The 57,671-nt window shown below is 36.2% G+C and carries 52 protein-coding genes and 4 riboswitches (2 of these 56 cut by a window edge); of the genes, 43 read left to right on the forward strand and 9 right to left on the reverse strand.

The window, feature by feature from the left end; translation table 11 throughout:
* The 15 genes from QQS35_RS16245 to guaA form a co-directional block, all read left to right on the forward strand.
* A protein-coding gene (locus tag QQS35_RS16245) for a beta-glucosidase (RefSeq protein ID WP_285933327.1) crosses the window boundary here: on the forward strand, positions 1 to 1,473 show its 3' portion. Its footprint begins 951 nt before the window's first position; only the last 1,473 of its 2,424 coding nucleotides appear in the window; its start codon lies off the left edge, out of view; it ends in the stop codon at positions 1,471 to 1,473.
* Between the two features lie 29 nt (positions 1,474 to 1,502).
* Positions 1,503 to 2,132 (forward strand): hypothetical protein, encoded by a 630-nt coding sequence (locus QQS35_RS16250; RefSeq protein ID WP_285933277.1) that lies wholly within the window; start codon positions 1,503 to 1,505, stop codon positions 2,130 to 2,132.
* A 116-nt stretch (positions 2,133 to 2,248) separates the two neighbouring features.
* On the forward strand, positions 2,249 to 2,875 hold the full coding sequence (locus tag QQS35_RS16255; RefSeq protein WP_285933278.1) for a hypothetical protein: 627 nt from the start codon (positions 2,249 to 2,251) through the stop codon (positions 2,873 to 2,875).
* A gap of 16 nt (positions 2,876 to 2,891) precedes the next feature.
* Positions 2,892 to 3,908, forward strand: a complete 1,017-nt coding sequence (locus QQS35_RS16260) for a glycosyltransferase family 2 protein (RefSeq protein WP_285933279.1) — start codon at positions 2,892 to 2,894, stop codon at positions 3,906 to 3,908.
* A 273-nt stretch (positions 3,909 to 4,181) separates the two neighbouring features.
* Complete coding sequence (gene mgsA, locus QQS35_RS16265; RefSeq protein ID WP_285933280.1) at positions 4,182 to 4,598, forward strand: methylglyoxal synthase; 417 nt, start codon at positions 4,182 to 4,184, stop codon at positions 4,596 to 4,598.
* A 510-nt stretch (positions 4,599 to 5,108) separates the two neighbouring features.
* Positions 5,109 to 7,538: a beta-glucosidase family protein gene (locus QQS35_RS16270; RefSeq protein ID WP_285933281.1), complete on the forward strand. Its 2,430-nt coding sequence runs from the start codon at positions 5,109 to 5,111 to the stop codon at positions 7,536 to 7,538.
* A 204-nt stretch (positions 7,539 to 7,742) separates the two neighbouring features.
* Positions 7,743 to 9,200, forward strand: coding sequence for a family 43 glycosylhydrolase (locus QQS35_RS16275; protein ID WP_331490810.1), 1,458 nt, complete (start codon positions 7,743 to 7,745; stop codon positions 9,198 to 9,200).
* A gap of 185 nt (positions 9,201 to 9,385) precedes the next feature.
* A riboswitch (cyclic di-GMP riboswitch) is annotated at positions 9,386 to 9,477 on the forward strand.
* Positions 9,478 to 9,692: 215 nt separating this feature from the next.
* A complete protein-coding gene (locus tag QQS35_RS16280) occupies positions 9,693 to 11,390 on the forward strand; it encodes a methyl-accepting chemotaxis protein (protein ID WP_285933282.1) in 1,698 nt (565 codons plus the stop codon).
* Positions 11,391 to 11,733: 343 nt separating this feature from the next.
* Positions 11,734 to 13,950, forward strand: coding sequence for a sensor domain-containing protein (locus QQS35_RS16285; protein WP_285933283.1), 2,217 nt, complete (start codon positions 11,734 to 11,736; stop codon positions 13,948 to 13,950).
* Positions 13,951 to 14,440: 490 nt separating this feature from the next.
* Positions 14,441 to 14,848 (forward strand): Dps family protein, encoded by a 408-nt coding sequence (locus tag QQS35_RS16290; protein ID WP_285933329.1) that lies wholly within the window; start codon positions 14,441 to 14,443, stop codon positions 14,846 to 14,848.
* A gap of 269 nt (positions 14,849 to 15,117) precedes the next feature.
* The gene (locus QQS35_RS16295; RefSeq protein WP_285933284.1) at positions 15,118 to 16,485 is read left to right on the forward strand and encodes a TrkH family potassium uptake protein; all 1,368 of its coding nucleotides are present in this window, start codon (positions 15,118 to 15,120) and stop codon (positions 16,483 to 16,485) included.
* Positions 16,486 to 16,750: 265 nt separating this feature from the next.
* Entirely contained in the window at positions 16,751 to 17,713 is a 963-nt protein-coding gene (locus tag QQS35_RS16300; protein WP_285933285.1) for an AAA family ATPase, read from the forward strand.
* The gene (locus tag QQS35_RS16305) at positions 17,713 to 18,978 is read left to right on the forward strand and encodes a DUF58 domain-containing protein (RefSeq protein WP_285933286.1); all 1,266 of its coding nucleotides are present in this window, start codon (positions 17,713 to 17,715) and stop codon (positions 18,976 to 18,978) included. The genes QQS35_RS16300 and QQS35_RS16305 overlap by 1 nt, the downstream gene beginning before the upstream one ends.
* Positions 18,978 to 21,176, forward strand: coding sequence for a DUF4129 domain-containing transglutaminase family protein (locus tag QQS35_RS16310; RefSeq protein ID WP_285933287.1), 2,199 nt, complete (start codon positions 18,978 to 18,980; stop codon positions 21,174 to 21,176). The genes QQS35_RS16305 and QQS35_RS16310 overlap by 1 nt, the downstream gene beginning before the upstream one ends.
* Before the next feature lie 45 nt (positions 21,177 to 21,221).
* A riboswitch (purine riboswitch) is annotated at positions 21,222 to 21,325 on the forward strand.
* Between the two features lie 91 nt (positions 21,326 to 21,416).
* The gene (gene guaA / locus QQS35_RS16315; protein ID WP_285933288.1) at positions 21,417 to 22,955 is read left to right on the forward strand and encodes a glutamine-hydrolyzing GMP synthase; all 1,539 of its coding nucleotides are present in this window, start codon (positions 21,417 to 21,419) and stop codon (positions 22,953 to 22,955) included.
* 79 nt (positions 22,956 to 23,034) lie between these two features.
* Here the strand turns inward: guaA and QQS35_RS16320 are convergent, their stop codons facing one another.
* The 5 genes from QQS35_RS16320 to QQS35_RS16340 all read right to left on the reverse strand — a co-directional run bounded on the left by QQS35_RS16320 (position 23,035) and on the right by QQS35_RS16340 (position 25,642).
* Positions 23,035 to 23,577 carry a metallophosphoesterase gene (locus tag QQS35_RS16320; RefSeq protein WP_285933289.1) on the reverse strand — a complete coding sequence of 181 codons (543 nt, stop codon included), beginning with the start codon at positions 23,575 to 23,577 and terminating at the stop codon, positions 23,035 to 23,037.
* Between the two features lie 50 nt (positions 23,578 to 23,627).
* On the reverse strand, positions 23,628 to 23,981 hold the full coding sequence (locus tag QQS35_RS16325) for a hypothetical protein (RefSeq protein ID WP_285933290.1): 354 nt from the start codon (positions 23,979 to 23,981) through the stop codon (positions 23,628 to 23,630).
* 424 nt (positions 23,982 to 24,405) lie between these two features.
* A complete protein-coding gene (locus QQS35_RS16330; RefSeq protein WP_285933291.1) occupies positions 24,406 to 24,699 on the reverse strand; it encodes a hypothetical protein in 294 nt (97 codons plus the stop codon).
* Positions 24,700 to 24,798: 99 nt separating this feature from the next.
* Positions 24,799 to 25,038 (reverse strand): hypothetical protein, encoded by a 240-nt coding sequence (locus QQS35_RS16335; RefSeq protein WP_285933292.1) that lies wholly within the window; start codon positions 25,036 to 25,038, stop codon positions 24,799 to 24,801.
* Between the two features lie 124 nt (positions 25,039 to 25,162).
* Positions 25,163 to 25,642 carry a hypothetical protein gene (locus QQS35_RS16340; protein ID WP_285933293.1) on the reverse strand — a complete coding sequence of 160 codons (480 nt, stop codon included), beginning with the start codon at positions 25,640 to 25,642 and terminating at the stop codon, positions 25,163 to 25,165.
* A 390-nt stretch (positions 25,643 to 26,032) separates the two neighbouring features.
* Positions 26,033 to 26,135, forward strand: a riboswitch (purine riboswitch).
* A gap of 112 nt (positions 26,136 to 26,247) precedes the next feature.
* On the opposite strand from QQS35_RS16340, the gene QQS35_RS16345 reads away from it, so the two are divergent.
* Positions 26,248 to 27,555 (forward strand): NCS2 family permease, encoded by a 1,308-nt coding sequence (locus QQS35_RS16345; protein WP_285933294.1) that lies wholly within the window; start codon positions 26,248 to 26,250, stop codon positions 27,553 to 27,555.
* A gap of 102 nt (positions 27,556 to 27,657) precedes the next feature.
* On the opposite strand, the gene QQS35_RS16350 is transcribed toward QQS35_RS16345, so the two are convergent.
* On the reverse strand, positions 27,658 to 28,092 hold the full coding sequence (locus tag QQS35_RS16350) for an Hsp20/alpha crystallin family protein (protein WP_285933295.1): 435 nt from the start codon (positions 28,090 to 28,092) through the stop codon (positions 27,658 to 27,660).
* Between the two features lie 212 nt (positions 28,093 to 28,304).
* On the opposite strand from QQS35_RS16350, the gene QQS35_RS16355 reads away from it, so the two are divergent.
* From QQS35_RS16355 to QQS35_RS16435, 17 genes are all read left to right on the forward strand, one after another.
* Complete coding sequence (locus QQS35_RS16355; RefSeq protein WP_285933296.1) at positions 28,305 to 28,892, forward strand: DUF2179 domain-containing protein; 588 nt, start codon at positions 28,305 to 28,307, stop codon at positions 28,890 to 28,892.
* A complete protein-coding gene (locus tag QQS35_RS16360; protein ID WP_285933297.1) occupies positions 28,846 to 29,073 on the forward strand; it encodes an NETI motif-containing protein in 228 nt (75 codons plus the stop codon). Before QQS35_RS16355 ends, QQS35_RS16360 begins: the two co-directional genes overlap by 47 nt.
* Positions 29,074 to 29,156: 83 nt before the next feature.
* Positions 29,157 to 29,256, forward strand: a riboswitch (purine riboswitch).
* 341 nt (positions 29,257 to 29,597) lie between these two features.
* Complete coding sequence (gene purE, locus QQS35_RS16365; RefSeq protein ID WP_285933298.1) at positions 29,598 to 30,089, forward strand: 5-(carboxyamino)imidazole ribonucleotide mutase; 492 nt, start codon at positions 29,598 to 29,600, stop codon at positions 30,087 to 30,089.
* Positions 30,076 to 31,197 carry a 5-(carboxyamino)imidazole ribonucleotide synthase gene (gene purK / locus QQS35_RS16370; RefSeq protein ID WP_285933299.1) on the forward strand — a complete coding sequence of 374 codons (1,122 nt, stop codon included), beginning with the start codon at positions 30,076 to 30,078 and terminating at the stop codon, positions 31,195 to 31,197. The genes purE and purK overlap by 14 nt, the downstream gene beginning before the upstream one ends.
* A gap of 31 nt (positions 31,198 to 31,228) precedes the next feature.
* Positions 31,229 to 32,524, forward strand: a complete 1,296-nt coding sequence (gene purB, locus QQS35_RS16375; RefSeq protein ID WP_285933301.1) for an adenylosuccinate lyase — start codon at positions 31,229 to 31,231, stop codon at positions 32,522 to 32,524.
* A 50-nt stretch (positions 32,525 to 32,574) separates the two neighbouring features.
* Entirely contained in the window at positions 32,575 to 33,288 is a 714-nt protein-coding gene (gene purC, locus QQS35_RS16380) for a phosphoribosylaminoimidazolesuccinocarboxamide synthase (RefSeq protein ID WP_285933302.1), read from the forward strand.
* Positions 33,289 to 33,290: 2 nt separating this feature from the next.
* Positions 33,291 to 33,542, forward strand: coding sequence for a phosphoribosylformylglycinamidine synthase subunit PurS (gene purS / locus QQS35_RS16385; RefSeq protein WP_285933330.1), 252 nt, complete (start codon positions 33,291 to 33,293; stop codon positions 33,540 to 33,542).
* The gene (gene purQ, locus QQS35_RS16390) at positions 33,539 to 34,222 is read left to right on the forward strand and encodes a phosphoribosylformylglycinamidine synthase subunit PurQ (RefSeq protein WP_285933303.1); all 684 of its coding nucleotides are present in this window, start codon (positions 33,539 to 33,541) and stop codon (positions 34,220 to 34,222) included. Before purS ends, purQ begins: the two co-directional genes overlap by 4 nt.
* Complete coding sequence (purL, locus tag QQS35_RS16395; protein ID WP_285933304.1) at positions 34,206 to 36,431, forward strand: phosphoribosylformylglycinamidine synthase subunit PurL; 2,226 nt, start codon at positions 34,206 to 34,208, stop codon at positions 36,429 to 36,431. Before purQ ends, purL begins: the two co-directional genes overlap by 17 nt.
* On the forward strand, positions 36,407 to 37,819 hold the full coding sequence (gene purF / locus QQS35_RS16400) for an amidophosphoribosyltransferase (RefSeq protein ID WP_285933305.1): 1,413 nt from the start codon (positions 36,407 to 36,409) through the stop codon (positions 37,817 to 37,819). The genes purL and purF overlap by 25 nt, the downstream gene beginning before the upstream one ends.
* A 25-nt stretch (positions 37,820 to 37,844) precedes the next feature.
* Positions 37,845 to 38,870, forward strand: a complete 1,026-nt coding sequence (gene purM, locus QQS35_RS16405; RefSeq protein ID WP_285933306.1) for a phosphoribosylformylglycinamidine cyclo-ligase — start codon at positions 37,845 to 37,847, stop codon at positions 38,868 to 38,870.
* Positions 38,867 to 39,454, forward strand: coding sequence for a phosphoribosylglycinamide formyltransferase (gene purN, locus QQS35_RS16410; protein WP_285933307.1), 588 nt, complete (start codon positions 38,867 to 38,869; stop codon positions 39,452 to 39,454). The genes purM and purN overlap by 4 nt, the downstream gene beginning before the upstream one ends.
* Before the next feature lie 20 nt (positions 39,455 to 39,474).
* Positions 39,475 to 41,007 carry a bifunctional phosphoribosylaminoimidazolecarboxamide formyltransferase/IMP cyclohydrolase gene (purH, locus tag QQS35_RS16415; protein ID WP_285933308.1) on the forward strand — a complete coding sequence of 511 codons (1,533 nt, stop codon included), beginning with the start codon at positions 39,475 to 39,477 and terminating at the stop codon, positions 41,005 to 41,007.
* Positions 41,008 to 41,087: 80 nt separating this feature from the next.
* Complete coding sequence (gene purD / locus QQS35_RS16420; protein WP_285933309.1) at positions 41,088 to 42,350, forward strand: phosphoribosylamine--glycine ligase; 1,263 nt, start codon at positions 41,088 to 41,090, stop codon at positions 42,348 to 42,350.
* A gap of 620 nt (positions 42,351 to 42,970) precedes the next feature.
* Positions 42,971 to 43,726 (forward strand): ABC transporter ATP-binding protein, encoded by a 756-nt coding sequence (locus QQS35_RS16425; RefSeq protein WP_285933331.1) that lies wholly within the window; start codon positions 42,971 to 42,973, stop codon positions 43,724 to 43,726.
* Complete coding sequence (locus QQS35_RS16430; protein WP_285933310.1) at positions 43,719 to 45,359, forward strand: hypothetical protein; 1,641 nt, start codon at positions 43,719 to 43,721, stop codon at positions 45,357 to 45,359. The genes QQS35_RS16425 and QQS35_RS16430 overlap by 8 nt, the downstream gene beginning before the upstream one ends.
* A 92-nt stretch (positions 45,360 to 45,451) precedes the next feature.
* Positions 45,452 to 45,952: a hypothetical protein gene (locus QQS35_RS16435; protein WP_285933311.1), complete on the forward strand. Its 501-nt coding sequence runs from the start codon at positions 45,452 to 45,454 to the stop codon at positions 45,950 to 45,952.
* 233 nt (positions 45,953 to 46,185) lie between these two features.
* On the opposite strand, the gene mce is transcribed toward QQS35_RS16435, so the two are convergent.
* Positions 46,186 to 46,602, reverse strand: coding sequence for a methylmalonyl-CoA epimerase (gene mce, locus QQS35_RS16440; protein ID WP_285933312.1), 417 nt, complete (start codon positions 46,600 to 46,602; stop codon positions 46,186 to 46,188).
* A 208-nt stretch (positions 46,603 to 46,810) separates the two neighbouring features.
* On the opposite strand from mce, the gene moaA reads away from it, so the two are divergent.
* Both moaA and QQS35_RS16450 read left to right on the forward strand, forming a co-directional pair.
* Positions 46,811 to 47,827 (forward strand): GTP 3',8-cyclase MoaA, encoded by a 1,017-nt coding sequence (gene moaA / locus QQS35_RS16445; RefSeq protein WP_285933313.1) that lies wholly within the window; start codon positions 46,811 to 46,813, stop codon positions 47,825 to 47,827.
* A gap of 135 nt (positions 47,828 to 47,962) precedes the next feature.
* Positions 47,963 to 48,424 carry a MogA/MoaB family molybdenum cofactor biosynthesis protein gene (locus tag QQS35_RS16450; RefSeq protein WP_285933314.1) on the forward strand — a complete coding sequence of 154 codons (462 nt, stop codon included), beginning with the start codon at positions 47,963 to 47,965 and terminating at the stop codon, positions 48,422 to 48,424.
* A 40-nt stretch (positions 48,425 to 48,464) separates the two neighbouring features.
* Here QQS35_RS16450 and moaC read toward each other — a convergent pair whose 3' ends face one another.
* The gene (moaC, locus tag QQS35_RS16455) at positions 48,465 to 48,956 is read right to left on the reverse strand and encodes a cyclic pyranopterin monophosphate synthase MoaC (protein WP_285933315.1); all 492 of its coding nucleotides are present in this window, start codon (positions 48,954 to 48,956) and stop codon (positions 48,465 to 48,467) included.
* A 234-nt stretch (positions 48,957 to 49,190) separates the two neighbouring features.
* On the opposite strand from moaC, the gene modA reads away from it, so the two are divergent.
* A complete protein-coding gene (gene modA / locus QQS35_RS16460) occupies positions 49,191 to 49,979 on the forward strand; it encodes a molybdate ABC transporter substrate-binding protein (protein WP_285933316.1) in 789 nt (262 codons plus the stop codon).
* Between the two features lies 1 nt (position 49,980).
* Positions 49,981 to 50,637 (forward strand): molybdate ABC transporter permease subunit, encoded by a 657-nt coding sequence (gene modB / locus QQS35_RS16465; RefSeq protein WP_285933317.1) that lies wholly within the window; start codon positions 49,981 to 49,983, stop codon positions 50,635 to 50,637.
* A 66-nt stretch (positions 50,638 to 50,703) separates the two neighbouring features.
* On the opposite strand, the gene QQS35_RS16470 is transcribed toward modB, so the two are convergent.
* Positions 50,704 to 50,961: a YgaP family membrane protein gene (locus QQS35_RS16470; RefSeq protein ID WP_285933318.1), complete on the reverse strand. Its 258-nt coding sequence runs from the start codon at positions 50,959 to 50,961 to the stop codon at positions 50,704 to 50,706.
* An 84-nt stretch (positions 50,962 to 51,045) separates the two neighbouring features.
* Between QQS35_RS16470 and QQS35_RS16475 the strand changes: the two genes are divergently transcribed.
* The 6 genes from QQS35_RS16475 to pcrA all read left to right on the forward strand — a co-directional run.
* Positions 51,046 to 52,788 carry an adenine deaminase C-terminal domain-containing protein gene (locus QQS35_RS16475; RefSeq protein ID WP_285933319.1) on the forward strand — a complete coding sequence of 581 codons (1,743 nt, stop codon included), beginning with the start codon at positions 51,046 to 51,048 and terminating at the stop codon, positions 52,786 to 52,788.
* Between the two features lie 55 nt (positions 52,789 to 52,843).
* Positions 52,844 to 53,911, forward strand: a complete 1,068-nt coding sequence (locus QQS35_RS16480; RefSeq protein ID WP_285933320.1) for a DUF3048 domain-containing protein — start codon at positions 52,844 to 52,846, stop codon at positions 53,909 to 53,911.
* A gap of 32 nt (positions 53,912 to 53,943) precedes the next feature.
* Positions 53,944 to 54,258, forward strand: coding sequence for a YerC/YecD family TrpR-related protein (locus QQS35_RS16485; RefSeq protein ID WP_285933321.1), 315 nt, complete (start codon positions 53,944 to 53,946; stop codon positions 54,256 to 54,258).
* 354 nt (positions 54,259 to 54,612) lie between these two features.
* Positions 54,613 to 55,596, forward strand: a complete 984-nt coding sequence (locus QQS35_RS16490) for a Gfo/Idh/MocA family protein (RefSeq protein WP_285933322.1) — start codon at positions 54,613 to 54,615, stop codon at positions 55,594 to 55,596.
* 324 nt (positions 55,597 to 55,920) lie between these two features.
* Complete coding sequence (pcrB, locus tag QQS35_RS16495; protein ID WP_407933976.1) at positions 55,921 to 56,601, forward strand: heptaprenylglyceryl phosphate synthase; 681 nt, start codon at positions 55,921 to 55,923, stop codon at positions 56,599 to 56,601.
* Between the two features lie 25 nt (positions 56,602 to 56,626).
* A protein-coding gene (gene pcrA / locus QQS35_RS16500) for a DNA helicase PcrA (RefSeq protein ID WP_407933977.1) crosses the window boundary here: on the forward strand, positions 56,627 to 57,671 show its 5' portion. It continues 1,178 nt past the right edge of the window; only the first 1,045 of its 2,223 coding nucleotides appear in the window; its start codon is at positions 56,627 to 56,629; the stop codon falls past the right edge of the window.

Raw genomic sequence — 57,671 nt, forward strand, 5'->3', positions numbered from 1 at the left:
CTACTTAAAAATGAAGCAAGTATATTACCATTTAAAGATGGTGTGAAAGTAGCCACAATTGGACAATTTGCAGAAGAAGCGCGCTATCAGGGTGCGGGTTCATCTATTGTGAATCCAACGATTTTGGAAAATACATTAGATATTCTTAAAGATTCTCGAATTAATAGTATTGGCTATGAACCAGGCTTTGAACGCTATGGTAAAAAGAGTAAGAAAAAAATAGAAAAGGCATGTGCACTTGCAAGCAATGCAGATGTTGTTCTTTTATATATTGGTCTAGATGAGGCTACGGAAGCTGAAGGGCTAGACAGGCAAAATATGAAACTACCAGAAAACCAGATTGAATTAATAAAGGCTTTGTATGAGGTCAATCCAAATATTGTAGCGGTTCTATCTAGCGGTGCTGCAATAGAGATGCCATGGTTAGATAAAGTGAAAGGTCTTGTAAACGGATATTTAAGTGGTCAGGCTGGAGCTAGAGCAATGTTAAGGGTATTGACAGGAGAGGTTAATCCTTCAGGGAAATTAGCAGAAACATATCCACTCCGATATGAAGATACGCCTGCTTATCACCAGTTTCCAGGGAAGGAAGTTAGTGTGGAATATCGTGAATCAATGTATATTGGCTATCGTTATTATGATACAGCAAATATCAATGTTCGCTTTCCATTTGGATACGGCTTAAGTTATACAAGCTTTGATTATTCTGATATCCAAGTTAACAAGAAAGAAGTTACTTTTAAGTTAACAAACACAGGTGAAGTTGCCGGAATGGAGATCGTACAACTGTACGTTGGTTGTCAATCTGAAGCTATATTCAGACCTAAAAAAGAACTAAAAGGATTTACCAAAGTAGCGTTAAATCCTGGAGAAACGAGAACAGTAACGATACCTTTTGATGATAAGACATTCCGTTACTTTAATGTAAAAACAAATCAATGGGAAATTGAAGAAGCAAACTATAACATTATCATTGGAGCATCAAGTGTGGACACTCGACTAGAAGATTCAATTTTTGTTGAAGGCACAAACGCGCCACTTCCATATGACAAAGAGAAGCTACCATCCTATTATTCTGGTAAAGCTAATAACGTAAATGAAGCTGAATTTGAAACTCTACTCGGACGTAAAGTTCCTGTATCTACTTGGGATAGAACGAAGCCATTAGGCTATAATGATACGATTGCACAGTGCCAGTATGCAAAAGGAGCATTTGCAAGGTTTGCTTTTCATTCTATAACCTTTGCCCATTGGCTCTTGAAAAAAATTGGAAAAAGAGAATTGGCTAACCTAATTATGATGTCCGTCTATCATATGCCATTCAGAGGAGTTGCTAGAATGACTGGTGGCGTGATCAATATGCGAATGCTAGATGGTATTTTATTAATTGTAAATGGACATTTCTTTAAAGGGTTGCGTCACGTATTAAAAGAAAGAAGTAAGATGTTAAAAGTCGCTAAAGGCAATAATTAACATAGCCTATGGGACAAAGGAGAGGTAAAATGGATATGGAAAAAGCAAAAGAAAAAAAAGCTGTTTCGGGACCTCTTAGGTTCTGGACTAGATATAAAGAGAAACATCCAAATATTGCACAATTTCTAGTATTCTTTTTGCTAAGTAATGGTGTAACTGCGCTACAACTTGTTTTAATGCCAGTTTTTAAAAGTATTTTTGCTCAAACAAGCTTAGTAAGTACTAGTTTCCAAGTTTTACAACTTGGACAAAATTTGGATGGAACGGCTTACTATGTATTTGATTATGCAGCAGGAGCACTATCAGCAGGTGGTGGAGGTGGGTTAGCCTATTTCCTAGCCGTGCAAATAACCATTGCTATTGCACAGATAATTAACTTTTTTGCTCAAAGAAGTATTACGTTCAAATCAAACAGTAATATTTGGAAAGCTGCATTTTGGTATTTCATAGCTTATATTATCATTACAATTGGAGCCGCAGCTGCACAAGGTTTCTATAAAGCGCCAATCTATAACCTATTTATGAATACATGGGAATTAGGTTCACTTGGAGAAACAACAGCCGATGTTATTACAATGACTATAAATAGTGCTATTGCTTTCTGGGTATTCTTCCCAATATTTAAAATAATTTTCAAAGAAAAACCTGAAAAAGAGTAATTATTAGTTGTTAACCTTTGTAATTGTATGGAGTCATAACTGACTGATGTAATAGGTGCAAAAAAAGATCTTATAGTGCAACCAAAAGGGTGTTTAGGCAACAAAGGAGAGGTAAGATGAATGTTTTTAAAACCAACGTTGCTACCTCAGGTGCTACAGGATTTTGGGTTAAATATAAAGAGAAGCACCCAACTATTGCACAATTTTTAGTTTTCTTAATTCTAAGTTATGGAGTTACTTTATTACAATTCATATTAATGCCTGTATTCAAAAGTATGTTTGCTCAAACGGTATTATTAAGTACTAGTTTCCAAGTTTTACAGTTCGGCCATAACTTTGATGGAAGCCCTAACTATATATTCGATTATGCAGCAGGGGCACTATCTACAGGTGGTGGAGGTGGATTAGCCTACTTCCTATCTGTACAAATAGCAATTGCCATTGCACAGATTATTAATTTTTTTGTCCAAAGAAGCATTACGTTTAAATCAAATACAAACATTTGGAAGGCTGCATTTTGGTACGTGCTTGCTTACATTATAATTACAATAGGAGCTGCTGTGGCTCAAGGATTCTATAAAGCTCCTATCTATGATTTGTTAATGAATACATGGGAAATGGATTCATACGGGGAAACAACAGCAGATATGATTACAATGAAAATAAACGGTACGATTTCTTTTTGGGTGTTCTTCCCAATATTTAAAATAATTTTCAAACAAGAGCCTGATATTCAGGACTAGAAAAGGTAGTGAGAGAATGAAATTATTATCAGTAGTTATACCTTGTTATAATTCACAAGATTATATGAGATATTGTATAGAATCCCTTTTGCCTGGAGGGGAGGATGTAGAGATACTGATAGTGAATGACGGCTCCGTTGATCAAACTGCAGAAATAGCAGATGAGTACGCATCGAAGTATCCAAACATGATTAGAGCAATTCATCAAGATAATGGTGGACATGGAGAAGCTGTAAATGCAGGAGTGCGAAATGCATCCGGGTTGTATTTTAAGGTAGTAGATAGTGATGATTGGGTTGATATTAGGGCTTATATAAAAGTTCTAGAAGCCTTAAAAGAATTAAGTGTGAATGAGAAGATTGTAGACATGGTAATCAGTAATTTTGTCTACGAAAAAGAGGGAGTTAAATATAAGAAGGTTATGAAATATGATAATGTTCTTCCAGAAGGCGTCATTTTTACTTGGGATGACATTAAGCAATTTCATAAAGGTCAGTATATTTTAATGCACTCGGTTATTTACCGGACACAAATGTTGATAGATTGCGGACTAGAACTACCAAAGCACACGTTCTATGTAGATAATTTATATGTCTATACGCCACTTGAACATGTGAGGAAAATGTTTTATGTGAATGTTGATTTATATAGGTACTTGATTGGAAGAGAAGATCAATCAGTTCAAGAAAGTATTATGATTAAAAGAATTGATCAACAGATTAAAGTGAATAAGCTTATGATCGAACAAGTGAATATTGATTCTATTGAAAATCCAAATTTGCGTAACTATATGTTAAGACATCTGGAGATCGTTACGGTTGTATCTGCAATATTATTAATTCGTTCAGGAACTGCTGAAAACCTTCAGAAAAAAAGAGAGTTAAGGAAGTATATTAAAAACAAGGATATTCAGTTGTATCATAATCTCAAGTACGGGATTATGGGCAATTTAATAAATCTTCCCGGCCCTGCAGGTAGAAAAATTTCTGTAGGCGCATATAAAATATCTCAAAGGTTAGTAGGGTTTAATTAAAAGAAACAATTATAAATGTTTATTATCTGCATCAATTTCACCTTTATCTAGCCATTAACAATGAAACGTTTTTATTCAACCGTAAATTGTTATTGATGGTGTTAAAATTGGTATTATGAACTTGATAGATTTAATGTAATATAAAATAAAATATGTAATTGATGAGAACGTCATTATGATGTTCTCATTATTTATATATAAAAGTTACTTTCAGGTGAAGTGATTTTATTCACTATTTAAATAGGAAGAAACACATTAATGGGAGGGATATAGATGAAGATTGCATTAATTGCTCACGACAAGAAAAAGGCTGATTTGGTCAATTTTTCGATAGCTTATCAACCCGTATTAGCCAAGCATCAATTGTATGCAACAGGTACAACAGGGCAAAAAATTATCGATGCCACGGGATTACATATCCACCGTTTCCAATCAGGTCCCCTCGGAGGAGATCAACAAATTGGTTCATTAATTGCAAACAATGATATGGATATCGTTATCTTTTTTAGAGACCCACTTACAGCGCAACCCCATGAACCAGATATTATTGCGTTACTAAGGCTTTGTGATGTCTATTGCATTCCATTAGCAACAAATATGGGTACTGCTGAGATACTCATACGAAGTCTTGAAGAAGGTAAAATAAAGTGGCGTAACATCATTCACAGTAAAACAAACGAGAAAAGTTAAATACTAAAGAACAATTAATGCAGTAGTGGTATTTTTTTGAAAGCTAAGAAAGTATAAAAACCAGTGACATCTAGCTCCAGTGCGTGCTCGAGTCAAACATCTTTGTGGTAAAGAGCACCACATAGATGTTCGTCTTCATTGCTCCTAGGATAAGGACAAAGGAATACATTATGGAAAAACATCACAGAAACAAGTTTTTTTCTTATTTCGAAGGCACCGTGAGCTTTTTTTATTCAAGAATAAAAAATTCCTGTTTATGTTTGTTGTCGATGAAAAATTATTCTAAAAAGGTTCCTACTTATAGTTATGGATATTGGTATCAATAGTCTGTTAAAATATGGTCATAGTAAAAATAATTCCTTATCCTAGAGGGAGAAGTATTAGAAAATAGATAAATTCTATAGTAGAATACTTTTATAGAATTAGCTCAAATTATGAACCATTTACAAAAAAATTGTTTCGGAAGTATCTCTTTGGGGGAGAACCACGGAAAACAAATGAGGAATCAGAATGAAATATAGAGAATTAATTGCAAAAATGACTTTAGAAGAGAAGGCATCTTTGATGTCAGGTAAAGACTTCTGGCAAACGCAGGATATAGAGCGTCTTGGAATTAATAGTATGTTTCTTGCTGATGGACCGCATGGGATCAGGAGACAGGAGGTTGCAGCGGACCAACTTGGGCTAAATGCTGGTCTACCGGCAACTTGCTATCCAACTGCTGCAACTGTAGCAAACAGTTGGAACGCTGAACTTGGAGAAAAAGTTGGGGATTATCTTGGAGAAGAGGCGATTGCTCAAAAGGTTAATGTCTTACTTGGTCCAGGAGTTAATATGAAGAGAAACCCACTATGTGGAAGAAACTTTGAGTATTTTAGCGAGGATCCCTATCATGCAGGTAAAATGGCTGCAAGTTATATTCGAGGTATCCAATCCCATGGAGTTTCTGCTTGTGTAAAGCATTTTGCGGTAAATAATCAGGAAAAAAGAAGAATGTCTATTGATACGATAGTTGATGAAAGAACGCTTAGGGAAATTTATTTAACTGCTTTTGAAATAGCAGTTAAGGAAGGCGAAACGAAGACAATTATGTCATCCTACAATAGGTTGAATGGGGACTATACAAACGAAAGTCAACACTTAATGAATGATATCCTTAGGAAAGAGTGGAATTTTGATGGGGTTGTTGTGACGGACTGGGGTGGCAGCAATGACCGTATTGCAGGGCTTTTAGCCGGAAATGAACTAGAGATGCCAACAACAGCAGGAGAAACTGATCGAGAAATTATAAACGCAGTGAAAACAGGGGAAATAAAAGAAAGAGTTCTAGATGAGTGTGTAGATCGATTACTTGAACTTGTTTTCTCTACTAATGAAGTATTTGAGAAACCTTATAAACAAGAAATTGATGTAGAAAAACATCACAGAGTAGCCCAGAAAGTTGCTGAAGAATCAATTGTTCTTTTGAAAAATGAAGACAATTTGTTACCGCTTAAATTCGGGAAAAAGGTTGCTGTGATTGGGGACTTTGCTAAGGATGCACGGTATCAAGGTGCAGGCTCATCGATTGTAAATCCCACTATATTGGACCATACGATGGATTGCTTTGAGGAATCGGGAATCGTAAGTATTGGTTATGAACCTGGATTTGAACGTTATGGAAAGAAAAGCGTAGATAAGATAAATAAAGCATGTGCACTTGCTGAAAAAGCTGATGTAGTCTTTTTATATATCGGGCTTGATGAAGTTACCGAAGCTGAAGGATTAGATAGACAAAATATGATGATACCGGAAAATCAGGTTGAGTTATTAAACGCCTTACATGAAGTAAATCCCAATATTGTTGCGATCTTATCTTGTGGTTCTGCTGTCGAAATGCCATGGATTAATAAGGTCAAATGTTTGTTGCATGGCTACTTAGGGGGACAAGCAGGAGCTAGAGCTATTCTCAGAGTCCTTTCGGGCGATGTGAATCCATCAGGGAAATTAACGGAGACTTATCCGTTACGATATGAAGATACACCGTCATATCGTAATTTTCCCGGGAATGAGGCGAGTGTAGAATATAGAGAATCAATATATATAGGATATCGATATTATGATACAGCGGATGTGGACGTTCTGTTCCCGTTTGGTTATGGACTTAGCTATACCACTTTTGAGTATTCTGATATTCGTGTCGATAAAGATGGAGTTACGTTTAAGCTGACCAATACAGGAGATTTTGCTGGAATGGAGATTGCTCAACTTTATGTTGGGTGCAAATCCAAGGATATTTTTAGAGCCAAAAAGGAATTAAAGGGGTTTGATAAAATATTCATTAATGCTGGTGAAACCAAGACAGTAGCAATCCCATTTGATGACAAAACATTCCGTTATTTTAATATCAAAACGAACCAATGGGAAGTAGAAGAGTCTGATTATGAGATCATGATAGGAGCTTCTAGCACAGATATCCGGTTAACGGATATTGTTTTTGTGGAAGGAACTGGAGCACCACTTCCGTATGATAAGGAAATGCTTCCGTCGTATTACCTAGGTAATGCCCATGATATTAACTTACATGAATTTGAAACATTATTAGGGAGAAAGGTACCAGTTTCTACTTGGGATCGAACAAAACCATTAGGTTATACAGATACAATTGAACAGTGTCAGTACGCAAAAGGATTATTAGGACGTTTAACTTACCGGACTATTGTATTTGTCCATTGGTTTTTAAGGAAAATAGGTAAGAGAAGCACTGCCAATTTAATCATGATGTCCATTTACTATATGCCTTTTAGAGGGATTGCTAGACTGACAGGTGGTGTTGTCAATATGCCTATGTTAGACGGTATCTTGATGATGGTAAACGGTCATTTCTTTAAAGGGTTGAAGCACTTTATAAAAGAAAGAAGAAAGAAATTAAAGTTTTCCAAAAATACAATCACTCAATAGATGAATAAATTTAACTATCATAAAATTAGTCCAGCTGGCAACCATTGTTAGCTGGTGTTTTTTAATTTTCTAGAAATTGTTTTTATTATTGTACAACCAAAAGTTTATCCCCCTTAACTTTTGGTTGCTGTTACTTTGCTGACTTGTTAGTTAAGCTAAATATAACTACAACACATGCATTTCAACAATGAAGGATGGTATTAAATGATGGGAAAACAAGTTTATAACCCGTATTTACCCAGTTATGAATATATTCCAGACGGTGAACCATATGTATTTGGCAATCGATTATATGTATATGGTTCTCATGATAGGTTTAATGGAAAACTTTTTTGCATGAATGATTATGTCTGTTGGTCCGCACCGGTTGATAATTTAAGTGACTGGAGAAATGAAGGAATTATTTATAGGAAAAAACAAGACCCTATGAATAAATTAGGCTTACGTCAAATGTATGCACCTGATATTGTAAAAAGTTCTGATGGACGATATTACTTGTACTATGCACTTAATTTTACCAGCGTAATGGCTGTGGCGGTATGTGATACACCAGCTGGTAACTTTGAATTCTATGGTTATGTGAGTCATACAAATGGGAAACTTCTATCGGGAAATAACGGGGATCCATTCCTGTTTGATCCTAGTGTATTTGTTGATACTGATGGTTGTGTTTATTTATATTCTGGATTTGCACCTAAGCATGGACTACCTGCTTTTGTTACAAGCTTTAAAAAACGTATATTTGAAGGTGGGTATGTCACTCGATTGGCAGCTGACATGAAGACAGTCCTTGATGCTCCAAAGCTCATCATTCCAAAAGTTGGTGAAGCAGCAGGCACGAGCTTTGAAGGACATGAATTTTTTGAGGCTAGCTCGATGAGAAAAATAGGGGAGACCTACTACTTTATCTATTCATCTATCAATGGACATGAATTGTGCTATGCAACAAGTAAAAGCCCAGTTGGTGGATTTGTTTACGGGGGAACAATTATTAGTAATGGGGATTTATATATAAATGGCTATAGTGAAGATAAGGGTGCACACAATTATATTGGTAATAACCACGGCAGTATTGTTAACGTTAAAGGGAAGTGGTATGTATTTCATCATAGACAAACAAATAGACATCATTATTCGAGGCAAGGTCTTGCTGAACCAATAGATATAAAGGATGATGGTTCCATCCCTCAAGTTGAAATGACTAGCTGTGGGCTTAATAATGGTCCACTAAGCGGTAATGGTGAGTATGAAGCACGTATAGCATGTCACCTTATGTCAAAGAAAGGCGCAGGTAGATATGGTACATATTTTGGCAATTTAACGTTTAAAGAACATCCCTATTTCACACAAACTGGAAAAGACAGGGAAGATAATCCAACGCAGTATATAGCGAATATGAGAGACGGATCTATTGCTGGATATAAGTACTTTTTGATTAAGGATTTAAAGGGGATTACTATACAAGTTTGTGCTACAGGCAATGGAGAAATGCTTGTTTCGACTTCGCTGGCATCGGAGCCAATTGCCAGTATTCCCATTGAGCAAACTAAAGGCTATACTTACTTTCATACGGATGTGAATATGGAAAATGGCAAACAAGCATTGTATTTTACTTACAAAGGTTCAGGAAAGCTAGATTTTAAATCATTTATTTTAAAGTAGGTTAAGGGTGTTCCAAAACGGCTAGCGTTTGGTGACACCCTTTTTTTATAGTCTAAGAAGGGGTGTAATGTCATAAAATGACGAAAAATGTAGAAAAATCATTGCATTTCTACTAATAAAAAAGTACTATTAATATGTAAGGTATGAATAAAGTCATACGTAGATATTAAAATTTTATAAGATCACGGATGAAAAGGCAAACTATTTGAAAGAATAGGACGCAAAGCCTAGGGTCTAAAGTAGGGAACCTCCCTATCATGATCGCCTGGTTACCAAACTTTTTTTAATCGTACTTTCTTATTTGGCTATTTCTGTGTTTGGGAGATAGTCTTTTTATTTGCCAAATTTCATCTTAAATGAAATTTGTTAAGCATTGATTGGGGGCATACCAAAAGGAAAAGGGAACTGAATTATTAATTTTCACTAATGAATAAACGCCTACTTGCTGAATGGAACATCCAGGAACTAAAAACTTATGACAGAGGTGTAACAATGAAAAGGCTATTAAATTTTAAAAGTATTAAAGGAAAGATATTATTTGGTTTTAGTATTATCATTGCACTTGTACTTATTTTAGGAATTTTTAACTTTATAACAATTAACCAAGTCAATACAGATACAAGTGATATTGTTGACGAGCAACTTCCCTTACTCATCGCCGATGAAAAACTGGCGTTTAATATGGCTCAACGAATTGCATTAACAAGAGGCTATATTATATACGGAGATGAAGACTATAAAAACCGGTTTAATGAATATACAGAGAGTAGCAAAGAATATCAAGAGGCTGCCTTGGAAGCTAGTAATTCAGAAGAAATTCAGGAGCTTGTTGATAAGAGTGTGGAATGGAGAACGTTAGTAGTTGATCAAGTTTTTGCTGCATATGATGCAGGTAATGAAGGGGAAGCTGAAATAATCCTATCTAATCAAGTTGAACCGCTTGCTAGGGAAATCATTGATGGTTTTGAGCAAATTGCTAATCAACGTGAAGCGATAATTGAAGAAGAAGGTCAAAATATCCTAGAAGGCGGTAAATCAGTTCTAATTGTAGGTATTAGTGTATCGATTCTTGTAGTAGTTCTTGGTACGGTTACAGCACTTGTAACTGCTCGTATTATCTCAAATCCAATTATCACTGTTAGGAATCGAATGGATGAGATAGCTAATGGGGATTTGAGTCAGGAGCCATTAGAAACAAATTCAAAAGATGAAACAGGACAATTGATTACCTCAACGAATAGCATGAATGATAATATGCGCAATTTATTACAACAAATAAACAATGTTTCAGAAACAGTTAGCACTCAAAGTGAAGAGTTAACCCAATCTGCCAGTGAAGTAAAAGCTGGGTCACAGCAAATTGCGACAACAATGCAAGAGTTGTCATCTGGATCTGAATCGCAAGCAAATAATGCGAGTGATCTGTCTTCTGTAATGGAAAGCTTTTCCGCTAAGATGCAAGAAGCAAACGAAAACGGTGAGAATATTTATGAATCATCTAATGAGGTCTTAGAAATTACAGGACAAGGTAGTCAGATGATGGATACTTCTGCTAAACAAATGGCTATTATTGATCAAATTGTTAAAGAAGCTGTAAATAAGGTGCAAGGGTTAGATACACAATCACAAGAGATATCTAAGTTAGTAGCTGTTATAAAGGATATTGCTGAGCAAACAAATCTCTTAGCATTAAATGCCGCAATAGAAGCTGCGCGTGCCGGTGAACATGGGAAAGGGTTTGCTGTCGTAGCGGATGAAGTGCGAAAACTTGCAGAACAAGTTGGCGTATCTGTTACTGATATTACAGCTATTGTAACGAATATTCAAACGGAGTCAACAAGCGTCGCTGAATCGTTACAAGGTGGTTACAAAGAAGTCGAAAAAGGAACAACCCAAATGAAAACTACAGGAGAAACATTTGCAACAATAACCGCAGCTGTGAAAGAAATGGTTAATAATATACAAACAATCACAGGAAATTTATCTTCTATGTCATCCAGTAGTCAAGAAATGAGCGCTTCAGTTGAGGAAATTGCATCTGTATCTGAAGAATCGGCAGCAGGTGTAGAACAAACGTCAGCTTCAGCACAACAAGCCAGCAGTTCTATGGAGGAAGTTGCAGATAGTTCTGATCAACTTGCCAAACTGGCTGAGGAATTGAATGGTCTTGTCAGAAAATTCAAATTGTAAAATATATTATGTAATAGTTAACAAAGCCAGTTGAGGATATTTCAACTGGCTTTGTTTTTAAAAAATTTCCTTCGCCTTATTTATTCACCTAGTAATACTATCCCCATAGTTTTAATCCAGTTAAAAAGGGTATTGTAATTCATTGTATAAAACATTACATAACTGAGTCAATTTCATAATTACCTTATTCAGTCATCTAAGGGCAATGTATCGTTTGGAAATGGTTTTATCCAACTATATATTGTTGTAGGTGACGACAAAATTGGTATTATAAAATTGATTAAACTAACAAATAATAAGAAAACTTACTTAGAGGTAGGCTATATAATGGAGTATAAAAGACATGAAATCTAACCAAACCGCTTACAAAAGATTATTAATATATATTTTTCCCCTTATTATCTTGATAGAAATAATAGGTATAGGTTGGGGGATATTTTCATCTGCTAATGAATCTTTCTTTGTGATTTTACTTCTTTTTTTAATGATTTCTACATTGGTTTTGTTATTCTTCATACTCAAGGGAACAACGGATACGAATAAACAATTGAGTATAAGTAATGAAAAATTGAACAGTATTTTTGATTCATTAGATGTAGCTATTTGGTCTCATGATTTAAAAGAAGACGTTTTATTAATTACGCAGGGGATTCAAAAATTATATGGATATAACTTAGAAGAATTTTATAAAGATCCACTGTTTTGGAAGAAAGTTATTTATCCGGATGATTTGTATGTCTTAAAAGAAAGGGAAGAGAAACTCCAATCTGGGACACCTTGTACGAGCATTTACCGAATTACTCGACCAGATGGTGAGGTGCGCTGGATTCAAGATAGAGGATTTCCGACTATTGATGAAACAGGTCACCTTATTTATTTCACTAGTGTATTATTTGATATAACGGATCGTAAAGAGAGTGAAGATCTATATCGTAGTCTTATAGAGATGTCACCTGATATTATTACAGTTTTAATTAATGAGAAGTTTGTTTATATCAATGAATCTGGGAGTAAAGTGCTTGGTGTAACTAATGACCATGACTTTATTGGTATGTCCGTATCACATTTTATTCGATATGAGGATTTGACCACTATAAAAAATAAATTAAATGAAGTGAAAACGGAAAAGGATATAGATAACTTAAGGTTCGAGTTATTGGTGGCTCGTCTTGATAGAAAATTAATTGATTTAGAAGTGGTCATTAGACCCATTTTATATGGAGGGAGATCAGCTGTTCAATTAGTTGGTAGGGACATAACCAATCGAAAAAGGTCAGATAAAATTATACATGATATGGCTTACTTCGATGCTTTAACTGGAATCCCTAATAGAAATATGTTTAAGCAACGTTTGGAAAGTGTAATCGAAACCTCGGTGAATAAATCCTTTGCAATTCTATTTTTAGATTTGGATCGATTTAAGATTATTAATGATACAAAGGGTCATTCTACTGGTGATTTGCTTTTAAAAGAAGTAGCAATAAAGCTAAAACAAGTGATTGGAAATAAAGGAGAAGTTTTCAGGCAAGGTGGAGACGAATTTATTATCCTTCAGGAAAACACGAATAAGCAAGATGTAGTAGAACTAGCAAATGAAGTATTAGGCACCTTTGCTAAACCATCAGTAGTAGAAGACCAGGAATTCTTTGTGACACCCAGTATCGGGATAAGTATGTATCCAAACGATGGGGTCGATCAAGAAAGTTTAATAAAACATGCGGATACGGCAATGTATTTGGCAAAGGAACAAGGGAAAAACAATTTCCAATTTTACTACCGGGATTTGGACAGGATTACTGCTAGAACAATGGAGCTTGAAAGTGGATTAAGACGGTCATTAGCGCATGAACAGTTCACTCTCTATTATCAGCCTAAAGTTCAATTGAAAACAGGAAAAGTAGTTGGAGTAGAAGCTTTACTTCGTTGGAAACACCCTGTTCTTGGTATGATTGCACCAAACGAGTTTATTCCATTGGCGGAAGAGACAGGTTTAATTGTACCAATCGGAAAATGGGTCTTAAAAAGAGCATGTGAACAAATTATCGAATGGCAGCAAAATGGATTAGGTACTATACCTGTCGCAGTTAATATATCGATGAGACAAATACAGGATGTAGGGTTTGTTGAGGAAGTAGAGGCAACTATAAAAGAAACAGAAATTAACCCGAGTTGTTTAGAACTTGAGATTACGGAAAGTATTATGCAAGACTTTGAAAGATCGACAATGGTCTTAAACCAGTTAAAGCAATTAGGGGTAAAGCTATCGTTGGATGATTTTGGTACTGGATACTCTTCTTTGAGTAACTTGAGACACCTCCCGATTGATAATATAAAGATTGATAAGTCGTTTGTTGACGATATTGCTGACCATATCCAGCATAGTTCAATAGTAAAGGCGATTATTGATATGGGGCATAATTTGAATTTTAATATCATTGCTGAAGGAATTGAAACAGAAGAACAATTACTATTTTTTATTGAAAATTCATGTGAAGTTGGACAAGGATTTTATTATAGCAAGCCACTACTTCCAGATAAGCTAGAAAAGTTTTTAAAATAACGTAAAGAGCTAAGAAAGTATAAAAAATTGTAGATGTAGCTCCAGCGCCTACCTAAGACAAACATCTTTGTGGTAAAAAGCATCACATAGATGTTCGTCTTAATTGCCCTAGGGTGAGCACAAAGGAATGCTACAAAAGAAAGACATCGCAGAAACAAGGTTTTTTACTTGTTTCGAAGGCGCCCTGAGCTTTTCTTATAGTATAGGAAATTATAGATTTAGTGTCCTGTGGTTAACTGACTATTGCATGTGCCACGTCCAGCTACAGCGCCTACCCCCTCGAGGTCTTAAGTCAAACATCTTTGTGGTAAAGAGCACCACATAGATGTTTGTCTTAAGCTTGTCGGGGGTGAGCAAGGCGCTTGCGCTTTTGTTCTTATTTGTGATTAATATCACAGAATTTATACGAGATTAGATATACAGTCAAGATAAGCAAATTATTGGAGGTGAGGTTATTTTGGAAAAGGAACAATTATTGGATGAATTAAATATGCAACTTTCTAACTGGAATGTCCTATATACGAAGCTTCATAATTTTCATTGGTATGTTACCGGTCCAGATTTCTTTACATTACATGAAAAGTATGAGGAGTTATATACTGAAGCTGCCGGGTATATTGATGAAATTGCTGAAAGAATTTTAACTATAGGTGGAAAACCTTTAGCTACTTTAACAGATTACCTGAAGCACACTTCGTTAAAAGAGGCTACGGGAAAAGAAGATGCTAGAGAAATGGTAGCACAACTTGTGAGCGATTTTGAACTTATAACTTCAGAATCGAAAGACGTAATTGTAGTTGCTGAAGAAAATAGTGATGAAGTTACTGCAGATATGTTTACAGGAATAAGAGTTTCATTAGAAAAACATGGCTGGATGTTATCTGCTTATCTACAATAAGATAGTAGAATTTTGAAACAAAGGACACCTTTGTATCGTATCTATTTTTAAATAGAGCGGTATTAGGTGTTTTTTATTGTTATCAAATAGGCAACTAAAAACTAATGATAACATAGCTTAGTATAGCTTTTGATTTAAGGAAATTGTAAAAAATTCTATGTTGGGCATGCTTATAAAAGTATGTTTATAAAAAAATATAGTTCATCTATTTTTATATTATGATAAACTTACAAATAGTTTGATGTAAAAATAGCGCAAGGAGCTTGTTAATGAATTTTTTCTCTAGGCAATTTAAGATTACAAAGCAATTATCTACTATCCATCTTATTGTACTGTTTTATTTGTTAGCTGTATGCTTTTCAACCATTCTTTTAAGTATCCCATTACTACATCAAAGTGGGGTAGAATTAACATTTTTAGACACCTTATTTACTGCTATAAGTGCGATTAGCGTAACCGGATTAACCGTTGTCTCTACAGCGGACACTTTTAATGCATTTGGGAAGGTTGCTCTTACCGTCGTTTTGCAATTTGGTGGTATCGGGATTATGACTCTTGGTACATTTATATATATTTTATTTGGCAAAAAAATAGGCTTGCGAGGAAGACAGTTAATAAAAATTGATCAAAACCGTACCACTCTAGCTGGTTTAGTTAAATTAATGTTAAAAATACTCCAGATTATCGTTATTATAGAATTAATAGGAACTGTCATATTGGCTACCTATTTCTTAACATACTTTGACACATGGCAAGAAGCGCTTCTACAAGGTTTTTTTGGAGCAGTTAGTGCGACAACAAATGCAGGTTTTGATATTACGGGCTCTTCTTTAATCCCATTTGCCGATGACTATTTCGTACAGTTTATAAACATGATTTTGCTTATACTTGGAGCAATCGGATTCCCTGTATTAATTGAAATTCAGGAGTTACTAAGTGGAAAATATAAAGGTAATAATGAAAAATATAACTTTTCGCTCTTTACTAAAATTACAACAATAACTTTTTTTGGCTTAATACTGCTAGGTTGGTTACTGATTTATTTATTCGAAAGAAATCAGTTTTTTGCAGATAAGTCATGGCATGAAACCTTATTTTATAGTTTGTTTCAATCTGTTACAACTAGAAATGGTGGTTTAGCAACGATGGATGTTAGTGACTTTTCGCTTCCTACTTTATTAACGATTAGTGTATTGATGTTTATTGGTGCATCACCGAGTAGTGTAGGTGGCGGTATCCGAACGACCACTTTTGCAATTATGTTACTATCTATTTTTAACTATGCAAAAGGAAATACAAGCATCAAGGTATTTGGAAGAGAGGTAGATCAGGAAGATGTAATGCGCTCATTTATCGTCATTGCAACAGCGACGATGCTGTGTGTCACTTCCATTATTATATTATCATCATCAGAAAATTTCCCTATGATTGCTATCATCTTTGAGGTTACATCTGCCTTTGGTACAACTGGTCTATCTATGGGAATAACACCTGATCTCTCTTGGTTTGGAAAATGTGTAATTATGTTTCTAATGTTTGTTGGTAGAATAGGTATCTTTTCATTCCTATTCTTATTAAGAGGTAAAGAAACAAAAGATTTATATCGTTATCCAAAAGAAAAAATTATTATTGGCTAGTATTTGAAGACCACTTGATTTTCAGGGGGTCTTTTTTAGTATTAAGATATCCCTATTTACTGGGTATGATGCTGTACTTGATCGTGATAAAGGTTCAATAATGTAAAAAACGGCAAAAATTCCCCATAAATTGTGAATAATCCGTAAATTTCCTTTCATCCCACCCCTAACTACTTGCATTGTCCGTACTACTTTGTAGTATAGTTATAGTAAGGGTATGTATGTAAATAAGTTACATACATAAAAAAAGGAGGAGTTTGGGTTTATGACGCAACAGACTATTTTGTATAACTCCAAAGTAAGTAAAGTACTAAAAAATATTAATAAAGTAATGATTGGAAAAGATGAGGCAGCAACATTAAGTTTAGTAGCCCTCCTTGCAGAAGGACATGTTTTATTAGAAGATGTTCCGGGTGTTGGTAAAACAATGCTAGTAAGAACAATTGCAAAGTCACTAAATTGTGAATTTAAACGAATACAGTTTACTCCAGATTTATTACCATCTGACGTAACTGGGGTATCTATATACAATCCTAAGGAACTAGAATTTGAATTTAGAGGTGGTCCGATTTTAGGAGACATTGTACTGGCAGATGAGATTAATCGAACATCACCTAAAACACAATCGTCTTTATTGGAAGCGATGGAAGAAATGAGTGTAACTGTAGATGGTAGAACAATAGATTTGAAAAAACCATTCTTTGTAATGGCTACACAAAATCCAATTGAATACGAAGGAACATATCCATTACCGGAAGCTCAATTAGATCGGTTTATTCTTAAATTAAAGATGGGTTATCCAAGTCCTGATCAAGAGCTAGAAATGCTAAACAGGACTTCAAAAGAACATCCTATTCACAGAGTAGACGCTGTTATGAATAAAGAGGAACTCATTGATGTACAACATCAAGTAAGAGAAGTGTTCATGGATAATAGTGTTAAACAATATATTATTGAACTAGTAACCGGAACAAGGTCCCACGCTGCTGTCTATTTAGGAGTGAGTCCCCGTGGGTCAATTGCACTTATGAAGGCTGCGAAAGCTTATGCATTTATACATGATCGTGACTATGTTATTCCAGATGATATTCAGTATTTAGCTCCATTTGTCCTTGCGCATCGTATAATCCTGAACTCAGAAGCGAAGTTTGAAGGAATTACTGCGGATAAGGTAGTGCTTGATTTGCTAGAAAAAATAGCTATCCCTGTTAGAAGGGAATTTTCTTAATGAAAGGTGAAGTTGGCTTAGCTGTAAAACTATTACAGATTACGCTTCTCTTTGCAATTTTCTTTTCCTATGCGATGTTTCAAGGTGGCTTCGTAAGTTGGTTTCTTTTTTATAGTTTTTTACCTATCCTCTTATATATGTTTCTATTACTATTATATCCTGTTTCAAAATGGGAAGTAAGCAGAGAAATGTCTAAACATTTAGTTCGTGCTGGAGATAAGGTAACAGTAACGATTGAAATGGAAAGAAAAGTCGCTTTTCCTATTTATTATCTAGTTGTGGAAGAGTTCTTTCCTGCTTCATTACAATATAAAGATTCAAGTAGAGATAAATTCAGATATATGGACGAGCCAAACAAAGTAATCGATAAAAGAAATGTTAAAAAGTTATTATTTCCATGGTTCAAACGTAGATTAACGGTTACGTACACGCTAGATAACATTCCCCGTGGCGAACATCATTTAAAAGCAATTCGTATCAAGACTGGAGATTTTTTTGGTTTTATAAAAAAGAATCATGTGTTCGAAGTGACTAGCCATCTTCTTGCTCACCCATCTCAGCGTCAAGTATTGATAAAAGAGAAGGTTAGTAGTTTCGATGAGGGGTCTTCGCCAGCACACGAGCTCCATCTTAATAATTCAAACATGGTAACTGGGGTCCGTGAATATGCTCCAGGAGATAGATTTTCTTGGATAGATTGGAAAACGACTGCGAGAAAAGACACAGTAATGACAAAGGAATTTGAACAAGAGAAAAGTTCGAATCTATTACTTGTTTTAGATGCAACAGATTACGAAGGATTAAATAAAATAGCCTTTGAAGCTCGTGTCGAATTAACAGCTTCCGTGTTAAAGTCTTTAAAAAGACAAGCTTCTCAATTAGCTTTGCTTTCCTTAGGGGAAAAACATGTGTATTTTCCCTTTAATCAGGATCCAAGCAAAAATGAACTGATGCAAACCTTTTTAGCAAAAGTTCAGCCACAGGGAGAAGTTCCGTTCCCGCAACAATTAATGTATCATTCTAAACAGTTGCCACAAGGGTTAATTACAATGGTGATTACATCCTACTTAGATCAAGACATGGTTCAATCCCTCAGCCAATTAAAGCAAAAAAGTAAACGAGTTATTTTATTTATAATCAAACCAATTTCGAAAGTTAATGCACAAGACAATAATTATATAAGACAACTTTCCTCCAATGGTGTTGTAGTCAATATTATGGCGGAGAAACAATTAATTAAAGCAGAATTTGAGGTGAGCATGTAATGGATCGTGTTGCACACAACCAACAGCTTATCTATCAATCGATCGTGTATATATGTGGTTTTTTATTATTTTGGGAATGGCTAAGACCTTTAGAAACAATTTCTGACACTGGAAGCCTTTCTATCTTTGTTATTTACGCTGCTTTTTGTTTTTTAATCTCGATGTTAAAAGTCAAATGGTGGGTTTCCATGGTGCTAAAACTGATAGGAATTGTTTTTATTGTAGATGGATTATTCATATCGGAAACAATCTTTAGCGGATCGTGGTTCTATTTATTATCGATGCATTTAGAGTTCAATGTAGAGATGATTTCTAATCAACAATGGTCTCAAATGACACCATTATTTCGTAGTTTACTATTTTTGATACTGCTCTGGTTAATGAGTTATTTATTATACTATTGGTTTGTCATTGCTAAACGCGTATTTTTATTTATTTTGTTAACCTTTATTTACCTTGCTGTTTTAGATACGTTCACTACGTATAATGCAGAGGTTGCCATTGTTCGCACATTTATTATTTCATTAGTTGCAATGGGCATTTCTAGTATTATGAAAGAACTAAATATAGAATCAATCAAACAGCTAAATTTCAAAAATTTAACGACTTGGTTTATACCAATAATCATTGTTATATTCTTTTCGACCTTTGTCGGATTTCTATTACCAAAATTAGACCCACAATGGCCTGATCCGGTACCTTTCATAACAAGTACAGCGGGTCATGTTGGTTTTGGTGAAGGTCAGTCACCAATTCAAAAAGTTGGGTATGGTGAAGATGATTCCCAGTTAGGGGGTTCTTTTATCCAGGATGAGACTCCCGTTTTTAAAGCAACCGTAGAGAAAAGTCATTACTGGAGAATTGAATCAAAAGATATGTACACTGGTCTTGGGTGGGAAAGGTCATCTAAGCTAGTCTATCAAGAACAAAATGACGGTCAGATTGGGTTAGACATGTTTGATGATACACTTGAAACAGAAGATTATACAGCTATCATTAGCTTTGAATCTGGTTCTGAACTATCTAAGGTAGTCTATCCTTATGGTATTAAGGAAATTAAAGGTAACGATCAAGTACAGTATTTACTAGATGACCAAACAGGAACAATAGAAGCGGAAGGTCCGGAACAACGGGGAATTTTAGATAATTATGAAATAGATTATAGCTATCCATCTTTTTCAGTTGATCGTCTATCTGAATCTAGTGGAGCAGACCCTGATGATATTCAAGATTTATACCTTCAATTACCAAATTCTTTACCAGAAAGAGTAAGGGATTTAGCTCAAGAAATTGTAGCTGAAGACGAAACAAGGTATGAAAAAGTGACTTCTGTAGAAAGGTATTTTAGTCGTAACGGATACAGTTATAGCACACAAGATGTGGCAATACCTGATCAAGGTCAAGATTATGTCGACCAGTTTTTATTTGAAACAAAAGTAGGTTATTGTGATAATTTTTCTACTTCTATGGTTGTACTACTTCGATCTTTAGATATTCCCGCTAGATGGGTCAAAGGTTTTACTGCCGGACAGCAGATAGATTCTGACCTTCCGTTACCTGAATTGTCGGTATATCAAGTAAGGAATTCAAATGCACATTCTTGGGTAGAAGTCTATTTTCCTGACGTGGGCTGGGTACCATTTGAACCAACGAAGGGTTTCTCAAGTCCAGTTGATTTTTATGAAGAAACCTCTAGTAACTTAGAAGATTTAGAGAATGAAACAGAACAGAATACAGAAGAAGAACCAGAAGAAGAAACAGAGGATCAACCAGCACCTGGAGTAGAAGATTTCGAAACTGACACAGCGGCTAGTTCAGGTGATTCTGATGGAGTTATGTGGAATTGGATTTTATCTGCAGCAATCTTTGTGGTGTTAATCGTACTTCTATATAGTACGCGGTATCGCTGGATGACAGCCTTTTTATTACAAAGGTATAAGAAACGGCATGATGCAAAAGTGTATCAAGATGCCTATCATTTTCTACTGAAGGTACTTGATCATAAAGGATTTAAGCGTGAACAAGGCCAGACACTAAGGGACTATGCTAATTATATAGATAAAAGATTTGAATCGAATGAAATGAGTAGATTTACACATCATTACGAGCGTTTTCTATATAGAAATGAAATAGATTCGGATAAGTGGGGGGAAATGACTGAATTGTGGGAAAGTTTAATCAAGCGGTCATTGTCTTGACCCGCTATGTACACACTGATAAAATGATATAAATCTATTAAAAAGTGTTACTAATTATATAACCTTCATATATACTCGGGTGATATGGACCTGAAAGTTTCTACCGGAACACCGTAAATGTTCCGACTATGAAGGCAGTCATCTTATGAGTGATTTCTGTCTTATTTATGAACGACAGATGTCACTTTTTGTTTAGATTTCACAACGAGGGTTTCTTGAATGCTAAGGAGATGAATGGGTATGGAAGTCAATAATGAAATGATTCTAGTTTTAGATTTTGGAAGTCAGTATAATCAATTAATTACGAGAAGGATTAGAGAATTTGGTGTCTATAGCGAATTACATTCACATCGCTTAACGGCTGATGAGATAAAAGAGATGAATCCAAAGGGTATTATTTTATCAGGGGGCCCTCATAGTGTTTACGATGAAAACAGTTTTCGTTGTGATGAGGCAATATTTGATTTGGGAATACCTGTCCTTGGGATTTGTTATGGTATGCAATTAATGACGCAACATTTCGGCGGGAATGTCAGAAGAGCGAAAGATAGAGAGTATGGGAAAGCTGACATTCAAGTTGCAGCAAATTCTATTCTTTTTGATGAAACACCAAATGCACAAACCGTTTGGATGAGTCATGGAGATAAAGTGATTGAACCACCTGAAGGCTTCACAATTGATGCAACTAGCACATCTACACCTGTAGCTGCTATTAGTGATAGAGACCGACATTTTTATGGTGTTCAATTTCACCCGGAAGTTAGAAATACCGAATATGGGAATAACCTGTTAAAGCAATTTGTATTTGCTGTGTGTCAATCTACTGGTGATTGGACAATGGCTAATTTTATTGATCAAGAAATAGATAAAATTCGTGATAAAGTAGGAAATAATAAAGTGCTTTGTGCATTAAGTGGTGGCGTTGACTCTTCAGTCGTTGCGGCATTGATTCATAAAGCGATAGGTGACCAGCTGACGTGTATTTTCGTTGATCATGGCTTATTGCGGAAAAATGAAGCGGATACGGTGATGAAAACACTAGGTGATGGCTTTAAGATGAATATTATAAAAGTTGATGCCCAGGATCGATTCTTAAACAAATTAAGAGGTGTTTCGGATCCAGAACAAAAGCGTAAAATTATCGGGAACGAGTTTATTTACGTGTTTGATGATGAAGCAGACAAACTCAAAGATATTGATTACTTAGCACAAGGGACGTTGTACACAGATATAGTAGAGAGTGGTACAGAAACAGCTCAAACAATTAAATCACACCATAATGTTGGTGGCTTACCAGAAAATATGCAGTTTGAATTATTAGAGCCATTGAGTACATTATTTAAAGATGAGGTACGCGTGTTAGGAACAGAATTAGGTCTACCTGAAGAAGTTGTTTGGAGACAACCTTTTCCAGGACCAGGTCTTGGTATCCGTGTCTTAGGAGAATTAACAGCAGAAAAAATTGAAATTGTTCGGGAATCAGATGCTATCTTACGAGAAGAAATTAAAAATGCGGGTCTTGATCGCGACATTTGGCAGTATTTCACCGTTTTACCTGATATTCGAAGTGTAGGGGTAATGGGTGATGCTAGAACGTATGATTATACAATTGGTATCCGAGCGGTAACATCCATTGATGGAATGACTTCTGATTGGGCGAGAATACCTTGGAACGTACTCGAGAAGATTTCTACTAGAATAGTAAATGAAGTCGATTATATAAATCGAGTTGTTTATGATATTACAAGTAAGCCACCTGCAACAATTGAGTGGGAATAGTAGAAAAGATAGCCTAGACGTTGATTTAACAGCGTTCTAGGCTTTTTTTATGTTTTAGTAACTATTTTGGTAACCATCACTAGAGTAACTTGTTTTCTCTTGATTTCACAATACTTAAAACTTGCTCTATACTAATTGGGTAAAAATTATTTACATCTACACCTACGTTGATAGCTCTAGTTCCTAGAATATTTCTAAGGTACTCTTTCTTCTTGTGATGAACGTGTCCATACAAATGAATTGAATTGTTGTAAAACTTATCCCATTCCAATATTGGGTAGTGGAACAATACTATTGTTTGTTTATTGTACTTAAATGAATAATAATCCTTAATCCATTCAAGATAGGAACTATCAAACTCTGGGTCGTCTAGATAATGTTCATGATTACCTTTAATTAAATACTTTTTTCCGTTCAACTGATTTAAAATTTCGTTTGCTTGTTTTCCAGTCCCACGAACTACAAAATCTCCTAAAATATAAACTTCATCTGTTTGTCTAATAACAGCATTCCAATTAATAATCATTGTTTTGTTCATTTTTTCTACTTCATCAAAAGGTCGATTGCTGAATTTAATGATATTTTCATGAAAGAAATGCGTATCTGAAATAAAGTATTTCATTAAAGAAAGGCACCCCCTTTTTACTTTAATTACATTAGTAAACTTGTTAGTTATAGATTAGTTATAAGAAAGTGTTTTTTTAAGTAAACGAATTCTGGCAATAGCAACGATAAAGCAATTTTAACCTCTCCTTTGTAAACCTTGAAATGAAAACAAGCTATGAAATCTCCAACACATTCAATTTCTAACCCGTTTATAAACACTGGCTTATACTCTCGGACTCCAGTCATCGGTTCTGGAATTAACATAATCCGATTGATATAGTACCAGTCAAAAGGGGGCTTGATACTTTTAAATACTTCATGATTTTCATCCACTGAATCTATCATTTTTAATTGCTTTGTTTTAACATTTAATAGACCAATAGAGATATCTTTTTCAAATATTACTGGCAAATTATTCATATCTTATCTTTTGTCCTCCAAATTCGATTCCTTTGATTGGCTAACTTATTGATTGCCATTCCAATTATTTATTAGGCTGTTAGAAGCAGTTTTAATATGAATCATGCCATTTAATTGGCTAGCAACTTCGCTATCCATGCTCGGATATAAATGTGAGTACACATCTAATGTTATTTGAATGCTTTTTGGTTTTCATATCTTGATAAACGCCTACGTACTTAGATTTTTCGTTTCTTTGCCGGTTGGCATGAGTTTCGCCTATTTCCACACCGATAATACTTTCAACAGCCTTTTAAGGAACTACTCCCAACCGTTTATTTCGATAAGTGTTTTTCCTTCAGCCACGGCTTGACCTTTGCTTGTTTTATTGTTTTCCTCCAGTTTTTAATAAGGGAAGGGGGTGGTTATTTCTCCCTTTTTCCCCTTATTTGTAATTATTGAATACAATTCGTTCACCTGCTCGAATATCTTCCAACATGGTGTTATTTGTTAAATAATGACGAACAACACTCTGTGAATATTTGTAAGCTATCAACGTTTCCTTTGCATATTTAAATTGCACATTGCCTGTTCCAGGAAGCACAGCTTCTAAATCCTGTATAGCGCCAACAACTTCGCTATTATGAACATGAGGAATTTTCGTTGATTCAATTTTTAGATACTGTGAATGTAGTTTTCTTAAGACTTCTTCCTTTTCATTTCTCATTTCGTTTCTCAATATTTTTCCTTCTTTCATTTTTTATTAAGTAAGTCTTTATAATCAATCAGATGGTTTAATCATGATTCTGGAGAACCCCTTATTCGATGAATATTCATTTTAAAAATCAACCCCATCCCAAGCCATATTATTTTTTGATGTTTTTAAGTTATCAATTTCATACTCATCTACTTTAGATTGATAGAACTGAATGTGTCTAAATACCTCCTTAGCCTTTTCGACACTGAACCCGTAAAAGGAGTGATTTTCCATCTCCACACTTTGTAAACTTTTAATCAAGAAATCCCCATGCTGGTAATCTTCCCCAGAACGTTCCATCTCTTGTTGATAAAAAATCAAATAGGTATTCCGTAATTTAAACTCCTCCTTACATAACGTATAGTGTTTCGTTCGATTAAAAGTCGTACTCATAACGACAAAGGGAATAAAAAATATGAAGACTCCACAAAAGAGGTCTTCGTAATTATTTATTTTCTAGCTTGATATAATACGCATATACTACCTTTTTAATAACGTATGACATTTTTGCAGGGCGAACCATATTTTCTTTCATAAATTCCCTTTGTTTTTTCTGCAAGCCCTCTATAACGTCTGTATTTAGATATAATTTAGGAGTAAGGGATCCCACGTCAATATCAGTTTTAAAATCATCTTTTCTTAACAATTCATCTATTTTTAGCCATTCTTGATAAGTATAATTCTGAGTTTGATAATATGCCTCCTCAATAATACTTGATGTAGACACTTTTAGAATGTTTGTGATTGAAACCCCAGCAAGAATTGGGTCAATAGGTTTAAGGTAATCCTTAACCTTTTTTTCAATTTCATCAATTATATTTGGTGTAATCTTATCAGTCATCTTTTCTTGTATCATGCCCTGTATTTCTTCAATGTAAAGTTTAGCTTCGTATGAAAGACGTATATTCATATATTGCCTAGCCATTGTACACCTCCGAACCAACGGTAATTGTCGTACTAATAACGACATTTTATCAAAAGAAATTTACTTTGGCAAGTACTATATACTTATTCAACTCTTTTTTTTATCACTAATTATATATAGAGGTAACTCAGCGGTAGCCATCTAAATACATCTAACTAATTTTTAGAATCCACACATAAAAAGAAATGCTCTATCTTATTGTATGTAGCGATAGATTATCTTATACAGAAGTCGAGTGGCAATAATTAAATTACTTAAAAGGCATAGATAAAGCTAATCTATGTCTTTTATTTTGGTTTATAACCGAACGTTATAATATATAATAATAAGAACATTCGCTTTCAGGATTGACTACTTGCTAGTTCCCTAGTATTATAGAATTTGTATTTATAATATTTATTTGAGAACCGTCGTATAGTTTTGGGAATATGGCCCATGAGTTTCTACCGGACTACCGTAAATTGGTCTGACTACGAAGAAGAGTAAACATTATCAAGTAATGTGTTTGAATCTTCTGAATAGTTTAAGGTAGGCACTCTTGGTATATCAGGAGTGTTTTTTTGTTTTTCATAACAACGACGCTATAAAAAAGAGGAGGAATACAGATGAAAAAGTATTTCCAGTTTGAAGAGTTAGGAACAAATTTTCGTAAGGAGTCAATGGCTGGTGTTACAACTTTCTTAGCAATGGCTTATATTTTATTCGTTAATCCAGACATGTTATCTGCAACAGGAATGGATCAAGGTGCTATCTTTACTGCAACGGCACTTGCAGCGGCTGTTGGTACGTTAATTATGGGTCTGCTAGCTAAATATCCAGTTGCATTAGCACCGGGCATGGGGTTAAATGCATTTTTCACGTTTACGGTTGTTATTGGGTTTGGTGTTGCATGGGAAACAGCATTAGCAGGTGTACTAGTTTCAGGTCTTATTTTTATAGTTTTAACATTTACTGGTGTTCGTGAAAAGGTTATAAATGCCATACCTGCTAACTTAAAGCTAGCAGTTGGTGCTGGTATTGGTTTGTTTATTGCTTTTATCGGTTTTCAAAATGCTGAAATTATTGTAAATGATGATTCTACTTTGGTTGCGTTAGGAGATTTAACAAATGGTCCTACGTTACTTGCTATTTTCGGTATTATTGTAACAGTTATCCTTCTTGCTGCTAATGTAAAAGGCGGTGTATTTTATGGAATGATTATCACTGCAATTGCAGGAATGATTGTCGGCCAAATCGCTCCACCAACTAGTATTGGTGATATTGTTGGTCCAGTTCCAAGCTTAGGTCCAACGTTCGGTCAAGCGGTTTTACACTTGAATGAAGTATTTACAGGTCAAATGATTATTGTTATTTTAACTTTCTTGTTTGTAGACTTTTTTGATACTGCAGGTACGTTAGTGGCTGTTGCTTCTAAGGCAGGATTGATGAAAGATAATAAGCTTCCACGTGCTGGTAAAGCATTATTTGCTGACTCGGCTGCAACGGTAGTGGGTGCAGTACTAGGTACGTCAACAACTACTTCTTATGTAGAGTCAACAACTGGTGTTAGTGCTGGTGGACGTAGTGGTTTTGCATCTGTTGTTACAGCTGGGATGTTCTTACTAGCGCTTGTATTTTCACCACTATTAGCTATGGTTACTTCTGCAGTAACTGCACCTGCGTTAATCATTGTTGGTGTACTAATGTGTTCCTCATTAAAAGATATTGAATGGGATAAATTTGAAATTGCGGTTCCAGCTTTCTTAACAATTATTACTATGCCACTTGCATATAGTATTGCCACTGGTATTGCGATTGGTTTTGTATTTTATCCTATTACAATGGTAGTTAAAGGAAAAGCAAAAGAAATAAATCCGATTATGTGGGTGTTATTCGTAATCTTTGTCCTTTACTTTATTTTCCTAGTTGAATAAATTATAGTAAAAAAGCTTTGACCAATTTTTGGTCAAAGCTTTTTTGGTTATTTGCATTTTGTTGATAAAGGACATGTAAATTAGTGCTAAAGCGCTTAGGCGTTAGTTATCCTCTAAATTTTTTATTTCAAGTCGACTTTTTTTAGTGCCTTCTTTAACCAATCTGTGTAGTTGAAGCACTAGCAACCCATGTTGGTAGGTTGCGTTTATTTTGTCCTTTCTTACTGGATAGGGGAGTTCTACTTTTCTCTCAAAGACCCCTTGAATAATTTCATCTTTAATTACTTCTCCACCAGAATGATTGATATCAATCATTCCTTTTAGCTCTAATGTAGCATAATCCACAAACACATCCACCTTCTCTAAATCCTTTACTCCAGGTAAATTCACATAACAGATTAATTCGTTTTCAAACTTGTATAGGTTGATCTGAGGAACGGGTGGTTTTAAAACATCTTCAAATTCATTCCAAAAAGTATCCCCAAAAAAATTATCCATGTTCTTTTTCCAATCACCCATATTTCGAAATGGATCCATTAAAATGCTCCTTTCAGATGTACAAAAAATGTAGTTGGTACTTATTATAGTTGTGGTTTCTCATGTTTGGCGAAAAAGATAAGAATGCGATATAGTGTATGCATATGTTTTTATATAGGTGAATACCTATAACCGATAATTTCTTCTTACAAGGTTAAATAAACTTAATTTGAGGGAAAATAGAATTAATATGAATATTAGGAGGGTTTTGTGTGCTGGATAATGCAATCATTATGATTATAATCATCTTAGTCATTAACATATTTTATGTTTCATTTTCAACACTTAGGGTGATATTGACATTAAAAGGTAGAAGGTACATTGCTGCGATGATAGGAATGTTTGAGATTACGATCTATACATTGGGGCTTGGCCTTGTATTAAATAACCTTGATCGAATTGAAAATCTTATTGCTTATGCGATTGGTTATGGTATTGGTGTTATTGTTGGCTCTAAAATAGAGGAGAAATTGGCTCTGGGGTATATAACTGTAAATGTTATATCATCCAATCCAGATATTGAGTTCACGAAAAAATTACGAGAAAAGGGCTATGGTGTTACGAGTTGGTATGCTTATGGAATGGAGGGCGACCGATTATCGATGCAAATTCTAACACCTAGAAAATACGAATTATTGTTATATGAAGCAATAAAGGAGTTAGATCCAAAAGCATTTATCATTGCTTATGAACCAAAACAAATTCATGGCGGTTTTTGGGTGAAGCAAGTGAGGAAAGGGCGTCTATTCAAAAATGTCAAAAAAACAGAAGAAAATCAAAAACAGCAAAAAGAAATTTGAATTACTTCCTAATGAAACAATTGATCAGTGTATCGACAGAATAAAGCGTGAAGGGTTTGTGCCAGTGAGAAGAGTAGAAGAACCTGTATTTCAAGAAGTAAAACATGATGGGCAAATTACTTATGAACCCGTTGGCAGGAAAGTGGTCTTCGATGCATTTCCAGTAGAATCCGAACGATAAAAAAAATAGTCTATATATTGTTCGATATTTATTGACCGTAATCCTAATACTTGTTATCATAGATATGCACTTAATAAAAATTTAATTAAATATTCGATGTACCTCATATAATTTCGGGAATATGGCCCGATTGTCTCTACCCATTACCGTAAATGATGGACTATGAGGGAAGATGGATCATTGCATATTGTGCGTAATTTTGGAGAGCACTTAGTCTTGAAATCGATATGGATTAAAGTTGCTTTCTACTATTGAATTGAATGCTAGCACGTTGGTTTTCCTAATGAGTATAATCACTATTCATGATTCAACGGCTAATTAACCTTCAACGTGCAGTACACAACCATGCTAATGATTATTACGAATGCATATAAGTGATTTACGTATGCCTATTCATCTTCTCTCTACAAGAGATGAATAGGCATTTTTCTATGCAAAAATCTTAAATTAGTAATGGAAACCTTTATAATTGAATGAAAATGATGCGAAATTTATCAAATTATGTTTAAGAAAAGAGGGGTTTAATGACTGATGTTGGTGTCGTAATGGGAAGTCTTTCCGATTGGGAAACGATGAAGAATACGTGCATTGTGCTAGAAGAGTTGGGTATCTCATTTGAAAAAGAGATTATTTCGGCTCACCGTACACCTGATGATATGTTCAGCTACGCGGAGGGAGCAAGAGATAGAGGGATAAAAGTTATTATTGCCGGTGCAGGTGGGGCTGCCCATTTACCTGGTATGATTGCAGCGAAAACGACTTTGCCGGTAATTGGAGTTCCTGTTCAATCAAAAGCACTTAATGGATTAGATTCATTGTTATCAATTGTTCAAATGCCTGGCGGTGTACCGGTGGCAACGGTGGCAATTGGGGATGCTGGAGCAAAAAATGCTGGTATTTTAGCTACACAAATACTAGGGTCATTCGATAAAGATGTTGCTGCGAGATTAGTAGATTATCAGATGAATATGAAAGAAAAAGTAGAAGAGATGAGGGAACAACTTGCGACAAAATAGATTGCTATATAGATCTACGATAGGAATTGTTGGTGGAGGACAGTTAGGTAGAATGATGGCTACAGCAGCAAAGCATATGGGGTACCGGGTAGTTGTTTTAGACCCAACACCTGATTGTCCAACTGCTCAAGTGAGTGATCAGCAAATTGTAGCAGATTATGCAGATATGAATGCGATCAAGCAGTTAGCTGAAAAAAGTGATGTAGTCACGTACGAATTTGAAAATGTTGACCTTGCATCAGCAAATTATTTACAAGAAAAGGGATTACTCCCCCAAGGTTCGGAGTTATTACGTATTACACAAGATCGTGAAAATGAAAAACAAGTTATGCTGGAAAAAGGATTACCTATTTCTACCTTTTCCATTGTATCTGACAGAACACAGCTGGAAGATGCACTACAAAAGATAGGCACTCCGTCTGTTTTGAAAACATGCACTGGTGGTTACGATGGTAAGGGCCAAATGAAATTAGATACAAAAGCAGATATCGAACAAGCAGCGGATTTCATTGCTAAAAATGGTCGATGTATTTTAGAACAATGGGTTACGTTTGATAAAGAAATATCTGTGGTGTTTACTCGTTCGATTCATGGAGAAGTAAGTATATTTCCAGTTGCTGAAAACCAACATAAACATCATATTTTACATAAAACGATTGCTCCTGCACGAATATCCAATACGGTAAGGAATAAAGCTGTAGAAGCAGCCCAAGTCGTTGCTGAGAGTATTGATGTTGTTGGAACATTTGCGGTTGAAATGTTCGTAAGTGGTGATGATATCTTTATAAATGAAATGGCGCCAAGGCCACATAACTCTGGTCATTATACCATTGAAGCGTGTAATGTATCGCAATTTGAGCAACATATCCGTGCCATATGTGGACTGCCTCTTGCACCAGTATTATTTCATGGTGCAGCGATCATGATTAATTTACTGGGGGAAGATGTAGAGCCATTTATGAAGAGGATAGAGGACCTTGAAGGTGCGCATATTCACATGTACGGCAAACAAGAAAACAAACCGAAGCGGAAGATGGGCCATATCACGTTTGTCGCTAATCAGTTAGCTGAACTAGACAAGATAATTGAAAAAATAAACGAAGTATAAAAAATATAAAAGTAACAGTAGGAGGAAACATATGATAAACCGCTATACTCGAGAAGAAATGGGTACTATTTGGACGGACGAAAATCGTTTTAAAGCATGGTTAGAAGTGGAGATACTAGCATGTGAGGCTTGGAGTGAACTAGGAGTTATTCCTAAAGAAGACGTTGATAAGTTGCGCAAAAACGCTTCCTTTGATGTCGATCGAATCTTAGAAATTGAGCAAGAAACACGACATGACGTGGTTGCTTTTACGCGTGCAGTATCAGAAACGCTAGGTGAGGAAAGAAAATGGGTGCATTATGGACTTACTTCCACAGATGTTGTGGATACAGCTCTATCGTTTGTATTAAAGCAAGCAAACGAGATTTTGCGTAAAGATATCGAGCGCTTTGTCGATATTTTGGCCGAAAAAGCGAAAGAACATAAACATACAGTTATGATGGGAAGAACGCATGGTGTTCATGCGGAACCAACTACATTTGGTTTAAAAATGGCTTTATGGTATGAAGAAATGAAACGAAACCTGGAAAGATTTAATGCTGCAGCAAAAACAATTGAAACAGGCAAACTATCTGGAGCAGTTGGTACGTATGCAAATATCGATCCATTTGTAGAAAAATATGTGTGCGAAAAGCTAGGACTTGCGCCAGCTCCTGTATCGACACAAACGTTACAACGTGACCGTCATGCACACTATATGTCAACCATCGCATTAGTTGCTGCATCGATTGAAAAGTTTGCAACGGAAATCCGCGGCTTACAAAAGACGGAAACGAGAGAAGTAGAAGAGTTTTTTGCTAAAGGTCAAAAAGGCTCATCTGCAATGCCACATAAGAGAAATCCGATTGGGTCTGAGAACATGACTGGAATGGCGAGAGTGATTCGTGGATATATGATAACAGCATATGAAAATGTGGCATTATGGCATGAACGTGACATTTCCCATTCATCTGCTGAACGTGTCATTTTACCGGATGCGACGATTGCGCTGAATTATATGTTAAACCGATTTTCCAATATCGTGAAGAACCTAACTGTTTTTCCAGAAAACATGAAAAAGAATATCGACAGAACATACGGTGTCATCTTTTCCCAACGTGTACTTTTATCATTGATTGATCAAGGCATGAGCAGAGAAGCAGCCTATGATATTGTACAACCAACAGCAATGAAGGCGTGGGAAAATGGTATTCAATTTAGAGAGTTGATTGAAGCAGAAGATAAAATCACAGCCACCTTAACAGCAGAACAAATCGCGGATTGCTTTGACTACACATACCATTTAAAAAATGTCGATCAAATTTTCGATAAAATTGGTCTTCAATAATTTAAAAGTTCGAATCTGGTCTAACAAATCTATTTAATGAGGTGAACTAGGTGAAGGGGAATCTTTTATACGAAGGTAAGGCGAAGCAAGTTTTTAAAGTGAAAGATAATGAAACACAACTTGTTCTTTCTTACAAAAATGACGCAACGGCATTTAATGGTCAAAAAAAGGCTAGTTTTACAGGTAAGGGGAAATACAATAATTTAATCTCAGCCAAAGTATTTGAATATTTACTTGAAAAAGGTATCAATAGCCATTATAAGAGAGCATTGAATGACACCGAACAATTAGTGGAAAAAACGACGATTGTTCCAATTGAAGTTGTTGTTCGTAATATTGCTGCAGGTAGTATTACAAGGCGCCTCGGTATAGCAGAAAAGACTGTTTTCGCTTCACCGTTAGTTGAACTTTATTATAAAAAAGACGAACTCGATGATCCCATCATCAATGATCAACATGTATTTATCTTAACAGATGCAACGGAATTAGAATTAAAGCAAATAAAAGCAATAGCCTTAAACGTTAATACACACTTAAAGGAATTCTTTACAGGAGTTAACTTAACCTTAGTTGACTTTAAGTTAGAATTCGGTAGAGATGCATTAGGTAACATCATTCTTTCGGATGAAATATCACCTGACACGTGTAGACTATGGGATAAAGATACAGGCGAAAAGATGGATAAAGATGTGTTTCGTGAAGATACAGGTGATCTGTTAGAAGTGTACGATAAGATTCTAAAACGACTGGAGGCAGTAAAATGAAAATGAAAAAAGTTAAAATCTATATCACATTAAAGCAAGGGGTTCTTGACCCTCAGGGGAAAGCGGTGCAAGATTCATTAAACACATTAGGTTATTCTGAGGTTTTGAATGCTCGAGTTGGTAAGTATATGGAGCTAACATTAGACGACAGTGTTGATGTTGAGAAACAAGTAGAAGATATGTGTGCAAAATTACTTGCTAATCCAGTTATTGAAGATTATCAGTACACCGTTGAGGAGGGTATTGCTCAGTGAAATTTGCAGTAATCGTATTTCCTGGATCCAATTGTGACAGAGACATGTATTACGCTGCCAAGGATGCGTTAGGAGCGGAAGCAGAATTAGTCTGGTATCAGACTGCTAATCTAGAAAACTATGATGCTATTTTAATACCAGGTGGATTTTCATATGGCGATTATTTAAGAACTGGTGCCATTGCATCTACCTCACATATTGTTAATGAGATAAAGCAACAAGCAGAGCGTGGTACACCGGTTCTAGGTGTTTGCAATGGTTTCCAAATTTTATTGGAAGCTGGTCTTTTACCTGGTGCGATGCTAAGAAATAAAAACTTGAAATTCATGTGTCACTTTGAGGAGTTAATTGTAGAAAACAGTAATACGATGTTTACTTCGGCATATGAGAGTAAGCAGATGATCTCTTTACCGATCGCTCATGGCGAAGGAAACTACTATTGTGATGATGCAACGCTTGATCAGTTAAAAGAAAATAACCAAATTGTATTTACTTATGCGAGCAATCCGAATGGATCGATAAATGATATTGCTGGAATTATTAATGAAGCAGGCAATGTACTAGGCATGATGCCACACCCTGAACGTGCGGTTGAAAGTTTACTAGGCTCTGCTGACGGTCTCGAGCTTTTTAAATCAGTTCTGAATAATTGGAGGGAAACATATGTTGCAGGCGCCTGAGATTAGCCCCGAATTAATTGAGAAAGACGGTCTTTATCGTGAAATGGGAATCACGGATGAAGAATTTCAATTAGTAAAGAAAATATTAGGTAGACTTCCTAACTTTACAGAGACAGGTATTTTTTCTGTAATGTGGTCGGAGCATTGTAGTTATAAGACTTCCAAACCAGTACTTAAAAAGTTTCCTACGAAAGCACCTCATGTTATCCAAGGACCTGGAGAAGGGGCTGGAGTCATTGATATAGGTGACGGTCAAGCGGTAGTCTTTAAGATAGAGAGTCACAATCATCCTTCTGCTGTTGAACCATACCAAGGTGCAGCTACCGGGGTTGGTGGCATTATACGTGATGTTTTTTCAATGGGAGCTAGACCAATAGCAATATTAAATTCGTTACGATTTGGCAACTTAACATCAGGACGTGTAAAGTACCTTTTTGAGGAAGTAGTGAACGGAATAGCTGGGTACGGAAATTGCGTTGGAGTACCGACTGTAGGTGGCGAAGTTCAATTTGATAATTGTTATGAGGGAAACCCTCTCGTTAATGCCATGTGTGTTGGACTAATTGATCAGAAAGATATCCAAAAAGGCATTGCAGCTGGTATAGGCAATACTGTTATTTATGCTGGAGCTCGAACAGGAAGAGATGGTATCCATGGAGCAACCTTCGCTTCTGAAGATTTGTCGGAAGAATCAGAAAGTAAACGTCCTTCTGTTCAAGTTGGCGATCCTTTTATGGAAAAACTTTTAATCGAAGCATGCTTAGAAGTAATCCACTGTGATGCGTTAGTAGGGATGCAAGACATGGGTGCCGCAGGACTTACATCATCTGCAAGTGAGATGGCTAGTAAAGCTGGTACGGGAATGGAAATGGATTTAGATTTAGTTCCACAAAGAGAATTAGATATGACGCCATATGAAATGATGCTTTCTGAATCACAGGAACGAATGCTTTTAGTCGTAGAAAAAGGTCGTGAACAGGAAATTATAGATGTTTTTCAAAAATATGGACTAGAAGCAGTTGCTGTAGGACGTGTAACGGATGACAAGCGATTCAGACTTCTTCATAAAGGTGAGGTAGCTGCAGACATTCCAGTTGATTCATTAGCTGAAGATGCACCAGTTTACCATAAGCCATCAAAAGTTCCGACGTATTTTGAAGAATTTCAAACGATGGAAGACTATTATCCGGAAGTATTAGACTTCAGTGAAACATTAAAGGCTTTGTTACAACAAACAACGATTGCGAGTAAACAGTGGGTTTATGATCAATACGATTCAATGGTTCAAACAAACACGGTTGTAACACCTGGATCCGACGCTGCGGTCTTGCGTGTTCGTGGCTTCGACAAAGCACTAGCAATGACAACGGATTGTAATTCTCGTTATATTTATTTGGATCCAGAAACAGGTGGTAAAATCGCTGTTGCAGAAGCTGCAAGAAACATTGTATGTTCTGGTGCCAAACCATTAGCTTTAACGGATGGTTTAAACTTCGGTAATCCAGATAAACCTGAAGTGTTTTGGCAAATTGAAAAAAGTGTGGACGGCATGTGTGAAGCAAGCCTAAAGTTACAGACACCTGTCATCAGTGGAAATGTATCCCTTTATAATGAATCTGGTAATCAAGCAATTTACCCAACACCAGTAGTAGGAATGGTTGGTCTTCATGAATCGTTAGATCACATTACGCCATCGTTCTTTCAGTCAAAAGGAGACGCTATTTATGTTATCGGTGAAACAAATCCTGAATTCGGTGGAAGTGAGTTGCAAAACCTATTAGAAAATGATTACTTTGGAAAAGCACCAAAAATTGATTTAGAAGTTGAAGCTAAACGACAAAACCAGTTACTTAAAGCGATTCAATCTGGCCTAGTTGCTTCTGCACACGACCTATCTGAAGGTGGCTTAGCAGTAGCACTTGCCGAAAGTTTATTTAGCAACCAGCTAGGTTGTGAAGTAGAAGTAAATGGTGATGTAACTTCTGATTTATTTAGCGAAACACAATCTCGTTTTCTCGTATCTGTGAAAGAAGAAAATCAAACAGCATTTGAAGCTTTACTAGAAGATGCGAAATCAATTGGTTATGTAACTGATAGTGGAAAACTATCCGTTTCGCAATCTTCTAAAACAATTATTGAGGAACCAGCTGAAAGCTTAAAAGCATTATGGAAAGGGGCTATACCATGCTTGCTGAAATCAAAGGGTTAAATGAAGAGTGCGGTGTCTTTGCAATCTGGGGTCATGAAAAAGCAGCAGAAATGACTTATTATGGTTTACATGCCCTACAGCACCGCGGTCAAGAAGGTGCTGGGATTGTCACGAGTGATGGAGAGTCACTGCATTTGCATAAAGGGAACGGATTGATTAACGAAGTTTTTGAACAGGATGAATTTTCTCGTTTAAAAGGAACAGCTGCCTTAGGTCATGTGCGCTACGCGACCCAAGGTGGTGGTGGTTATGATAACGTTCAACCACTTGTATTTCGGTCACAGAAAAAAAGTATGGCACTTGCGCATAATGGGAATTTAGTTAATGCAAATGCGCTGAAGAATCAATTAGAAGCACAAGGTAGTATTTTGCAAACGACATCGGACACAGAAGTAATCGCCCACTTAATAAAAAGAAGTGGTCATCTAGAAATGGAAGAAGCAATTGCATCGGCCTTAGGAATGATAAAAGGTGCATATGCCTTCTCGATATTAACAGAAGATCAATTATTTGTGGCGCTTGATCCTAGAGGACTGCGTCCATTGTCGATTGGAATGTTAGGCGGGGCCTATGTGGTCGCTTCAGAAACGTGTGCGTTTGATCTCATAGGTGCTACTTACATTAGAGAAGTCTTACCTGGAGAATTAATTATTATCGATGATAATGGCATGACATCAAAACGTTTTGCATCTCCATTACAACGGACGTTATGTTCGATGGAATATGTATATTTTTCTCGTCCAGATAGCGATTTAGATGGATTAAATGTCCATGCTAGCCGTAAAACAATGGGGAAACAACTAGCAATCGAATCACCAGTGGAAGCAGACGTAGTTACAGGTGTGCCAGACTCGAGTATTTCAGCTGCAATTGGCTATTCAGAAGCAACGGGAATACCTTATGAATTAGGTTTAATAAAAAATCGTTATGTTGGTCGTACATTTATTCAACCCTCCCAAGAATTGAGGGAACAAGGGGTGAAGATGAAACTATCAGCTGTACGTGGAATCGTTGAAGGAAAGCGTGTTGTGATGATTGATGATTCGATTGTGCGTGGAACGACAAGCAGAAGAATTGTACATTTGTTAAAAGAAGCTGGTGCAACAGAAGTCCATGTTCGAATTGCTTCCCCACCAATCAAAAATCCTTGCTACTATGGGATAGATACATCTAATAAAGGGGAATTAATTGCCTCTGGTAATGAGATAGAAGATATTCGTCAACTAATTGGTGCAGACAGTTTGGCATACTTAACTACGGACGGTCTAGAACAATCGATTGTAAGTGGTAGAGATTCAATTGAGCACGGTATTTGTAACGCCTGTTTTACTGGTAACTATCCAACAGAAATATACCCAGATACAGTGTTACCTGCATATAAAGATTAAAGTGACCGATAAAGGAGCTTAACTAATGAGCGAAATTTATAAACAGGCTGGTGTCGATGTTAATGCCGGCTATCAAGCTGTTGATCTAATGAAAAAGCATATAAAAAAGACAAACCGTCCAGAGGTTTTAGGTGGGGTCGGAGCATTTGCTGGTCTGTTTGACCTGTCATCGTTTTCCTATGATGAGCCGGTTTTAGTATCTGGTACTGATGGTGTTGGAACGAAACTAAAACTTGCTTTTGAAATGGATAAGCATGATACAGTTGGAATTGACCTTGTGGCAATGTGTGTCAACGATATTGTAGCACAAGGAGCAGATCCATTATTTTTCCTTGATTACATTGCTTGTGGAAAAAATGAACCTGAAAAGATGGAACAAATAGTTAAAGGAATCTCAGATGGATGTGTCGAAAGTGGTAGTGCTTTAATCGGTGGTGAAACAGCGGAAATGCCTGGGATGTATCAAGATGGTGAGTATGACTTGGCAGGATTTGTGGTTGGAATAGCGGATAAAAAACAACTAATTACAGGTGAGCATATCGAAGCTGGAGACAGTATCATAGGTATCGCTTCTAGTGGACTTCACTCCAATGGTTTTTCGTTAGTGCGAAAAATTATAGCAGAACAACAGTTAGATTTCACGAAAACGTACAAGTCCCTTGATAAGTCATTAGGTGAGGAGCTTCTGACTCCAACAAAAATTTACGTGAAGGCTCTAAAACAACTAAAACAGGATATTACAATAAAAGGGATTAGTCACATTACTGGTGGTGGATTTTATGAAAATATACCACGAGCTTTACCCGAAAATTTAGGAGCTAGAATATCAATAGGTAGTTGGGATGTTCCACCAATATATTCCTTTCTTCAAACGCAAGCAGAGCTTAGCTTCGATGACATGCTTGGTGTATTTAATATGGGAGTCGGTATGGCTGTTGTCGTGTCCCCACATGAAGCCCAAATGGCGCTTCAATTACTAGAAGATATTGGTGAAAAAGCCTCGGTCATTGGTGAAGTAATCGAAGGTCATGGGGTGGTTATAAATAAATGAACAAAACCAAAATAGCCGTTTTCGCCTCAGGAACTGGCAGTAACTTTGATTCCATTATGAAAGAAATTGAATTGGGCAATCTTGATTGTCAGGTAATGTTAGTTGTTTGTGATAAACCAGAAGCAAAGGTACTAGGTAAAGCAAAAGTCTATCAAGTACCTTCCTTTTCTTTTAACCCGAAACAATATCAGAATAAAGCAGACTTTGAAAAAGAGATTGTTATAAAATTAGCTGAACTAGGGGTAGAGTGGATAATTTTAGCCGGCTATATGCGCTTAATTGGTACAACTTTATTAGAGGCATATGAATCTAAAATTATTAACATACATCCTTCCCTTTTACCTGCTTTTCCAGGTAAGGACGCGATTGGGCAAGCAGTTGAGTTGGGGGTTAAAATAACAGGTGTTACGATTCATTTCGTTGACGAAGGAATGGATACAGGTAAAATCATTGAACAAGAAGCGGTGCGTGTTCAAAAAAATGAAAACCGTGAATCATTACAAAAACGGATACAAGCAATCGAACATCAACTATTTCCAAAAACAATACAAGCATTAATTTCAGAAAAAGACTGTCTAGGATGACAGGAAAGGGGAGCAAGAACTTGAAAAAAAGAGCATTATTAAGCGTATCTGATAAAAGTAATCTTGTGGAATTTGCGCAAGGATTAGATAAATTAGGCTATGAGTTGATTTCTACTGGAGGTACGTTGAAAGCGTTGAAACAAGCTGGATTACCAGCAATACCTGTTTCTGCTGTAACTAACTTTGATGAAATTTTAGATGGAAGAGTAAAAACACTACATCCTTTTATACATGCAGGTCTACTTGCTAAACGTGATGATGCGTCTCACCAACAACAATTACAAGAACGTGATATTCAACCAATTGATTTGGTTGTTGTGAACCTTTATCCTTTCAAGCAAACGATTGAACAAGAAGGTGTAACAGAAGAGCAGGCAATAGAAAACATCGATATTGGTGGTCCGACAATGCTGCGTTCAGCTGCGAAAAACTTTAACGATGTTACCGTTGTTGTTGATCCTGAAGATTATCCTGCTGTATTAGATCAGTTTAACGAAGACACAGGGGATTTTGAATTTCGTAAAAAGTTAGCTGCAAAAGTATTTAGACATACAGCTAATTATGATGCGATGATTGCTAACTACTTAACTACCATTACCGGTGAAACTGATCCAGAAACTTATACGATTACATATGAGAAAGTGCAATCATTACGTTACGGTGAAAACCCACACCAAGCAGCAGCTTTTTATCAAGAGGCGAGTGTAAAAGGCGCATCGATTGCCAATGCAAAACAGTTACATGGGAAAGAGCTCTCCTATAATAATATTCAAGATGCTAATGCCGCACTAGAAATAGTGCTTGAATACAGCAACCCAGCTGCTGTGGCAGTCAAACATATGAATCCTTGCGGGGTAGGAATTGGTAATACAATCTCTGAAGCATACGCAAAAGCTTATGAAGCTGACCCAGTCTCTATCTTCGGTGGAATTGTCGCTTTAAATCGTGAAGTAGATGAAGAGACGGCTGACCAATTAAAAAATATCTTTTTAGAAATTGTTATTGCACCATCGTTCTCGAAGAAAGCAATTGAACTATTAACCGTAAAACCAAATATTCGTTTACTTGAAACCCCAATGGAATATGCAGGATCAGATACGAAAAAAGTAGTAAGTGTCGTGGGTGGTTTACTCGTTCAAGACAGGGATAACGGATCAGTGACAGAAACAGATATTACCATACCGACTGAAAGAAAGCCAGATGAGAAAGAATTAGCTGAATTACTATTTGCTTGGAAAGTAGTCAAGCATGTGAAGTCGAATGCAATTGTTGTTGCAAAAGCTGATCAAACGTTAGGAGTAGGTGCAGGGCAAATGAATCGTGTTGGGGCTGCCAAAATTGCCTTTGAACAAGCAGCAGAGAAAGCAAAAGGTGCGGTAATGGCGTCTGATGCATTTTTCCCAATGCCGGACACGGTTGAAGCAGCAGCGGAAGCGGGAATAACTGCGATTATTCAGCCTGGTGGCTCCAAGCGTGATCAAGATTCGATTGATGCTTGTAATAAGCATGGAATCACAATGGTATTTACTGGGATGCGCCACTTTAAGCATTAAAAAATCCTATTAGTAGATTGACTATCCGGTGTGATGACTGCAAATTTAAATGGTTTGTAGATGGATAAGGAGGGGACCCCTTGAACGTTTTAGTAATTGGTAGTGGTGGTCGTGAACACAGTATTGTAAAAAAGCTAGCGCAGAGCGAACAGGTAAGTGAAATATATGCCGCTCCAGGAAATGGCGGAATTGCAGCAGAGGCTACGTGTATTAATATTAACGATAATCAAGTAGAAGAACTAGTAGCTTTTGCTAAGAGAAATTTGATTGATTGGACGATTGTTGGACCGGAAGTACCATTACTTGCAGGAGTTGTAAATGCCTTTAAAGCAGAAGGATTACAAGTATTTGGTCCAACCAAAGAAGCTGCGCTGATTGAAGGAAGTAAAGATTTTGCTAAATCTATCATGAAAAAATATAGTATCCCGACTGCAGATTATCAAACCTTTACAGATATAGAAGAGGCAAAACAATACATCAATCAAAAAGGTGCTCCAATTGTTATTAAAGCAGACGGGTTAGCGGCAGGAAAAGGTGTAGTTGTTGCAACTAATTTGAATGAAGCACTAGAAGCAGTGGAAATGATGCTTGTTGACAATAAGTTTGGAGAGGCAGGAAGTCAGGTAGTAATTGAAGAGTTTTTAGATGGAAAAGAGTTTTCATTAATGGCTTTCGTCAATGGGGAAAAAGTCTACCCCTTACTTCCTGCTAGAGATCATAAACGTGCTTTTGACAATGATCAAGGCCCTAATACAGGTGGAATGGGAGCATTTTCTCCAGTACCGGACCTAAATCAAAAAGACGTTGATTATGCGGTCGAACATATTCTTAAACCTACTGCGAAAGGTATGATTGAAGAGGGTCGTTCGTTTACAGGAATATTATATGCTGGTCTAATTGAAACGGATCAAGGACCTAAAGTGATAGAATTTAATGCTAGATTAGGAGATCCGGAAACACAAGTAGTATTACCACTTCTAAAAAATGACCTTATTCAAGTAATTAGCGATGTAACTGCTGGTTTGGATCCTGGACTTGAGTGGGAAGATGCTTATTGTATTGGAACGGTGGTAGCTTCTGAAGGTTACCCAGGATTATATAAAAAAGAAGTTATGTTACCTGAGTTAAGTCCATCAGATGATAGCTTTGTCATTCATGCAGGAACTGGCCAAGACCAAGTCGGGAATTACTACTCGACAGGTGGGCGAGTACTATTAGTAGGTTCTGTGCAAAAAGAATCCCAAGAAGCACAGAAACATATTTATAATTACTTAAAAGTATTTGACAGTAATGATTCGTTCTTTTACCGCTCAGACATTGGGTTTAGCAAAGTGAATAAATAATGGGTTAAGATACGCGCAGTTGGATTATATTTCAGAATCCAATCTGCGCTTTTTTTGTTTTGGCAGTTTTTTAAAAGTTTTATGTTTATGACAGATAATATAAAGTTTTCACTAACAGCTATGTTGATTTTTGCTCCGGGCAGTCGCTTTCCGCGGGCACGGATTCAGCTAACTCAGAAGAAGACCACTTCTGAGTGGATCTTCAGCTCGCGCTGTTCACGAAGGAGTCGACTACCCTAAACTGCAATCAACAATCTAATGTGAGTAGTGTTCTTTTATTTACTGACGTTATATATAAAGCACTATATCTATACCTATACTAGGCTAAATGCACGACTCACCTCTCTCATGAATTATTAGGCTTATTTTTCCGTAGCGCTGTATTAACCACTCATCTTAAATAAAATGCAAGGAAGTTACGATAAAGTTATTGCAGACTTTCTATCAAGTTTGTCGGTTGTAAAGTAACAATATTTATAAAAAATGCCTATGTTATTAATTCATTATTCATAGGAACATAAAAGGAAAAATATGTTAGAGTATAAGGTAACAAAGATAAATAGAAGGTGATTATAATCGAAACAAGTCAGCAAAAAGTCATTTCATTAAAAAAACTGACAATGAATTATGGTGGTAACCGAGTATTAACAGGTGTTGACCTTGATGTTTACCAAGGTCAAATTATTGGTTACATAGGGCCAAATGGCGCTGGTAAAAGCACTACCGTTAAAATCATGCTTGGGCTGGTTGATGGGTATCGCGGGTCCGTTGAGATTTTTGATCAGGATATAGCAAATGGAGATCAAGCATATAAGCAAAGGATCGGATATGTTCCAGAAGGTGGCGATCTTTATGACAACCTAACCGCCTGTGAATACTTGACTTTTACCGGTAGATTATACGGATTAAATGAACAGGAAGCAGAATATAAAGCTAGTAGATTAATAGAAAAGTTTGGGTTAGAAGATGTGTTCCATACAAGGATTTCCGCATACTCTAAGGGGATGAAACAAAAGGTATTGATCATTGCTAGCTTGCTACATGATCCTGATATTATTTTTCTAGATGAACCTCTAAACGGGTTAGATGCCAATAGTGTCATGATAATTAAAGAAATTCTCTCCCAACTAGCAGAGGAAGGGAAAACAATCTTTTACTCTTCACACATTATGGATGTAGTAGAGAAAATTAGTAATCGTATTATATTGCTTGCGGACGGCAAAGTAATAGCTGATGGCAGCTTTGAGGATTTAAGACAGAAAAATAAAGAAGGTACTTTAGAAGAAATTTTTAACCAATTAACAGGATTTAATCAACATAAACAAATTGCAGATGATATTGTTTCCATCGTAAAAGAGGTGGAAGGTGATGCATAATTTTCTGTCCTTAAAAATACTAGATAAATGTGAGCGTATGTTTAGTACATTTGGCATTGATTATAACCTCATGAGACAAATCCTTCAGGTAAAATTAACGATGGATCAAAGACGCGTGCCGACTATTTTTAATCAGAACGCTAAACAAGAAACAAAAAACCAATTTTTGAAGTCGTTAGGGTTATATGCGCTTTATGGTTTAATCTTAATTCCGTTTATTGTGTTTGGTGAAAACTATATATTTCAAATGGGGATAGTATTTGGAATTGCTATGTTTATGCTGATGATGTCAATGATCTCAGACTTTTCAACGGTCTTACTTGATATTAGAGACAAAACTATTTTAGATACGAAACCAATTTCTGATAAGACAGTTAGTGTAGCTAAAATGGTGCATGTCTGCATTTATATGACACAACTAACAGGGGCCTTTGCACTAATTCCATTAGTTGTTGGACTATTTACCCAAGGTATATTATTTACACTTATTTTTATCGTTGAATTGGTATTAATGGGACTATTTATTGTTGTATTAACAGCACTGATATATATATTTATCTTGCGTTTTTTCAGTGGAGAACGGTTAAAGGATATTATTAACTACGTACAAATTCTATTATCTATTTCCATTATAGTTGGGTATCAGATTGTAGCTAGATCTTTTGAGTTTGTGGAATTAGATGTATCTTTCACCTTTCAGTGGTGGCATGTACTGATTCCACCGATTTGGTTTGGAGCACCATATGAACTTATACTTAATCAGCAGCTATCGAACACAAATATAGTCTTGTCACTACTTGTATTACTCATTCCCATCCTATCGATTTTTATTTATGCACGTTTAGTTCCATCTTTTGAACGAAACTTACAAAAACTATTAAACAATAGCGGGACTAATAAAAAGAAAAGAATGCGTATAAATCAGGTTTGGCAACGACTAGTTTGTAGAAGTGAGTTAGAAAAAACTTTTTTCCAGTTTTCTTCCTTAATTCTAAAGCAGGAGAGAGAGTTTAAATTAAAGGTTTATCCTTCTTTAGGTATGGGGATTGTTTTTCCTTTTATCTTTCTGTTCAGTTACATAAGTACTAATAGTTTTGAAGAGTTGAGTTCTAGTAAGCTATACGTAACGATTCATTTTTGCAATCTAATTATTTTAACAGTCGTACACATGCTAAGGTATTCTAGCAATTACAAGGCGGCATGGATTTACCAAACGGCACCAATTAATAATAAATTTGTTATTTACCGGGCGACATTAAAAGCGTTTCTAGTTAAACTATATATCCCTATATTTGGATTGGTAAGTATTATTTTCATAGCAATTTTCTCCTATCAAATCATACCAGATTTAATAATCGTATTCTTAACAGCATTACTCATAACAATCATAACTTACAGATTAATAAATAATAAGGTATATCCTTTTTCAGAATCATTTGCATTTGCGCAGGATTCAAGTACAACTGCAATAACCTTTTTAATTATGTTCATCATCGCAATATCGGCAGGTGTACATTTCATGATTACAACTATTCCATTTGGAATTTATGCATATGGTGTTATTTTATTTGTTGCAAACTTAATTTCTTGGAAAAAGATATTACCGACAAAAGTAGCTATATCAAAAAGGTAGATTTCTGCCCATTATTGCTTTAGGTAGTAGCGGAATTCCATTTCCTGAATAGGTTAATCGTGTAGATGATTTAAGAGGGAGGAGCAACACGTATGCTAAACAGAAATCACGGTTCTAATCCATATGGAAATAATCCGCATTGGAATCAACAGCCATATCCGCAACATTTTGAAGGACAAATGCCAGGCCCAGTTGGAGGAGGTTGGAATCAACAGCCATATCCACCAAACTTTGAGGGACCCCTACCAGGCCCAGTTGGAGGAGGCTGGAATCAACAGCCATACCCACCAAACTTTGAGGGACCGCTACCAGGCCCAGTTGGAGGAGGCTGGAATCAACAGCCATACCCACCAAACTTTGAGGGACCGCTACCAGGCCCAGTTGGAGGAGGTTGGAATCAACAGCCATATCCACCAAACTTTGAGGGCCCTCTACCAGGCCCAGTTGGAGGAGGCTTTAATCAACAGCCATACCCACCAAACTTTGAGGGGCCACTACCAGGGCCGGTCGGAGGGGGCTGGAATCAACAGCCGTTTTCACCCAATCATAATACACCTTCACTAGGTTCCAATTATAACGACTGGGAATCTTAAATACCTGAAAATACTAAATAAAGGTTGAAGCAGAAAAGGATAGTCGGTACTACCGATTATCCTTTTTCTTTGTGAGTACAATATAAAGTCTTCCATAAATGACACTTCTAGATTATCTTCGTCCAGATCCAGCGCCTCCCCGAGGCTGTTAATTCTTAATGTACCTAGGTGAGCGCAAAAAAAGAAATGCTACAACTTTTTAAAATCATCATAGGAACAAGAGCTTTTCTATTTTATTTAGTTGGATAATCACAATATTCAATGATTGTTCCTTCTGTATCAGCAGGATTTAAATATATTAAACGCCTACCGTGCTTGTTTATGCGAAGTGTTTCTTCCAGTACTCGTATGCCAGACTGTTTAAGATCAATTAACGCGTCATCCAAATTATCTACTCGATAGGCGATATGGTGAACACCTTTCCCCTTTTGTTTGATAAACCGAGCTATCGGTGATGTTGTGTTATTGGTAGGAGCCAATAATTCAGTTCGGGTTCCGTTGACATCTACGATGGCAATTTCGCTTTCAACCCCTTTTGCATCACTTTTATATTGGTCAATAACCGTAGCGCCTAATATGTCTTTGTAAAAGGCAATACTCTCATCCATGTTTCTTACGGCAACTCCAATGTGGTCAAGTGTCTTTTCCATGTGAAATCTCCTCTGAGTTTAGAATAAATCAATTTTAACATAGAGGAACATGCATGAACACGCGAGTGTACTCCACCAGTTTTGGCTTCCGGATAAGTTGAGAATTTAAGCGATTTCTGTTATTCTAAAGGTTATACCTTTATTAGTCAGATAATTCTAAATTATAGAGTGTATCTGATTGGTTACTATACTTTTGGGAGAGAATCAAATGAAAAAAGCAATGGTGCAAGATAAATTCAATCGACCTCTTCAAGATTTGCGTATTTCAGTGATTGATCGTTGTAATTTTAGGTGCACCTACTGTATGCCGAAGGAGATTTTCGGAAAAGATTTTGCTTTTTTACCGCAGGATCAGTTACTTTCTTTTGATGAAATAGAAAGGCTTGTAAAAATATTTGCGGAACTTGGTGTAAAAAAAATCAGGTTAACAGGTGGAGAACCGCTGTTAAGAAAAGACTTGTCGATATTAATTGAAAAAATAAATCAAATAGATGGTATTGAAGATATAGCGCTAACAACAAATGCAGTACACCTTGTTAAGCAAGCAAAAGCTTTAAAACAATCTGGATTACAACGGATCAATGTAAGCCTTGATGCACTTAATCCAGAAACGTTTAAGGCTATTAACGACCGTGGTGTTAGTCCCGATTGGGTAATAAAAGGTATTGATGCCGCTATCGATGCAGGCTTAGAAGTTAAGGTGAATATGGTTGTTAAAAAAGGTATGAATGAAGATGAAATCCTACCAATGGCTTCATTTTTTAAGGAACGTGGTATAACGTTACGTTATATTGAGTTTATGGATGTTGGTCAATCGAATGGTTGGGACTTTTCAAAAGTAATTACAAAAAAACAAATACTTGATGAGCTATCGAGTAAGTTTGAGTTAGAACCTGTCGAACGAGATTATTTCGGTGAAGTTGCAAAAAGGTATCGCTACAAGGGGACAGACACAGAGGTTGGGTTTATCACTTCTGTATCAGAGTCATTTTGCTCTAGTTGTACTAGAGCGAGAATTGCAGCCGATGGTAAATTCTTCACCTGCTTATTTGCGACAGAAGGTTTTGATCTTAGACAATTGGTTCGCTCAGGTAAAACTGATCAAGAAATGGATGAAGAAATTAGAGCGATATGGGGCCAACGTACAGACCGTTATTCTGATGAGCGAACAGAGGAATCTGTGAAGAATAGAAAGAAAATTGAAATGTCTTATATTGGTGGATAATTTGTTCTTTAAATAGGGAAGTTCAAGTGGTGTGAACAAGAATCAAAAGTAGACTTATTTAAAGTTGAAAGAAGTTGGTAAAAATTGTTAAAAAATCACAGGAAAATATCTCCAAGGTCAGTAGCATGCAAAGTAGTGACGGTAAGTGATACAAGAACAGAGGCTACGGATAAAAGCGGTCAGCTGATTAAAGAGTTACTATTAGAAAGCGGGCATCAAGTAAAGAGTTATCAAATTGTTCGTGATGATATTTCTGAGATTAACACAGCGGTTACACATGGAATAAACGAGAATGCAATTGATGCAGTCATTATTAATGGTGGGACAGGTATTGCAAAACGTGACGTAACAATTGAAGCTGTTCGCACGTTGTTAGATAAAGAGCTTCCTGGATTTGGTGAAATTTTTCGATATTTGAGCTATGAGTTAGATATCGGTTCTGCTGCAATTATGTCTCGGGCGTTAGCTGGTGTAGCACGTGAAACAGCACTATTTTCGATACCTGGATCATCCGGTGCTGTTAAACTCGCGATGGAGAAGTTGATTTTACCTGAGATGGGTCATATCGTCATGGAGTTAAGAAAAGATATGGAATAACTGCATGGAACCTGATTAATAAAAGGACAACTAGCCAGTGCTAGTTGTCCGATCTTTTATAGTCACCGCTTTTTCCGCCGGTTTTTTCCAATAAATACGTAGAGCCAATAATCATACCTTTATCAACTGCTTTACACATGTCATAGACTGTTAATGCAGTTACAGAAGCTGCTGTTAGTGCCTCCATTTCAACACCTGTGCTCCCTTTAGTTTTTACTTCTACCGTAATCATTAGTTCCCATTTATCTTGCTCTATTTGTTGCCAATCAAAGGAAATATCTAGTCCACTAAGTGGAAGTGGATGACACATTGGTATTATGGTTGATGTTTGTTTGGCGGCCATTACACCAGCAACTTGTGCAACGGCTAATACATCACCTTTGCCGATTTCATGTTTCGTTATTTTTTGATAGATAGACTTGTTTACAATGATACTAGAATGTGCAATTGCTCTACGGTAGCTATCCTTTTTGTCGGTTATATCTACCATTTTAGCTCTACCTTGCTCATTTATATGTGTAAATTCAGACAATTGCTTCACCTCAAATAGAAATTTGATTCCATTATAACAAAAACACAGCTGTTTATCCTGTGCCTATACAGTCATTTCTTACTAGAAGATGGTATAATAAACTTTTATATTGTTTAAACGCTGATGGAAGTGACATGTTTAAAGAAATACTTTATGTAAGCTTTGTTGCTTGATACTTTACTTCCGTAGTTAGTTAAACAACAATAATCTTAAAGAAATGAAAGGTCGAATGTTATGCACAGAAGGATGTATCTTTATCTTTCAATTATTATTATGCTAATTTTTATAACGGGTTGTTCTTCTGGAACGGATGAAAATGATGAAAAGACGGAGCTAACTATTTCTGTCGCTGCAAGCATGGTTGATGCTATGGAACAAGTCAGTGCTAGTTTTGAACAAGAACATAAAGAAATTGATATTTTAATAAATGCAGGTTCATCAGGGGCTTTGCAGCAACAAATAATAAAAGGTGCTCCTGTGGATCTTTTTCTATCAGCATCTGCTACGAAGTTTGATTTGTTATTAGAAAAACAATTAATAAATGAAACGTATTATACGAATGTATTAGAAAATGAATTGGTGTTGATCAAGCCAACAGGTGCAGAAATTGATTTGAATTCAATAGAAGAATTACTAGATGAGCAAGTGGAAAAAGTTGCTATAGGAACGACAGAGACGGTGCCGGCAGGTGAATACGCAAAACAATCGCTTGAAAATATGTCTTTGTATGAAAAAATAGAAGGGAAATTAATCCCTGCTAAAGATGTTCGTCAAGTACTTAATTATGTAGAAACAAACAACGTACAAGCTGGGATTGTATATAAAACAGATGCTGCTATATCAGAATCAGTTGAAATAGTAACGACATTCAGTAATGATACACACACATCAATTATATATCCGCTAGGGATATTAAAATCAACAAAACAAGTAGAGGAAGCTATGTTATTTTATGAGTTTATAAATTCAGATACAGCCTTACAAATATTTGAGGAGTATGGGTTTAAACCCATAGGTGAATAATATGTTAACCTCATCTTTTTGGCATCCAATCCAGCTATCTTTATTTGTCGCGGCATGTGCATTACTTGTTGTTGTTGTTACCGGTTTAGTAATAGGCTGGTTGATGTCTAGAAAACAATTTAAAGGTAAAACAACCATCGAAACGTTGTTAATTCTCCCAATCGTTTTACCACCAACAGTGATTGGTTTTTTATTAGTCATTGCTTTTGGGAATAATGGTCCGGTTGGGCGTTTGTTCTATAGTCTTTTCCAGCAATCAATCATGTTCACAGTAGGTGCTGCAATCTTAGCGTCTATTGTTGTATCGTTTCCGCTAATGTATCAATCAGTAAAAACAGGCTTTGAATCTATTCCTAAAGACATAGAAGACGCGGCTCGGGTTGATGGAGCAAGTGAATGGACTGTATTTCGTTATATTTCCATTCCACTTTGTTATAGAGCGATTATCTCGGGTATTGTTTTAAGTTTTGCCAGAGCTTTAGGTGAATTTGGGGCGACAATTATGTTTGCCGGAAACATTCCAGGTAAAACACAAACTATTCCAACTGCAATATATGTAGCGTTTGAATCAAATCAAATGAAGTTAGCATGGGCGTGGGTAATCTCTATCATATTTATCTCTTATGTGATGTTATTTATGTTACGTAGAAATAAGTGAGCATAAGATATAGTTAAACGAGAAAAAACTAATAAGACGTACAATCGAATGTACGTCTTTAATTATTCAGGAAGGGTTGATAGGACTAATCGTTTCATTATCCTGATTGCTATTTTCATTGGTCATGGTGCGATTAATAACATCTGTTACTGGGCAATATCTGACAATACCTTCAGCCACTTTCAGTGCTGCCATGCTAGTTAACAACATAGAATTTTTTTCCCATGGCTTGCGGGTCATTCGCACACTTGCGTAAGATAAGAATGTTAGTCCACAAGTGATACGTATAAGTGCATTTAAAGTACCGATATTCTGTCTAATCAAAAATTTCACCGTCCTTTCAAAACGTTGGTGCCGTTTGTGTTGAGATGTGTTATGATAGAAAAAAACAAGTTGAGGAGAATTACAATGAATGAGCATCTATATCGATGGAGAAACCGTGAGTTGAGAGAACATGTTGCTGTCATTGATGGTAAGTTCGCTCCGACTCTTTTGCTCAAAAATACGACTTATTTGAATGTGTTTCTAAAGCAATGGATAAAAGCACATATATGGATATATCAAGATCGAATTGTTTATGTTGGTGATCGTCTACCCGAAAATATAATGAACACCGAAATCATAAACTGTGAAAACCAATATATAGTACCAGGATACATTGAGCCACATGCTCACCCATTTCAATTATATAATCCCCACCAATTAGCCAAGTATGCATCACAAACAGGAACTACTACTTTGATGAATGATAATTTACTGTGGCTTTATTTAACGACGCAAAAGAAAGCGTTTGCAGTGATGGAAGATTTTATGAAACTTCCTGTATCCGTGTATTGGTGGGCTAGGTTTGACTCGCAAACTTTGCTCAAGGAAGAACAAGAGTATTTTAATAATGGAAACGTATTGGCTTGGCTTAATCATGAAGCGGTTGTTCAAGGAGGAGAATTAACTTCTTGGCCACAAGTTTTAGAAGACGATGATCGCATTCTATATTGGATGCAAGAGGCTAGACGTATCGGTAAACCAATCGAAGGTCATTTTCCCGGAGCTTCTGAAAAGACCCTTGTGAAAATGAAGTTATTAGGGGTAAGCGCAGACCATGAGGCGATGACTGGTAAGGAAGTGTATGACCGTATGCGGCTTGGTTATCAAGTTAGTATGAGGCATTCTTCTATTCGACCAGATTTAGCAAAGATTCTTTCCGAGTTACAAGAATTAGGTGTTACTAATTATGACATGTTAACACTAACAACAGATGGATCTACTCCTGCATTTTATGAAAACGGAATGATTAACCAGTGTATCAAAATTGCTATTGAACAAGGGGTACCAGTCATTGAAGCATATATGATGGCAAGCTATAACGCTGCGAAGCATTTTAATATGCACGAGCGACTTGGAGCAATTGCGCCGGGACGCGTCGCCCATTTAAATATATTAGATGCAAAAGATAACCCAAAGCCTACTTCAGTAATAGCAAAGGGTAAATGGTTAAGAAAAGAAGGCGTTTCTGTTGATAATATGGGTGAAGTCAATTGGTTTAAGTATGGAATACACCGCTTGAAAATTAATTGGGAGTTAGAAATAAATGATTTACAATTTTCGATGCCTATCGGGATGGAAATGGTTAATGACGTGATAATTAAGCCGTACCCAGTTTCAATTGATGCTAATGTCGACTGCATTGAAGGAGATGGTGAGGAATCTTTCTTAATGCTGATTGATCGTAATGGGGAATGGCGAGTGAATACGATTATTAAAGGATTTACAAAAACATTAGGAGGACTGGTAAGCTCTTATTCTACTACGGGTGATTTTGTATTTATTGGTAAGAGTAAACAGGATTTAGCTATCGCTTTTAAACGTATGAAAGAGATTGGTGGAGGTATCGTTCTTGTAAATGAAGGTGAAATCATTTATGAACTACCCTTAACTCTTTCTGGTATGATGTACGATGGTGAACTAGAAACGCTAATTGAGAAAGATAAGCAACTTAAAGAGACATTAAAGGCATTTGGCTATAAGTACGATGCTCCACCATACAATTTATTATTTTTATCATCTCTCCACTTACCTTTTATACGAATTACGCCACAAGGAATTGTAGATGTTAAGAAGAAAGAGGTACTATTTCCTGCTATCATGCGCTGATTTTTGGTATAATCTAAAACAGGAATAATTAATTTGGTAGAAGGTTGTGTCGATAGTGAGAAAAAAACAATATTTTTTATTATTCATCCTACTATTTTTAACAGTAGTTGCAGCATGTTCACAGGATGAACAGGTAACAGAAGAAGAACCAGACGAAAATCAACAAACAGAAGTGGAAGAACCTGTTGAACCTGCTGAACCAGAATTTGAAAATGTATATCCTTTAACCGGTGTTCCAACAAACGACGACGTGGATAATCGAATCGTTTCTGTTATGGTTAATAACGCACCTGAAGCGAGACCACAAACAGGCTTATCAAAAGCAGATATGGTTTTCGAAATATTAGCAGAAGGTAGTATTACTCGCCTCTTAGCAATGTTTCATAGTGAACAACCAGATGTGGTTGGTCCCGTTAGATCTGCCCGACCATATTACTTTAATTTAGCTGATGACTACGGAGCGCTTTATGTCCATCATGGCGCCGCAACATTTATTGAAAATATGTTAAAAGCTGGTGCAGCTGATTATATGAATGGGATGTATTATGATAACGATGGTCATTTATTTAAGCGTGAAAGTTTCCGTGTTGCACCTCATAATTCATACGCGTTGTTTGATGGAATATACGAAGTGGCTGAAGAAAAAGGTTATGATACAACAGGTGATTATGAAGCACTGTCGTTTTTAACTGAAGATGAAGTTAATTCAATTTCAGGCGATCAGGCTCAAGAGGTAAGTTTTTCTTATAACTCATCAAATCCGGTCAGCTATACGTATGATAGTGAAAATGAAGTATATCTTCGTTATAATGGAGAAGATCAGACCGTAGATTTAGATCTTGAAGATTTAACAACCGAAACACCAGTTGAACTAGATAATGTCTTTATTCTAGAAACGTATCATGAGGTTGTCGACGATCAAGGACGAAGAGAAGTTGATCTTCAGTCTGGTGGGGATGCATACTTATTGCAAAAGGGAAAAGTACAGGAGCTAGAATGGAAAAATGTTGACGGCCACATCGTTCCGTTCCAAGATGGTGAGGTAGTTCCTTTTGTACAAGGGAAAACATGGGTGAATGTCATTCCTGAAGATCCTGGTTTAGATGGTGTATCTATCAAATAATACGACCAGTAATAAGAGAGGTGTTTTCGTAAATGCAAATAGATAAGTTGCGTGGTGAACAGTTAGATCAATTATTTGATGCTATGCTTACGCTAAAAGATAGAGAAGAATATTATCGTTTTTTTGATGACATAGCAACAATGAGCGAAATTCAATCATTCGCACAACGACTACAAGTAGCGAAAATGTTACGCGAGGGTCATACCTATCACGCAATAGTTCAGGAATCTAGTGCATCAACTACTACTATTTCACGTGTGAAAAGGTGTCTTAATTATGGGAATGATGGTTACCAAATGGTGTTAGATCGTATGGATGACCAGGAAAAAGAACAAAATGACAAGTAATTGAGTCAATTTCATAATTACCTTATTCAGTCATCTGCGATAATAGGTGACACAAAATTGGTATTATGAAATTGATTAAATTAATCTATAAAGACGTCGGTGATATTCTTAATAAACCGACGTCTATTGTTTTAGCACCAGGAAATTATAGATTTAGTGTCCTGTGGATAACTGACTATTACATGTGCCACGTCCAGCTACAGCGCCTACCCGAGACAAACATCTTTGTGGTAAAGAGCACCACATAGATGCTTGTCTTAATTGCCCTAGGGTGAGCAAGGCGCCCTGCGCTTTTGTTCTACGTATTTCACAATACGGTTTTTAAAAAATGAAGTAATTGAAAGGAAAATGTATATGATTCGTTTTGGAGTAATTGGGACAAATTGGATAACGGAAAGTTTTATTCAAGCAGCATCTGAAGTAGAGGGATTTTCATTACAGGCAGTTTATTCTCGAACAGAAGAAAAAGCAAAACAATTTGCAGTGAAGATGGGTGCTCAAGCTACATTTATAGATTTGGATGCTTTTTTTCAGACAGATCAAATTGATGCTGTTTATATTGCAAGTCCAAATGCCTTACACGCTGAGCAAGCTATAAAGTGTATGAATAATGGCAAACATGTCATGGTAGAAAAGGCCATGGCATCAAACACAAAAGAAGTCAAAGCGATGGTGAAGGCAGCACAAAAAAACAACGTATTGTTGATGGAGGCACTTAAGACAACCCATCTACCAAACTTTAAAGCAGTAAAAGATAATCTACATAAGATAGGACCAGTAAGACGCTATTTTGCTAGTTATTGTCAGTATTCCTCACGCTACGATGCTTATAAAGAAGGTACTGTATTAAATGCATTTGATCCGAAATTTTCAAATGGGTCGTTAATGGATATTGGAATTTACTGTATCTATCCGATGGTCGCGTTGTTCGGAAAGCCAAAGGATCTTAAGGCTAATGCGTATATGCTAGACTCAGGAGTGGATGGGCAAGGGAGTGTTATCTTTGATTATGAGGAATTGAGTGGTGCTGTTATGTACTCGAAAATCTCGAATTCTTATATAGCCTCCGAAATTCAAGGAGAACAAGGATCAATTGTTTTGGATAACATTAGTGCACCCACTCACGTGGAAATTAAATATAAAGATGGCACAACCGAAAATATTACACAGGAACAGAAGAGTAATACAATGTATTATGAAGCGAAGGCATTTATTGATTTGATTGTTAATAATAAGGCGGAGTGTACCATTAATTCTTTTGAAAATTCATTGGTAACTGCATCGATTTTAGAAGAGGCACGTAAGCAAATTGGTGTTGTTTTTCCAGCCGATAAATAAGTTTAGTCCTAACTAGTCCTTTATGGGCTAGTTTTTGTTCTAGCATACACGAGGAAATTATAGGTTTAGTGTCCTATGGATAATTGACTATCAGCGTGTGCCACGTCCAGTTACATGAGGTCTAAGAAGAACATCTTTGTGGTAAGAGCGACACATAGATGTTCTTCTTAATTGCCCTATGGTGAGCAAGGTGCTTTTTAGCTTTTAAGAAATTAAATTTCCAAAAGATGACGAAAAGAACTTATGATTTCTTTCTAAATAGTGGCTAATTTTTGATATAATGAATCAATGGATTTAGTATTGGAGGATTTGCACGTGTATAACATGGCTGAATGGAAACATGTATTTAAATTAGATCCGAATAAAGAAATATCAGATGAGAAATTGGAAAAGATTTGTGAATCTGGGACAGATGCAGTTATTGTCGGAGGTACCGATGATGTTACTTTAGACGACGTTTTGGAATTACTAAGTCGTGTTCGGCGTTATACAGTACCTTGTGCGTTAGAAGTTTCGACCATGGATGCAATCACTCCAGGATTCGATTTTTACTATATACCGATGGTTTTGAACAGTAAGGACAAAAAGTGGATAACTGACGTTCAACACGAGGCGGTCAAGCTATTTGGTGATATCATAGATTGGCAAGAGTTATTTGTTGAAGCGTATTGTATTATGAATCCCGAGGCTAAAGCCTATCAATTCACAGATTGTTACATGCCAGACGATGAAGATGTCATTGCCTATGCGCGAATGGCTGAACATATGCTCAAGTCCCCTATATTCTATCTAGAATATAGTGGTGTCTACGGCGATGCAAACCTCGTTAAAGAAGTGAAATCAAACCTTTCTAATACACTATTATTTTATGGTGGCGGAATCCAGTCAGTAGAACAAGCAAAAGAGATGGCCAATCATGCGGATGTAATCGTAGTTGGCAATAGCATATATGATGATTTTGAAAATGCAATAAAAACCGTTGAAGCGGTTAAAGGAAATAATTAAAGGTGGTGTCTTTGTGAGTCAAACTATGGATGACTTACTGAAAGGTTTAAATAATCGACAAAGAGAAGCGGTAAAACATACAGAAGGACCATTGCTGATTATGGCTGGTGCTGGAAGTGGTAAAACAAGGGTACTAACACACCGTATTGCATACTTATTAGGAGAGAAAGAAGTATCTCCGCGAAGTGTTTTAGCCATTACCTTTACAAATAAAGCAGCAAGAGAAATGAAAGATAGAGTGTATAATCTTGTAGGTCCCGAGGGCGCTAGTATATGGGTTTCTACGTTCCACTCGATGTGTGTGCGCATTCTTAGAAGAGATATTGACAGAATAGGAATCAATAGAAATTTCTCCATTTTGGATAGTGGAGATCAACTGACTGTAATTAAAAATATATTAAAACAAAAAAATATTGATCCGAAAAAGTTTGAGCCAAGAGCAATGCTTGGAGCGATAAGTTCGGCAAAAAATGAATTGATTACACCAGAAGAATATAGCAAACAAGTTGGTAATTTCTACGATCAACAAGTTGCCCAAGTATTCGAAGCGTATCAAAAAACATTACGTAAAAATCAATCGTTAGATTTTGACGATTTAATTATGCAAACTATTCAACTGTTCGACCGAGTTCCAGAGGTTTTAGAATATTATCAAAGACGCTTTCAGTATATCCATGTCGATGAGTATCAAGATACAAACCACGCCCAATATTACTTGGTTAAACAGTTAGCGGCGCGTTTTAAAAATCTGTGTGTTGTAGGTGACTCTGATCAATCGATTTATCGCTGGAGAGGTGCAGATATCCAGAATATCCTTGATTTTGAAAAAGATTATCCAAACGCAAGTGTAGTTTTACTAGAGCAAAACTACCGATCCACAAAATCAATTCTAGATGCAGCCAATAAAGTAATTGATAATAATACTGGTCGTAAACCGAAAAAATTATGGACAGATAATACAGAAGGTGCGAAACTTCATTACTATCAAGCGGCAACAGAGCAAGAGGAAGGCTTATATGTCGCTAATAAATTAGAAGACTTTATCACATCCAATACATTTAATTATAAAG

It is taken from the genome of Aquibacillus rhizosphaerae (genome assembly GCF_030282825.1).
Lineage (GTDB): Bacteria > Bacillota > Bacilli > Bacillales > Amphibacillaceae > Aquibacillus_C > Aquibacillus_C rhizosphaerae.

Excerpts from the sequence above, each read along its gene's own strand:
- mgsA (WP_285933280.1), top strand. The coding sequence starts at position 4,182 with ATGAAGATTGCATTAATTGCTCACGACAAGAAAAAGGCTGATTTGGTC.
- QQS35_RS16360 (WP_285933297.1), top strand. The coding sequence starts at position 28,846 with ATGTCAAAAAAACAGAAGAAAATCAAAAACAGCAAAAAGAAATTTGAA.
- guaA (WP_285933288.1), top strand. The coding sequence starts at position 21,417 with ATGGAAGTCAATAATGAAATGATTCTAGTTTTAGATTTTGGAAGTCAG.
- moaA (WP_285933313.1), top strand. The coding sequence starts at position 46,811 with ATGAAAAAAGCAATGGTGCAAGATAAATTCAATCGACCTCTTCAAGAT.
- QQS35_RS16485 (WP_285933321.1), top strand. The coding sequence starts at position 53,944 with ATGCAAATAGATAAGTTGCGTGGTGAACAGTTAGATCAATTATTTGAT.
- QQS35_RS16305 (WP_285933286.1), top strand. The coding sequence starts at position 17,713 with ATGAAAGGTGAAGTTGGCTTAGCTGTAAAACTATTACAGATTACGCTT.
- QQS35_RS16310 (WP_285933287.1), top strand. The coding sequence starts at position 18,978 with ATGGATCGTGTTGCACACAACCAACAGCTTATCTATCAATCGATCGTG.
- QQS35_RS16435 (WP_285933311.1), top strand. The coding sequence starts at position 45,452 with ATGCTAAACAGAAATCACGGTTCTAATCCATATGGAAATAATCCGCAT.
- QQS35_RS16275 (WP_331490810.1), top strand. The coding sequence starts at position 7,743 with ATGATGGGAAAACAAGTTTATAACCCGTATTTACCCAGTTATGAATAT.
- QQS35_RS16475 (WP_285933319.1), top strand. The coding sequence starts at position 51,046 with ATGAATGAGCATCTATATCGATGGAGAAACCGTGAGTTGAGAGAACAT.
- modB (WP_285933317.1), top strand. The coding sequence starts at position 49,981 with ATGTTAACCTCATCTTTTTGGCATCCAATCCAGCTATCTTTATTTGTC.
- QQS35_RS16430 (WP_285933310.1), top strand. The coding sequence starts at position 43,719 with ATGCATAATTTTCTGTCCTTAAAAATACTAGATAAATGTGAGCGTATG.
- QQS35_RS16345 (WP_285933294.1), top strand. The coding sequence starts at position 26,248 with ATGAAAAAGTATTTCCAGTTTGAAGAGTTAGGAACAAATTTTCGTAAG.
- QQS35_RS16290 (WP_285933329.1), top strand. The coding sequence starts at position 14,441 with ATGCAACTTTCTAACTGGAATGTCCTATATACGAAGCTTCATAATTTT.
- QQS35_RS16300 (WP_285933285.1), top strand. The coding sequence starts at position 16,751 with ATGACGCAACAGACTATTTTGTATAACTCCAAAGTAAGTAAAGTACTA.
- QQS35_RS16320 (WP_285933289.1), bottom strand. The coding sequence starts at position 23,577 with ATGAAATACTTTATTTCAGATACGCATTTCTTTCATGAAAATATCATT.
- purF (WP_285933305.1), top strand. The coding sequence starts at position 36,407 with ATGCTTGCTGAAATCAAAGGGTTAAATGAAGAGTGCGGTGTCTTTGCA.
- QQS35_RS16260 (WP_285933279.1), top strand. The coding sequence starts at position 2,892 with ATGAAATTATTATCAGTAGTTATACCTTGTTATAATTCACAAGATTAT.
- modA (WP_285933316.1), top strand. The coding sequence starts at position 49,191 with ATGCACAGAAGGATGTATCTTTATCTTTCAATTATTATTATGCTAATT.
- purM (WP_285933306.1), top strand. The coding sequence starts at position 37,845 with ATGAGCGAAATTTATAAACAGGCTGGTGTCGATGTTAATGCCGGCTAT.
- QQS35_RS16250 (WP_285933277.1), top strand. The coding sequence starts at position 1,503 with ATGGATATGGAAAAAGCAAAAGAAAAAAAAGCTGTTTCGGGACCTCTT.
- QQS35_RS16325 (WP_285933290.1), bottom strand. The coding sequence starts at position 23,981 with ATGAATAATTTGCCAGTAATATTTGAAAAAGATATCTCTATTGGTCTA.
- QQS35_RS16295 (WP_285933284.1), top strand. The coding sequence starts at position 15,118 with ATGAATTTTTTCTCTAGGCAATTTAAGATTACAAAGCAATTATCTACT.
- QQS35_RS16350 (WP_285933295.1), bottom strand. The coding sequence starts at position 28,092 with ATGGATCCATTTCGAAATATGGGTGATTGGAAAAAGAACATGGATAAT.
- QQS35_RS16340 (WP_285933293.1), bottom strand. The coding sequence starts at position 25,642 with ATGGCTAGGCAATATATGAATATACGTCTTTCATACGAAGCTAAACTT.
- pcrB (WP_407933976.1), top strand. The coding sequence starts at position 55,921 with ATGGCTGAATGGAAACATGTATTTAAATTAGATCCGAATAAAGAAATA.
- purS (WP_285933330.1), top strand. The coding sequence starts at position 33,291 with ATGAAAAAAGTTAAAATCTATATCACATTAAAGCAAGGGGTTCTTGAC.
- QQS35_RS16285 (WP_285933283.1), top strand. The coding sequence starts at position 11,734 with ATGAAATCTAACCAAACCGCTTACAAAAGATTATTAATATATATTTTT.
- mce (WP_285933312.1), bottom strand. The coding sequence starts at position 46,602 with ATGGAAAAGACACTTGACCACATTGGAGTTGCCGTAAGAAACATGGAT.
- QQS35_RS16255 (WP_285933278.1), top strand. The coding sequence starts at position 2,249 with ATGAATGTTTTTAAAACCAACGTTGCTACCTCAGGTGCTACAGGATTT.
- QQS35_RS16425 (WP_285933331.1), top strand. The coding sequence starts at position 42,971 with ATGAATTATGGTGGTAACCGAGTATTAACAGGTGTTGACCTTGATGTT.
- QQS35_RS16280 (WP_285933282.1), top strand. The coding sequence starts at position 9,693 with ATGAAAAGGCTATTAAATTTTAAAAGTATTAAAGGAAAGATATTATTT.
- purN (WP_285933307.1), top strand. The coding sequence starts at position 38,867 with ATGAACAAAACCAAAATAGCCGTTTTCGCCTCAGGAACTGGCAGTAAC.
- purL (WP_285933304.1), top strand. The coding sequence starts at position 34,206 with ATGTTGCAGGCGCCTGAGATTAGCCCCGAATTAATTGAGAAAGACGGT.
- purE (WP_285933298.1), top strand. The coding sequence starts at position 29,598 with ATGACTGATGTTGGTGTCGTAATGGGAAGTCTTTCCGATTGGGAAACG.
- QQS35_RS16490 (WP_285933322.1), top strand. The coding sequence starts at position 54,613 with ATGATTCGTTTTGGAGTAATTGGGACAAATTGGATAACGGAAAGTTTT.
- QQS35_RS16270 (WP_285933281.1), top strand. The coding sequence starts at position 5,109 with ATGAAATATAGAGAATTAATTGCAAAAATGACTTTAGAAGAGAAGGCA.
- purB (WP_285933301.1), top strand. The coding sequence starts at position 31,229 with ATGATAAACCGCTATACTCGAGAAGAAATGGGTACTATTTGGACGGAC.